Source organism: Exobacillus caeni, from assembly GCF_005747095.1.
GTDB classification, from domain to species: Bacteria; Bacillota; Bacilli; order Bacillales; family Guptibacillaceae; genus Exobacillus; species Exobacillus caeni.
This window is the reverse complement of sequence record NZ_SWLG01000023.1, coordinates 1-56,242: the sequence shown is the minus strand read 5'-3', so window position 1 is coordinate 56,242 and position 56,242 is coordinate 1. Positions and strand designations below refer to the sequence as shown.

54 protein-coding genes, 1 tRNA gene, 1 other RNA gene and 1 riboswitch are annotated in these 56,242 nt (G+C 41.6%); of the genes, 21 read left to right on the top strand and 35 right to left on the bottom strand.

What is annotated here, in order from left to right:
* The 3 genes from FCL54_RS21055 to FCL54_RS21045 form a co-directional block, all read left to right on the top strand.
* Positions 1-397 (top strand): hypothetical protein (locus tag FCL54_RS21055; protein ID WP_210238539.1); only part of this gene is annotated, 397 nt, incomplete at its 5' end.
* 47 nt (positions 398-444) lie between these two features.
* Positions 445-642: riboswitch (cobalamin riboswitch) on the bottom strand.
* A 177-nt stretch (positions 643-819) separates the two neighbouring features.
* Positions 820-1,773, top strand: coding sequence for a nucleoside hydrolase (locus tag FCL54_RS21050; protein WP_138129159.1), 954 nt, complete (start codon positions 820-822; stop codon positions 1,771-1,773).
* A gap of 160 nt (positions 1,774-1,933) precedes the next feature.
* Positions 1,934-2,539 carry a general stress protein gene (locus FCL54_RS21045; RefSeq protein WP_138129158.1) on the top strand — a complete coding sequence of 202 codons (606 nt, stop codon included), beginning with the start codon at positions 1,934-1,936 and terminating at the stop codon, positions 2,537-2,539.
* A 133-nt stretch (positions 2,540-2,672) separates the two neighbouring features.
* Here the strand turns inward: FCL54_RS21045 and FCL54_RS21040 are convergent, their stop codons facing one another.
* Together FCL54_RS21040 and FCL54_RS21035 are read right to left on the bottom strand one after the other, a co-directional pair.
* On the bottom strand, positions 2,673-3,644 hold the full coding sequence (locus tag FCL54_RS21040) for a mechanosensitive ion channel family protein (protein WP_138129165.1): 972 nt from the start codon (positions 3,642-3,644) through the stop codon (positions 2,673-2,675).
* A 244-nt stretch (positions 3,645-3,888) separates the two neighbouring features.
* A complete protein-coding gene (locus FCL54_RS21035) occupies positions 3,889-4,182 on the bottom strand; it encodes a hypothetical protein (RefSeq protein WP_138129156.1) in 294 nt (97 codons plus the stop codon).
* 122 nt (positions 4,183-4,304) lie between these two features.
* Between FCL54_RS21035 and FCL54_RS21030 the strand changes: the two genes are divergently transcribed.
* Entirely contained in the window at positions 4,305-5,213 is a 909-nt protein-coding gene (locus FCL54_RS21030; protein WP_171016955.1) for a DUF4349 domain-containing protein, read from the top strand.
* A gap of 2 nt (positions 5,214-5,215) precedes the next feature.
* On the opposite strand, the gene FCL54_RS21025 is transcribed toward FCL54_RS21030, so the two are convergent.
* From FCL54_RS21025 to FCL54_RS21015, 3 genes are all read right to left on the bottom strand, one after another.
* Positions 5,216-5,617, bottom strand: a complete 402-nt coding sequence (locus FCL54_RS21025; RefSeq protein ID WP_138129152.1) for a VOC family protein — start codon at positions 5,615-5,617, stop codon at positions 5,216-5,218.
* A gap of 57 nt (positions 5,618-5,674) precedes the next feature.
* The gene (locus tag FCL54_RS21020) at positions 5,675-6,313 is read right to left on the bottom strand and encodes an SDR family oxidoreductase (protein WP_138129150.1); all 639 of its coding nucleotides are present in this window, start codon (positions 6,311-6,313) and stop codon (positions 5,675-5,677) included.
* Positions 6,314-6,385: 72 nt separating this feature from the next.
* On the bottom strand, positions 6,386-7,441 hold the full coding sequence (locus FCL54_RS21015) for a diguanylate cyclase (RefSeq protein WP_138129148.1): 1,056 nt from the start codon (positions 7,439-7,441) through the stop codon (positions 6,386-6,388).
* Positions 7,442-8,162: 721 nt separating this feature from the next.
* Between FCL54_RS21015 and FCL54_RS21010 the strand changes: the two genes are divergently transcribed.
* The 3 genes from FCL54_RS21010 (at position 8,163) to FCL54_RS24700 (ending at position 10,108) form a co-directional block, all read left to right on the top strand.
* Entirely contained in the window at positions 8,163-8,747 is a 585-nt protein-coding gene (locus FCL54_RS21010) for a sigma-70 family RNA polymerase sigma factor (protein ID WP_246055395.1), read from the top strand.
* Positions 8,737-9,912, top strand: coding sequence for a hypothetical protein (locus tag FCL54_RS21005; protein WP_138129146.1), 1,176 nt, complete (start codon positions 8,737-8,739; stop codon positions 9,910-9,912). The genes FCL54_RS21010 and FCL54_RS21005 overlap by 11 nt, the downstream gene beginning before the upstream one ends.
* A 64-nt stretch (positions 9,913-9,976) precedes the next feature.
* Positions 9,977-10,108, top strand: coding sequence for a hypothetical protein (locus tag FCL54_RS24700; RefSeq protein ID WP_281281405.1), 132 nt, complete (start codon positions 9,977-9,979; stop codon positions 10,106-10,108).
* Positions 10,109-10,154: 46 nt separating this feature from the next.
* Here the strand turns inward: FCL54_RS24700 and FCL54_RS21000 are convergent, their stop codons facing one another.
* From FCL54_RS21000 to FCL54_RS20955, 10 genes are all read right to left on the bottom strand, one after another.
* Positions 10,155-10,757, bottom strand: coding sequence for a CotY/CotZ family spore coat protein (locus tag FCL54_RS21000; protein ID WP_138129144.1), 603 nt, complete (start codon positions 10,755-10,757; stop codon positions 10,155-10,157).
* Between the two features lie 298 nt (positions 10,758-11,055).
* Positions 11,056-12,693 carry a thiamine pyrophosphate-binding protein gene (locus FCL54_RS20995; RefSeq protein ID WP_246055393.1) on the bottom strand — a complete coding sequence of 546 codons (1,638 nt, stop codon included), beginning with the start codon at positions 12,691-12,693 and terminating at the stop codon, positions 11,056-11,058.
* Positions 12,694-12,832: 139 nt separating this feature from the next.
* Entirely contained in the window at positions 12,833-13,312 is a 480-nt protein-coding gene (locus tag FCL54_RS20990) for a CotY/CotZ family spore coat protein (protein ID WP_138129142.1), read from the bottom strand.
* Positions 13,313-13,340: 28 nt separating this feature from the next.
* Positions 13,341-13,817 (bottom strand): CotY/CotZ family spore coat protein, encoded by a 477-nt coding sequence (locus FCL54_RS20985; RefSeq protein WP_138129140.1) that lies wholly within the window; start codon positions 13,815-13,817, stop codon positions 13,341-13,343.
* Between the two features lie 234 nt (positions 13,818-14,051).
* The gene (locus FCL54_RS20980) at positions 14,052-14,999 is read right to left on the bottom strand and encodes an RNA polymerase sigma factor (protein ID WP_138129138.1); all 948 of its coding nucleotides are present in this window, start codon (positions 14,997-14,999) and stop codon (positions 14,052-14,054) included.
* A gap of 139 nt (positions 15,000-15,138) precedes the next feature.
* Complete coding sequence (locus FCL54_RS20975) at positions 15,139-17,064, bottom strand: endonuclease MutS2 (protein WP_246055391.1); 1,926 nt, start codon at positions 17,062-17,064, stop codon at positions 15,139-15,141.
* 649 nt (positions 17,065-17,713) lie between these two features.
* Positions 17,714-18,349 (bottom strand): nitroreductase family protein, encoded by a 636-nt coding sequence (locus tag FCL54_RS20970; RefSeq protein ID WP_138129134.1) that lies wholly within the window; start codon positions 18,347-18,349, stop codon positions 17,714-17,716.
* Positions 18,350-18,439: 90 nt separating this feature from the next.
* Entirely contained in the window at positions 18,440-18,958 is a 519-nt protein-coding gene (locus FCL54_RS20965; RefSeq protein WP_138129132.1) for a Crp/Fnr family transcriptional regulator, read from the bottom strand.
* A gap of 61 nt (positions 18,959-19,019) precedes the next feature.
* Positions 19,020-19,436 (bottom strand): RrF2 family transcriptional regulator, encoded by a 417-nt coding sequence (locus FCL54_RS20960; protein WP_138129130.1) that lies wholly within the window; start codon positions 19,434-19,436, stop codon positions 19,020-19,022.
* 81 nt (positions 19,437-19,517) lie between these two features.
* The gene (locus FCL54_RS20955) at positions 19,518-19,874 is read right to left on the bottom strand and encodes an IDEAL domain-containing protein (RefSeq protein ID WP_138129128.1); all 357 of its coding nucleotides are present in this window, start codon (positions 19,872-19,874) and stop codon (positions 19,518-19,520) included.
* Between the two features lie 581 nt (positions 19,875-20,455).
* On the opposite strand from FCL54_RS20955, the gene FCL54_RS20950 reads away from it, so the two are divergent.
* Both FCL54_RS20950 and FCL54_RS20945 read left to right on the top strand, forming a co-directional pair.
* Positions 20,456-21,211, top strand: coding sequence for a glucose 1-dehydrogenase (locus tag FCL54_RS20950; RefSeq protein WP_138129126.1), 756 nt, complete (start codon positions 20,456-20,458; stop codon positions 21,209-21,211).
* Between the two features lie 405 nt (positions 21,212-21,616).
* Positions 21,617-23,035, top strand: a complete 1,419-nt coding sequence (locus FCL54_RS20945) for an alanine/glycine:cation symporter family protein (RefSeq protein WP_138129124.1) — start codon at positions 21,617-21,619, stop codon at positions 23,033-23,035.
* Positions 23,036-23,713: 678 nt separating this feature from the next.
* On the opposite strand, the gene FCL54_RS20940 is transcribed toward FCL54_RS20945, so the two are convergent.
* Entirely contained in the window at positions 23,714-23,941 is a 228-nt protein-coding gene (locus FCL54_RS20940; RefSeq protein WP_138129122.1) for a hypothetical protein, read from the bottom strand.
* Positions 23,942-24,155: 214 nt separating this feature from the next.
* Here FCL54_RS20940 and FCL54_RS20935 point away from each other — a divergent pair, with 214 nt between their 5' ends.
* The 10 genes from FCL54_RS20935 (at position 24,156) to FCL54_RS20895 (ending at position 34,107) form a co-directional block, all read left to right on the top strand.
* Positions 24,156-25,166, top strand: coding sequence for a glycosyltransferase (locus FCL54_RS20935; protein ID WP_246055389.1), 1,011 nt, complete (start codon positions 24,156-24,158; stop codon positions 25,164-25,166).
* Positions 25,167-25,229: 63 nt separating this feature from the next.
* A complete protein-coding gene (gene selD, locus FCL54_RS20930; RefSeq protein WP_181954891.1) occupies positions 25,230-26,276 on the top strand; it encodes a selenide, water dikinase SelD in 1,047 nt (348 codons plus the stop codon).
* A 137-nt stretch (positions 26,277-26,413) separates the two neighbouring features.
* A complete protein-coding gene (gene phnD / locus FCL54_RS20925; RefSeq protein ID WP_138129118.1) occupies positions 26,414-27,337 on the top strand; it encodes a phosphate/phosphite/phosphonate ABC transporter substrate-binding protein in 924 nt (307 codons plus the stop codon).
* 9 nt (positions 27,338-27,346) lie between these two features.
* Positions 27,347-28,105 (top strand): phosphonate ABC transporter, permease protein PhnE, encoded by a 759-nt coding sequence (gene phnE / locus FCL54_RS20920; RefSeq protein WP_138129116.1) that lies wholly within the window; start codon positions 27,347-27,349, stop codon positions 28,103-28,105.
* Positions 28,106-28,120: 15 nt separating this feature from the next.
* Complete coding sequence (gene phnC / locus FCL54_RS20915) at positions 28,121-28,897, top strand: phosphonate ABC transporter ATP-binding protein (RefSeq protein ID WP_138129114.1); 777 nt, start codon at positions 28,121-28,123, stop codon at positions 28,895-28,897.
* A 38-nt stretch (positions 28,898-28,935) separates the two neighbouring features.
* Positions 28,936-29,556, top strand: coding sequence for a polysaccharide deacetylase family protein (locus tag FCL54_RS20910; protein WP_138129112.1), 621 nt, complete (start codon positions 28,936-28,938; stop codon positions 29,554-29,556).
* A 95-nt stretch (positions 29,557-29,651) separates the two neighbouring features.
* Positions 29,652-29,748: transfer RNA gene (locus FCL54_RS24170), tRNA-Sec, on the top strand.
* 403 nt (positions 29,749-30,151) lie between these two features.
* Positions 30,152-31,657 (top strand): spore germination protein, encoded by a 1,506-nt coding sequence (locus FCL54_RS20905; protein WP_138129110.1) that lies wholly within the window; start codon positions 30,152-30,154, stop codon positions 31,655-31,657.
* Positions 31,658-31,659: 2 nt separating this feature from the next.
* Entirely contained in the window at positions 31,660-32,874 is a 1,215-nt protein-coding gene (locus FCL54_RS20900) for a Ger(x)C family spore germination protein (RefSeq protein ID WP_171016953.1), read from the top strand.
* Positions 32,875-33,027: 153 nt separating this feature from the next.
* Positions 33,028-34,107: a GerAB/ArcD/ProY family transporter gene (locus FCL54_RS20895; protein ID WP_171016952.1), complete on the top strand. Its 1,080-nt coding sequence runs from the start codon at positions 33,028-33,030 to the stop codon at positions 34,105-34,107.
* A 240-nt stretch (positions 34,108-34,347) separates the two neighbouring features.
* On the opposite strand, the gene FCL54_RS20890 is transcribed toward FCL54_RS20895, so the two are convergent.
* From FCL54_RS20890 to FCL54_RS20865, 5 genes are all read right to left on the bottom strand, one after another.
* A complete protein-coding gene (locus FCL54_RS20890) occupies positions 34,348-34,551 on the bottom strand; it encodes a thioredoxin family protein (protein ID WP_138129104.1) in 204 nt (67 codons plus the stop codon).
* Between the two features lie 162 nt (positions 34,552-34,713).
* Positions 34,714-35,487 carry a redoxin domain-containing protein gene (locus FCL54_RS20885; RefSeq protein WP_246055396.1) on the bottom strand — a complete coding sequence of 258 codons (774 nt, stop codon included), beginning with the start codon at positions 35,485-35,487 and terminating at the stop codon, positions 34,714-34,716.
* Positions 35,488-35,604: 117 nt separating this feature from the next.
* Entirely contained in the window at positions 35,605-37,011 is a 1,407-nt protein-coding gene (locus FCL54_RS20875; RefSeq protein WP_138129098.1) for a DHA2 family efflux MFS transporter permease subunit, read from the bottom strand.
* Between the two features lie 157 nt (positions 37,012-37,168).
* Positions 37,169-38,098, bottom strand: coding sequence for an alpha/beta hydrolase (locus tag FCL54_RS20870; protein WP_138129095.1), 930 nt, complete (start codon positions 38,096-38,098; stop codon positions 37,169-37,171).
* 237 nt (positions 38,099-38,335) lie between these two features.
* Positions 38,336-39,235 carry an SDR family oxidoreductase gene (locus tag FCL54_RS20865; RefSeq protein WP_138129093.1) on the bottom strand — a complete coding sequence of 300 codons (900 nt, stop codon included), beginning with the start codon at positions 39,233-39,235 and terminating at the stop codon, positions 38,336-38,338.
* A gap of 144 nt (positions 39,236-39,379) precedes the next feature.
* On the opposite strand from FCL54_RS20865, the gene FCL54_RS20860 reads away from it, so the two are divergent.
* Positions 39,380-39,919: a flavodoxin family protein gene (locus FCL54_RS20860; protein ID WP_138129091.1), complete on the top strand. Its 540-nt coding sequence runs from the start codon at positions 39,380-39,382 to the stop codon at positions 39,917-39,919.
* A gap of 2 nt (positions 39,920-39,921) precedes the next feature.
* Here FCL54_RS20860 and FCL54_RS20855 read toward each other — a convergent pair whose 3' ends face one another.
* The 14 genes from FCL54_RS20855 to rpoN form a co-directional block, all read right to left on the bottom strand.
* Positions 39,922-40,887, bottom strand: coding sequence for a nuclease-related domain-containing protein (locus FCL54_RS20855; protein ID WP_138129089.1), 966 nt, complete (start codon positions 40,885-40,887; stop codon positions 39,922-39,924).
* Positions 40,888-41,183: 296 nt separating this feature from the next.
* Positions 41,184-41,542, bottom strand: a transfer-messenger RNA (tmRNA) gene (gene ssrA, locus FCL54_RS20850).
* A gap of 94 nt (positions 41,543-41,636) precedes the next feature.
* The gene (gene smpB / locus FCL54_RS20845) at positions 41,637-42,104 is read right to left on the bottom strand and encodes an SsrA-binding protein SmpB (protein WP_138129087.1); all 468 of its coding nucleotides are present in this window, start codon (positions 42,102-42,104) and stop codon (positions 41,637-41,639) included.
* Between the two features lie 128 nt (positions 42,105-42,232).
* The gene (gene rnr / locus FCL54_RS20840; protein WP_138129085.1) at positions 42,233-44,545 is read right to left on the bottom strand and encodes a ribonuclease R; all 2,313 of its coding nucleotides are present in this window, start codon (positions 44,543-44,545) and stop codon (positions 42,233-42,235) included.
* Positions 44,546-44,605: 60 nt separating this feature from the next.
* Positions 44,606-45,352, bottom strand: a complete 747-nt coding sequence (locus FCL54_RS20835; RefSeq protein ID WP_138129083.1) for an alpha/beta hydrolase — start codon at positions 45,350-45,352, stop codon at positions 44,606-44,608.
* A 203-nt stretch (positions 45,353-45,555) separates the two neighbouring features.
* Positions 45,556-45,783, bottom strand: a complete 228-nt coding sequence (secG, locus tag FCL54_RS20830) for a preprotein translocase subunit SecG (protein ID WP_138129081.1) — start codon at positions 45,781-45,783, stop codon at positions 45,556-45,558.
* Positions 45,784-46,125: 342 nt separating this feature from the next.
* Positions 46,126-47,412, bottom strand: coding sequence for a phosphopyruvate hydratase (eno, locus tag FCL54_RS20825; protein WP_138129079.1), 1,287 nt, complete (start codon positions 47,410-47,412; stop codon positions 46,126-46,128).
* A gap of 27 nt (positions 47,413-47,439) precedes the next feature.
* Complete coding sequence (gene gpmI, locus FCL54_RS20820; protein WP_138129077.1) at positions 47,440-48,975, bottom strand: 2,3-bisphosphoglycerate-independent phosphoglycerate mutase; 1,536 nt, start codon at positions 48,973-48,975, stop codon at positions 47,440-47,442.
* Entirely contained in the window at positions 48,968-49,729 is a 762-nt protein-coding gene (gene tpiA, locus FCL54_RS20815; RefSeq protein WP_138129075.1) for a triose-phosphate isomerase, read from the bottom strand. Before tpiA ends, gpmI begins: the two co-directional genes overlap by 8 nt.
* A gap of 85 nt (positions 49,730-49,814) precedes the next feature.
* Complete coding sequence (locus FCL54_RS20810; RefSeq protein ID WP_138129162.1) at positions 49,815-50,999, bottom strand: phosphoglycerate kinase; 1,185 nt, start codon at positions 50,997-50,999, stop codon at positions 49,815-49,817.
* Positions 51,000-51,388: 389 nt separating this feature from the next.
* Positions 51,389-52,396, bottom strand: a complete 1,008-nt coding sequence (gene gap, locus FCL54_RS20805; RefSeq protein WP_138129074.1) for a type I glyceraldehyde-3-phosphate dehydrogenase — start codon at positions 52,394-52,396, stop codon at positions 51,389-51,391.
* 51 nt (positions 52,397-52,447) lie between these two features.
* On the bottom strand, positions 52,448-53,476 hold the full coding sequence (locus tag FCL54_RS20800) for a sugar-binding transcriptional regulator (protein WP_138129072.1): 1,029 nt from the start codon (positions 53,474-53,476) through the stop codon (positions 52,448-52,450).
* Positions 53,477-53,620: 144 nt separating this feature from the next.
* Positions 53,621-53,860: a glutaredoxin family protein gene (locus FCL54_RS20795; RefSeq protein ID WP_425467161.1), complete on the bottom strand. Its 240-nt coding sequence runs from the start codon at positions 53,858-53,860 to the stop codon at positions 53,621-53,623.
* Between the two features lie 254 nt (positions 53,861-54,114).
* Positions 54,115-55,434: an RNA polymerase factor sigma-54 gene (rpoN, locus tag FCL54_RS20790; protein ID WP_138129070.1), complete on the bottom strand. Its 1,320-nt coding sequence runs from the start codon at positions 55,432-55,434 to the stop codon at positions 54,115-54,117.
* Between the two features lie 214 nt (positions 55,435-55,648).
* Between rpoN and FCL54_RS20785 the strand changes: the two genes are divergently transcribed.
* On the top strand, positions 55,649-56,101 hold the full coding sequence (locus tag FCL54_RS20785) for an SRPBCC family protein (protein WP_138129068.1): 453 nt from the start codon (positions 55,649-55,651) through the stop codon (positions 56,099-56,101).
* Positions 56,102-56,242 lie beyond the last annotated feature (141 nt).

The following is a 56,242-nucleotide window of genomic DNA, read 5'->3' as shown; positions in this document are numbered from 1 at the left end:
TTCGGGGTCAACGCGCATTGACACCCTGTACTATACCAAGAGGACACTTTTTTGTTCAATTCTCAAATTACTTCCCCACAGGAATGCTTCGCTAGGCTGTGCTTCGTCGTATTGCATCACTGAAAACCTTCAATTGATTGAAGCGAAGGGCAGTCGACTCCTGCGGGAAAAGCAACAGCTGAAGATCCCGCAGGAAGCGGTTTTTGCTGACGAGGAAGCTGAAGCGTTGCCCGCGGAAAGCGAACTGCCCGGAGTGGAAATCAATGCTGCAATTGCGTCGCAGTTTATCGCTTTTGTGCAAAAACAACAATCCTTTAGAAAAGAGCCTTTAGAAAAAACAAAAACCCATCTCCTCAGAGATAGGTTCAAAACGACAGAAAGAGTCTATGTATGCTAAAAAATACAGACCTCGCCATCGTTTCTCACTCTCAATCCCCGAAGAAAAGAAACGGATGAGAAAAGGCAGGTCTACTGACTTATGCTTCTTCCTACTGCGAGCCTTCCCATATAAGAGCCATAGCAGCCTCTTAATACAGTGGTATTCTCGGTTCGTCCACAATTACAGTTGCGGGGACAGTTCCGGATTTTCACCAGATTCCCTTTTAAGTCTATGAATCAGACACCCTTACTCAGCCTATTAAGTTTCAAAAAACACAATATATCGGATAAACAAATAATCAAAACACCAAATATTGTGTACCTTTTAATCATACAGAAGTTTCTTACTTAATACAACTTACAACTTTATCAACCTGTCTAAAAAGTATGAAGCAAAATAACTCGTCATAAAATGAAAACAAAAACTAAAAGGAGGCTTCCATGAAGGTTCTACTTTTTTCTGATCCCGGGATAGATGAGACTGTTGCTATTCTCTATGCTTTACTACACCCTTTTATAGAGGTCGTCGGGATTGTTACCGGCTATGGAAACGTAACCCGGGAACAGGCGATCAGAAACGGGAGATACTTATTAACATTAACTGGTAATGAAGATATTCCGCTTATTGCAGGTGCTGAAGGTCCTCTTACCGGCGAAACAGCTCCTTACTATCCGGCGATTCACGGTCCTGAAGGCTTAGGCCCAATCAATCCCCCTGAATCCATTTCTGCTGAATTTGTAAATTTTGATGAAGTTTTTAAAATTATCGATCAGTTTCAGGATGATCTTGTGATCGTTACGTTAGGGCGGTTAACCGACCTGGCAATCGCATTTTTACTTGGTGAGAAATCTCTTAAAGAGGTAAAAGCCTTCTATATAATGGGAGGAGCCTTCCTTGTACCGGGAAACGTTACAGCTGTGGCGGAAGCAAACTTTCACGGCGACCCCCTTGCGGCAGACATTGTGATGGAAAAGGCAACAAACGTTTATGTTATTCCGTTAAACGTTACCACGCAGGCACTCATTACCCCCTCTATTATTCAAACAGTATACAAGTCTCAGCAAAATGAATTCGGAAAGCTATTAGTTGAAGTGTTTGATTATTATATGAAGGCATATAAAAAACTTGTACCCGGCATTAACGGAGCCTATTTTCATGATCTATTAACTGTCAGTGCCCTGGGTAATCCTAGTTTATTAGGTTATGTGGAACGAAATGTCCGTGTTGATCATGGAACGGGACTGGCCAGGGGGCAAAGCATTGCAGACTTCAGGCCAAAGCCTGAACTAAGTTCATCCGAAAAGCGGGAACAAATTGCCCTCCAGCTCGACTATCAATCATTTGTATACGACTTTATCAGAATAATGACAGGACCTGTTTCATCATCCTCTTAACCTTTCATTCCTTAAAATTATCTTTAAAAAGAATCTTACCACTTCACTCCCCCTCCTGTTTTTAGTAAAAATGGCATAAATATACCAGTCCTTGATTCAGCAAGGAGTAAAAAGGGTATCAACCAAAGTAGAGTTAATCATTCTCAAGGAGGGATTTTGAATGGATAAACGAATTATTGGTGGAGTATTTGAAAACCAGGATAATGCGATCCGTGCAATTGAAGCATTAAAAGAAAGAGGATACGACACAGAAGATTTCTCTGTTTTTGCAAAAAGCGAAGATGATGTACAAGAACTAGAAGACGAAACAAACGTTGAACTTTCCGGTGCAGAAGATGATGACAACCGCGGTTCTAATGCTGCTAAAGGTGCTGGTATCGGTGCTGGTACAGGCGGTGTTCTCGGTGGTATTGTTGGTCTAATCGCTGAAGTCGGGTTACTTACAATCCCTGGCATCGGCCCTATCGCTGCGGCTGGCCCGATCGCAACAACACTTAGCGGTGCAGCAATCGGTGCAGGAGGAGGTTCCATCGTAGGTGCACTTACAGGCGCTGGAATCCCTGAAGACGATGCGAAGGAATATGAAGAATACCTGAAGAACGGCCATATTCTTGTATTGGTTGAAGCAGATGCCGAAAGAGAGAACGTTGTTTACGGCACTTTTGAAAACAACAACACCGTTAATGCCCATATGTATCCTGAATACACGCTCGATGATGATCAACTTAACAATAATCGGCTTGACAACGACCGCCGTACCCTTTAATAGATTTCAAAAGCTGGTTCTTCGTGAACCAGCTTTTTTATTGCTTATGAATAACGGTGTGCACTAGAGTTTCAGAAAAAAAGGAAGGAGAAATGAAACTCAATAGGAATCTCTAAAAAAAACCCATGAATAGTCACGGGTTATTTTTCTTTATTCGGTTTAACAGATCAGCATCAATACTCCTAACATGCAGATCTCGTTGCGGAAAAGGAATTTCTATATTATTCTCTTCAAATGTCCTGTTGATACGAAAATTCAAGCTGCTCTTTCTTTCAATAACGCTCTGTGGATTAGAAAGCCAAACAAATAATTCAAAGTCCAATGATGAACTGCCAAAACCGAGGAAATTAACAAAAGGCTGCGGCTCATCAAGAATATCAGCAGATTCTTTTTTCTCATCATCCGCTACTCTGTACAAAAGTTCTCTCACAAACTCCACATCTGAACCATATGCAACGCCAACCGGAATAACCAGCCGGAGCCTCTGGTCGATATAAGAACGATTAATCACTTCCTGTTCTAGAAAATAAGAGTTTGGCATAATGATATGCTCATTATCCAGCGTTCGAATAATGGTTGCTCTCATATTGATCCGTTCGATGTCTCCGATAACATCATTGACGATCACCCGGTCCCCTACTTTAATAGGCCTCTCAAACAATAGGATCAACCCAGAAATAAAGTTATTAGCGATATTTTGCATTCCAAAGCCGATTCCAACCCCGAGAACACCCGCAAAAACAGTAAGGGCACTGAGGTCGATTCCAACAGTTGTTAAGCTGATAACAAAGGCGATAATCATGATAATATAGTAAAAAACACGATCAAAAGTAAATCTTAATCCCCGGTCCAGGTCGTACCTCTCATAAATTGGAGGGAATATGTAATGTGTAATAATTTTAGAGCCCCGGTTTGCAAAGGTGATAATCAGGATTGCTATAATGATTAGAAACAAAGAGACTTTGACTTTACCAATTGAAAAAAGTTCCCTGAACATCCATTTGGAGTCAGAAAAGTAAAACAGCAATAACACGAGCAAGGCGTAAGTGGTCATCCAATTAACAAGTGACAGCATCGCAGGATAAAGCCTTTGCTCAAGCCGCATCGTTTTCTTTCGTTCTCGTCTGAGCAGAATCCTGACACCCCATCTTACCAATAATATACTAGTCGCAATAGCTGCAAATCCGAGTATCTGTTCCCAAAAAGATACCTGCAGTAAAAATTCAAACTGCTTATCTAGCTTTATATTATCTATCTTAAAAACTCCCTTAACAGTTATTTCCTTTCTATAAGATTAACAAAAAACAAAGAAAAGCGTCTAGAAACAATATTCTAGACGCTTTTCCGATTTATGTTTCTAACTGTTTTCTCAACCTACTATAGAAATCTTCCAGTTCATCACGATGTCCGTTAATAAACTGTTTCCTTCGATCCAAATCTCTTATATCAAGGGCATCTTCCCCGTAATGTGTAATGGAATCAAACAGCATTCGGTTTTCTTCGCTTATTTCCACATTTTCTTCTAACAGTTTACTGATTTCTGATAGTTTTCGAAAGCTTTCATCATCATAACTTTGTTGTTCCATTTGCTGGCCAAGGATTGAGAATAAAAGTCGCATTTGTTCTTTGGCCTTCTCCATCATAGGATCATCTCCTTTGCCTAACAATTACCCACTTTGATCGGGCAGTTAAACCTCTTCTGTTTCCAATGAAACCTAAGTCTTACTCTTATCGTCAAATAGTTAAAAGCAAAAGGCGGGGTCTTATGAAGAAGGTACTAGCTTTTCTTGTTCCATTATTGGTTCTCTTACTTGCGGCATGCAGTTCTGGCGCTGAAAGCAGCCAGGACAGCGAGGCAGGCTATTCTGAAAGTACCGGAGATAAGGCAGTAAGCAACACCGATAACACGGTTGTCCGGAATGGAGCAACGGAAGAAAACAAAGCGACGGAAGAAACTAAAAACAAAAACCCTCTGTTTCAAACTGAACGGAAAATCATTTATAACGCCGATTTAGAGTTGACGGTAGAAAAACTTGACGAAACAAAAGAAAAGATAGAAAGTTTAACTTCTGAGCACGGTGGTTATATTGTACAATCTTCTTATTTCACAGATGAAAATAAGATTCAACACGGTTCGGTCACAGTTCGTGTCCCGTCGAATAAATTCAAATCATTTTTAGCGTTTGCTTCTGATTTAAGTAAAGGAAACCCGAGACAATCCATTAACGGACAGGATGTTACAGAAGAATATGTTGACCTTGAATCCCGATTAAAAGCAAAGGAAGCAGTAAGGGAAAGGCTCGAATCGTTTTTAAAGAATGCTGAAAAAACAGAAGATCTTCTTGCCATTTCAGATGATCTTGGCCAGGTGCAGGAAGAGATCGAACAACTGCAGGGAAGAATCACGTATCTTAAAAACCAGAGCGATTATGCTACTGTTTCCATTTCGATAATTGAAAAAAATGTAAATGTTCCAGGCTTCCAAAATGGAGAAGAGCTGAACACATGGCAAGAGACAAAAAAGCTGTTTATGATGACAGTAAACGGTATCGTCGCGTTCTTTTCAAAAGCTTTTGTTTTCCTGGTAGGCCTATCACCAGTTTTCGTGCCACTCGTTATCATTCTTGGTATACTCTTTTATTTTCGTAAAAAAAGAAAAACTGCGGAACAGTAAATCTATTCAGGAGCGACAATCTCCACCTTAATTTTGTCCGGGTCTTCAAAATAGACGGCATAGTGATTTTTTCCCCCGGCATAAGGGTGCTGCTCTGGATATAAGAGTGCAGCTCCTTTTCTAGCTAACTTTTCGGCCAATTCATCCACGTGATCCCTGCAGGAAGCATAAAAGGCAAGATGGTTTAATCCGACTCTGCAGCGATGATACGGTATATCCAGGAAGCGCTCTTCAGCCTGAACAAAAACGAGGTAGGTGTCCCCCAGTTTCCAGCTGGTTCCCTCCTCCCATTTTTGGTAACGCTCATATCCAAGTTCGCTTAATAGCCATCCCCAGAATACGCTCGACCGTTCAAGGTCCGAGACATACAATTCAATATGATGCACTACACCTGTTTTAGCCATTTTCCCAGTCTCCTCCAAATAAACAGCCAGGCAAACACACTTGCCTGGCCATAGCATTTATAGACTATTTAGCGCTTCCTCAATTCCCTTTTCTCCGGATAGCAGCTCAAACGTTTTTCCAAATGTGTTTTCGTTCGTTAACGATTCTGCAAGGGTCGCCGCAACATCACCACGCGGGATCGACCTGGACTTATCTGAAATTGATCCAGCTGCCTCCACTTTACCTTTCGGCGGGTCATTCGTTAATCTTCCCGGACGAACAATTGTGTAAGCAAGGCTTGTTTGTTTTAGGTGTTCGTCTGCTCTGTGCTTCGCTGCCAGGTAAAATTTAATCGGATGGTCAGTTGCATGCGGATCATTTGCCCCCATCGAACTAAGCATCACGAACCTTTTTACACCCTGATGCTTCGCTTCATCAACTGCACGGATAGCTGCTTCCTGATCGATTAATACCGTTTTATCTGCTCCGGTATTTGGACCAGATCCTGCCGCAAAAATAACCGCATCACAGCCGTAAAAAGCATGGGCAAAATCTTTTTCCAGATTAGCAAAAACTGTTTTCGCACCGAGTTGTTCCAATTCTGGTATCTGGTCAGTGTCCCTGATCATTGCGACCGGCTCATGGTTATTGTTTGCAAGCTGCTCAACTAACTGCTTGCCTATTTGGCCATTAGCCCCGATTACTAAAACTTTCATTTTATAGCCTCCTTCAGTTTAAAGTACCACCTTATGTCTTTCCACTTTTTAAGAGGCTTAAAACCCAAACGATTAAAAGGAGCACACCTGGTTCCTTCCATTTTTCTTCGCTTTATACAGTTGTTTGTCCGCAAGGCTTACAGCAGCTTCGACTTTTCCCTGGTCGGTAAGTTTTGCAAAGCCAATCGAAACACTGATCTGTTTAATCCTTTCCCCGTCAAAGGTATAAAAATGATGGTTTCTTATCTTAAGGCGAATCTCCTCTAAGGTGGAAGCTGCGTTTTCAGCATTTGAAACCGCTAAACATCCGATAAATTCTTCTCCTCCATACCGGCCGACTATCATGTTCTCTGGTTTTATCTCCAACAAAAATGCTGCCAGATCTTCAAGGACTTTATCACCGGTAAGATGCCCGTAAGTATCGTTGATAACCTTGAAACGATCAAGGTCAATCATGGCAATATAGTGTTCTTTTTCACCCCATCCGGGACACTTGTCGATAAGCTGGATAAACTTTCTTAAATTATAAAGGCCTGTCAGCTGGTCATGTTCTGCATAAAACTGGAGCTTTTCGATCATCTCAAGCTGTTTCCATCCGTTTGTAATGAAAAAATACATTAATAAAGAAAGGAAATGAAACGAAACAAACCTGATAGGCAGCCATTGGTATAACTCAGCAGCATCGGCAACCTGCAAAATTAAAGGAAGATCGGCAATCAACCATATAAAAGTAAAAAAGATAAAGCCCCTTTTATAAGTAAGTGCGTTAAAGGAAAACAAATGAAGCAGGCTTGTGGCTGTCCCGGGGATAACTAAAGTGAAAAGGATTTCGAATACTGCTCCTTCCCCACCGAATCCCAATCTTGCCAGAGCGGAAACGATAATAACCGGAAAAGCATATTTCCAACCGTGGAACAAACCGATGATCGCAATTGGTATAACTCTATAATCAAAATAAAAACCATTTATTTTATAAGCTACAAAATAGAAACAAACAATCGTAAAAATAGTTCCTGCAATGTGAAGAGCCCCCGTTAGCTTTGTAGGCAGTTTTTTTAAATAGAGCGTATTAATACAAAGGTGCATCAGTAATAAGATTGCAATATTGGATAAAATGGATTCAATCACGATATTTTCACACCCGTTTTTATAAAATGCAGAAAAGCTGCTTTTTTTTCATTATAAGACTTCTTTTATTCCATGGACATCCTTCAATGTGCCCACCGGAAAATAGAATTCTACATACATCTGGTAAATCCTTCCTTGTTTTTGCGCAAAAGAGATAAACTGCGACGTAATTGCAGCATTGATTTTCCAATCCGGGCAGTTCACTTTCCGAGGGCAACGCTTCAGCTATTGCTTTTCCCGTAGGACAAGGGAAGCTCCGGCAGCGTTACATCCCACGATGGAAATGTGAATACATTTTCGAGGAGTCGACTGCCTTCCGCTCCAATCAATTGACGTTTTTCAAAGATGTAGAGCGTCAAAGCACAGCTCAGCGAAGGAAATACACGTAGACTCCTGCGGGACAGCGATGACGCTGAGACCCCGCAAGGAGCGTTTTTTGCGAGTGAGGAGGCTCAGCGCGAGCCCGCGGAAAGCGTAGTGTATTTCCGCAGCGGTCATCCATCCGTTATGTCGCAGAACTTCTCAAATGTAAAGCTTTTCAGGCAACAAAGTATGCGGAAAGATTCTTAAGAAATGACATTTTCACGAGAATCTTGTTTTGATACTTTTCTTTTTTGTAAAGGCAAACGAAATGGAAATGTCGAATTATACTTCAAGAAATGAAACCTGTTTTGCGTCATTTCCGTCTTACGTTTGAAGGCTTGAAAGGAGTGAGGCCCAATTGGAGGAGCCACGACATAATAAGGAGCGGGAGATCTTAAAGCTTGTCTCCAGCTTCCAGAAAGAAAGAGCCATCACGGCATTGATGGATGAATATGGGGAAGAAATTAAAAGACTCGTATATACCTACGTTAAAAATTGGGCTCAAACTGATGATATAACACAGGATGTATTTGTCACCCTGTATCTCAAAATAGAGAACTTTCGCGGCGAATCGGCTTTACGAAGCTGGATCTACAGCATCGCGATCAATAAGTGCAAAGATTATTTAAGAAGCTGGCATTACCGAAAGATTAAGCTAACAGATGAAATTATCAAAGTTACCAGATCCAGCAACCAATCCACGCCCGAGACAGAATTAGAGCTGCAGGATAAAAAATCAGAGCTCTCCCAACTCGTGCTGTCACTGCCTTTAAAATATCGTGAAGTCATTATTCTTTTTTATTATAAAGATCTTTCTATCAAAGAAATCTGCAGCGTATTAAATGAAAAAGAATCAACAATCAAAACGCGATTACGCCGAGCAAGAGAAAGCTTGAAAAAGCTGTTTCCGGCAAAGGAAGGAAGTGAACAGCTTGGAAGATAAATTGAAACAACTCAAACAAGAAATGGATGCCTACATTTCTCCGAATAAAACATTTACCGATTTTGATAAGCATAAGATCCAAAAGCGGATCCAGAACCTGAGTACAGAGAATCAAAAACCAAAAAGAAGTTTCATTTTCCCTAAAGCAGTCAGTGCTGTCGTCTTCGCTGTTCTGTTCCTGGTTGTGGGAGGCATTGCAGCCAACGAGATGAATCTTTTCCAGAACGAGCAATCTACTGAATCAAGTGATAATGCATCATTAAATAATGAATCATCGATCGCCATGGACCAGGCAGGGGAAAGCTCAGAGGATAATGCAACGATGAAGGCGACCGACACTGAGCAGCTTCCGGCGTCTGAAACCGCTAAGCAGTTTCTTGAAGGGAAAGGCTTTGAAGATCCCGTCTATATCAACACGACTGAGGAATATGTAGTCACAAAAGATAAACTTACACAGGAACCGTGGATGAAGCCATGGGGATTAATGGAGATCGCAAAACCGACCGTTTATCTTGATCAAGATGTAACAGTAGAAAGGTTTACAGTAAACAGCCACCCGTTAGAAGAAAGGTTTGGAAAGATTACAGTCGATGTTTATGTTATAAATGGAGATGCAGTGGGCGGGATTATAAACGATAAAGAAATGTATTCTATGGAAGGAAAAACCATTTCTGAAATATATAAAACACAGGGATATGAAGAATGGAAAGCATCCTGGATCGAGAGTATCGAAGCAGATAAGCCTTACTCATTAAAAACAGAAACGGAAGCTACAGAACCGCCGTTAGATGACCGTTTAAAAGGAATATACGACGCAATTGCAGCCGATCAATCCCAGAAGCATTTACAGGGGTTAGTACCGGCGGAAGTGATAAAGCTATATTTCTACGCGAAAGATCAAAACAATTTTGATGTTTTTTATGCCCTTTACAGCCAGAGCGGGAAATACGGAGAACCAGTGAAAAGCAGAATAACAGAAGAATTTGAAGCAGAATCGGAAATCGACCCGACAAGGATTGAGAAGTATGTAACCCTACAACGCTCCGAAAATATTGTTCAAATCGAAATTTTTCAGGATGCCATGGGAGGAAGTTTCAAAACCCTTGTTAAGGAAAACGGCATCTGGCTCCTTCCACCAGAACTTGATAACGTAATTAAACATTAATAGAGGAATAAAAACACTTGAAGGTGAGACATTACGATTAAAAGGAAAATTTTTGGAGGTCGTAATGGAGCAAAGAGACAGGGATCAAAGAAAAGAAGAAAAAGAAGCTAAAGAACTTCCCCCGGATCAAGATTTGAGAGATGTTAATTTTGCACCTGGTGAGAATGAGTATTTGAAAGAGCTCAAAGAAAAATAACTTTCTATTAGAAAAGCTCCCACAACCGGGAGCTTTTTGTTTATCCTTACTTGCTTTTTCTAGCTGCCGCTGCACCGTTTGAAACTGTTCCAACAAGTTGCGGGCTTAGACATTGAACACCGCAGAAGCAGTTAAGGTCTACTTGTGCACAAACACCAGTACGAACTAGGGTATCGAATCCTGCTCCCTGGTTGCTGCTGCACAATGGATCAATGTTAATTGCACGGGTAGTGTTTCCAGTAGGCGAGTTTCCTGGACCGAACAAAGGTACTAGGTCGCCTCCCTCATATGCTGCCAACAGTTCAATCGTTGCACAACAGTTATCAAAAACTTCATTGATTCTAAAGAAGATTGTTGCAAAACATTCTGTAATATTACCTTCTCTATCTGTAGGGAAACCAAGTTCAAAGTGAAGGGAGTTATCTTTACCTTTTAACATAAAAGGAATAGTTTCTGGACCAACTTCAGTCGGACTAATGATACTTTCAAAACACCCCTGCGTACAGCCTGCTGCTTGAGTTTCCTCCTGTGCTGCCAATACTTGAGTTAACACATCACACACACATCCGTTATTACTTCCTGAACTCACGCTTGCATTACCTCCTGTTTGTTGTTGTTGTGTTCTACTTCTTCCTTTTCCGCATGCCATCTTTCAATCACCTCCTCGGTCTTTACTACAACTTATGTAAAAAAATGATAGATGTTTGGACAAACTAACTGGTAGATTTGCGGATTTTCACTATAAAAAAGACTCTCGCAACAGTCGCGAGAGCCGATAATAAATTACTTGCTGTCATGCAGTTATTCCTATCTTCATCTTATAATCATCCTATGAAAAAAAGGTAATATAGAAATGGACAACCGTACTGTGCTATAGCGGATTTTGATAGAAATATAATTCAGCTTAATGAAAACGCCCAGCCCATTTAATAGAACGGGCGTTACTTTTAACTATTTTTTGTTTCTGGATGGATTATGGGAGCAGTATCAACATCTACCAATGTCGGTCCATTGGTTGAAATGGCCAGTTTTAATATTTCCTCCAGTTCAGCCTCCGTTTCTACTTTGTAGCCTTTCAAACCACATGCTTCAGCAACTTTTACAAAATCAGGGTTTGTCAAATCAACCCCCTGCTGCAAGAGCCCGTCTACAATCATTTTGTCCCTTTCCATTTGCAAAGCTTGATTGTTAAAGACAATTATGTTGATATCGATTTTATACCTAACAGCAGTGATAAGGTCAGCAAGCGTCATTTCCAGTCCCCCATCACCTACAACAGAAATGACTTGTTTTTCAGGAGCACAAAGCTTAGCCGCTAAAGCAGCGGGTAAACCATATCCCATCGTTCGCCAATCACCAGAAAACAGCATGAATTGCTGTTTTGGCCTGAAGTTTCGATTCATCCACACGGTTACATCTCCAGTGTCCAGAGTGATGATGGCATCATCTGCAACTGCATTTTCTATCGAACGTACGATTCTTGCAGGATGTATCGGAGAACCAATCTGGTTTCCTTCCTGTTCGTTTTGAATATCCCAGGTGCTCTTTGCTTTTTTTACTTCATCCATCCAGTTTTCATTTGTTCGACCGTTCAAGCTATTTGTTAACAGGGGAAGGACTTCTCCTGCATCGCCGACTATTCCTAATTCTACCGGGATTCCTTTTCCGATATTCTCATGCATAAAATCGATTTGAATAATTCTTGCATTTTGCGGTACATATCCCTCGGGCCACCAGGTATCACCGGCAAGCAAAACGACGTCAGCATTTTTAAACACCGATGGCGCATAAGGGTTGCCTCCCTGCCCGATCGCACCGAGCAAATGAGGAGATGTATCAGGAATAAACCCTTTTGCTCCCAGACTGACTAAAATCCCCGCTCCCCACTTCTCTGCAAGCTCCTCAACTGTTTTTGAGGCATTCCTTGAGCCAACACCAGCAAGAATAATTGGTCTTTGTGCTGTATTCATTATATCGATCGCCGGCTGAAGCCCGCTTTCCTCAAAATTTGTGATTCCTCTTAATAAAGTGGGCTTTTGTTTAATTTGAGCGGTGGAGGCCATGGTAAACATGTCCTTCGGTACGGATATATGCGTGACAGCTCCTTTTACGAGCGACTTATGTAATGCTTTTGAAAGAATATCGATAACTGCATCAGGATGCGCCAGTAATGAACTGTAACTGGCGAACGGCTTTATTAGCTCCTGCTGGTCCACAAACTGCTTGTAGTCTGTTCCGATCTTAGTTGAAGGTACCTGCCCGGTAATCGCAAGAACTGGAGCTTTATCGCTGTATGCATCCCCCAATCCATTTAAAAGGTTGGTGATTCCAGGTCCTGAGGTTGCCGCACAAACACCGATTCCACCGGTCAACTTTGCTTCCGCCGAGGCCATCATCGCAGCTACCGACTCATGCTTTACCGCAATAAACTTTATTTCGCTTTGCTTTGTAATCGCGTCCATCAGTCCCAGGATCGCATCACCGACTACACCGTATATCCTTTTCACTCCATAAACCTTAAGCTGTTCAAGAATGAGCTGGGATACACTTTTCTGGTTCACTGGCGGTTGAACATTTCCTGTCACGTTAACCTCTCCTCTTCTGTTTGTCTTGTTTAATTTGGGTTGAGCGATCTAGAATTATGCTACAGGATGAAACTTTGGCAAAAAAAAAACATTACCGCCATGTGGGATAATGTTTTAGCCTTGAAAATTCTTTCTTGACTCAGCATTCCGATACGAGGCAGGTCAAATCGGCTGGATCGTAAACCTTTTCTGCTTTTACAGCCGGTAAGCAAATGATACTGCAGAAGCAGTCCAAATCGACAGTAATGCAAGCTCCTGTTCTTTGAAAGCCAGTAATTTTGTAACCTGATTTGATCGGGCACAACAGTTCAAGAATTGCACAGCACTCTTTTTCTTTTACAAACTTTTCTACACGAAAATAGCTGGAACGAACAAATGCAATGCAAAAATCATGATTAGCATGTACCTTTACCGGAGCTTTTGCTTTAAACTCATCCCCTGATTCACCAATCAATTTAAATGGGATCGTATCTTTTGTCGGATAATTCCCTTTGATCAGTTCTTGTATCGATCGTTCACAGCTAACGTTACATTCTGACCCCTGTACCTTTCGTTGAACGTCATCAATTTCTCTGACAACATCGCAAACACATTCACCATGGCCATGTTTACAACTCATTATTTTTCCTCCTAACTTTTTATTCCTTCTACATGCAGTCGCAAGACTCCAGGTCTTCTTCACTTGCTCTCGCTGCCCTGATCGCAGGAAAGCAAGTGATTGCGCAAAAACAATCTAAATCTACCGTTACACATGCTCCCGTTCTTCTAAAGGTTTCTATCAGGTCAGGGTTTTCATCACATGGAACGGGGCATAACAATTCTAAGACAGCACAGCATTTTTCATCGTCCAGGAATTTAGATACACGGAAAAACTCCGACTTGATTTTTTTCACATCATAGGTATAAGATTTTGTTCTAACATAAGCTTTTGCACATACCACCTTACAGGTATATTTAGAGGTGAGTGAAAATGGAATGGTATCTTTTGATGGCATACCGCCTAAAAGTTGTTTAAAAGCACTGTCACAGCCTGTTGTACAAGAATCTCCCGCAGCTTCCATTTGAAGTGTAGCTATCTTTCTTACTACCTCACAGACGCAACGGTCATTGCCACACCCGTTCATATTTAGTCACTCCTGCAACATTCAGTTTCATTTACTATTAAAATATGATTGGTTCACTAGTTTTGTTTTAGGATATTGTCCATAATATACAAATTGTATGCTAGCCCAGTCCAAACTGTGCATGTCTCTACAAAAAACACTCAAAAAACCAGCCGATGTATGGCTGATTTTCTATGCAAAAATCTATGAAACATAACAAAGAGGCTGACTCTATTTTTGAATCAGCCCCTTAATTCAATGAATATTATACATATATTTCTTCTGTTCAAGATGAAGATTAAGTTCATTTGCAACCAATTTCATCATATCCCATGAAAAGCAATAATACGTCCAGCGCACGATCGAGCCTTCTTCCGTCTCTAAATAATGGATGTTGCTCAGTGATGGTCCACTGGCTGTTCTCTCTGTTTCCACAACGACCGGGCGTCCCCATAAAATATAGAATCGGGCATCAACATCCTGGTAGCGTACAATTTCCATCCAATCAGAAAGGGAATTCTTTTTGATTTCACTACGCCCAAACTCATGACCTGCATGTTTAATATCAGTGCTGGCATGCTCAGCTAATAATCCTGCGAGTGCATCGGGATCTTTTCTATGAAAAGCATCAATAAAATCATTGATCAGCCCTTTATCTACATCCAGTTTAGCCGTTATTTGCTTTTTATTGTTTTCCCAGTTAAAGGATCCGAGTTTTTTCCGGACCCGGTGTAAAATCGTATAGACACTTCCTTCGGTTGTTCCGATCATCTCAGCGACCTCACCAGCCTTATATTGAAAAGCCTCTATTAAAACGAATGTCACTGCCTGACGGGGCGGCAAAAGATAAACCAGGCCTTCAATCGCCTCCATTACATTAAAATCATTTTCTTGAAATTCCAGGTCTTTATCATATAGTCCATCTAGGTGAATCTTCGCCTTTCTTTTCATATCTATCCAACTGTTAGAAGCAATACGAAGTAAATAAGCCTTCGTATTAACTGCTTGATAAATCTTTGTGAGATTAGCAAAAGCTTTTAGTAACGTGTCCTGTACTAGATCCTCGGCATCCCACGGGGAACCAGTAATATAATAGCAGTATCGCCATAAATCTGAGCGATAGGGTTCCACGGATTTTTTAAAGTCCATTTCTAATTTCCTTGCCTGTTCACCAATTTCCACTGGTTGTTTTACATCCTCCAAAACGGCACCTCCATCTTAAATTCATCTTTCTACTATAGAAACGTAGAACTCTCAAAAATCCTTACGGTGGTTTAATATATTTTTCTGTTTTATTTATGATTTTCCTGTCTAACGAAGAAAAGGAAGGTTCCACCTCCCTTTACTCTTCTGAAGCGTATTCGATTGATAGTCCCTCGACATGTCCTTTTTCCATCTGCCTCTTTTTCTTTCTGTCTTCCTTTGTTTCAAACAAAATATCAAAATCATATCCTTCTGGATAAAGCTCTCTGGCAGGAAGATGGAGGCTTACTCTTTTATGATTAAGCTTCATCTTTTCTCCTTTTACCATCACGATCAGGTTGCCGGACTCATCCTCCGGTTTAAAAACGATGCCTGTCGTATCCATCGAAGGTATGTTAACACTATCACCAATAGAATAATCCGAAGATACTTTAGTCTTTGTTGCTTTTTTCTTTAACGTTTGCGTACTTTCCAGTTGCTGTTCCTGTGCCAGCAGTGCCTTTGAGTCTCTTTGAAAAGCTTCATACTTTTTCTTTTCCTTATATGTCACTTCATGGGCTCTTTCGATTATTGACGGATGAAGACCAAGCCTTAAGGCAATCGAAAACGCCTGGCTTTCCCCCGCTTTTCCCATGATTAAGCGATAAAGGGGCTTCAATGTTATAAGGTCAAATTCCATCGACCCGTTGCAGAAGTCTGGATGATTCTCAGCGAAAGCTTTTATCTCGCTGTAATGGGTAGTCGCCAGCATTGTAGCTCCCTGACCGTTCAACTGTTCTAAAATAGAAACCGCAAGCCCCATCCCTTCTCCCGGATCTGTTCCTGAACCGAGTTCATCGATGATTACTAACGAATTGGAATTAGTATCTTTGAGAATCTCGATAATATTCGTAATCCTGCTGGAAAAGGTGCTAAGGGACTGTTCAATGCTTTGCCCGTCACCGATATCGACAAGGACCTTCTCAAACACGCCAAACTTGCTTCCTTTCCCAACTGGAACATGCATGCCGCTCTGAACCATCAATGCCAACAGACCAACCGTTTTGATCGCTACTGTCTTTCCGCCTGTGTTCGGGCCGGTGATAACGAGCGAATTAAAATCTTCTCCAATGGCAACTTGAAGAGGAACCGCTGAAACGCCGAGCAGCGGGTGTTTCCCTTCATTGATTTTTATCATGTTTCTTTTTACGAGCTCAACCTCTCTTGCCCCGATACTCATGCTGTATTTTGCTTTTGCAAAAATAAAGTCATAGTGGGCCATTGTTTCCACATTGATCGTCAGCTCATGCTGTCTTGATTCGATCAATCCTGTCAAAGTACTTAAAATCCGTTGCTCTTCTAGATATTCATCTGCTCGCAGCTCATTTAGTTCTGTCTGGACTCTTCGAACTTCTTCCGGTTCGATAAATACTGTTGATCCGCTTGCAGATCGGTCATGGATCTGCCCTTTGATATTCTTTCGATATTCTGCACGTACTGCAATGACATAGTGGCCATCTCTCTGACTGATAATCGTATCCTGCAAATATTTCCGTTTGGCAGGAGAACGAAGAACAGTGTCAAGCTTTTCCTTGATACGATCTTCCAGTACCCGAATCTTTTTGCGAATCTTCAAAAGTTCTTTACTTGCATGGTCATCGATACTGTTATTTTTAATACATGTACTTAACTCTTCAAATAGATCGCCCAATTCACTGATCGAATAGACATACGTAGAGATCTGCGGTGCCAGATACTCTTTCCCTATCATGAACTGCTGAAGCTTTTTGCCACTTTCAAGCAAGTCCATGATCACAACGATCAGTTCAGGCCGGAAGGGGATTCCTTTGTTGAACTGCTTCAACACCTGGCTGATTCCCTGGAGACCATGCAACGGCACACTAGAACTTTTCATAATGATTTCTTTCGCCTCAGTTGTTTCGCTCAACCAATTTCGTACAACACTGTAATCAGTTGAAGGGGAAAGCTTTTCAATTCTCCCTTTTGCCAACTCGGACAGCGCAAATTGTGCTAACTCCTTCTTAATCTTTTCAAACTCCAACATCTTAAAAGCCGTTTCATTCAACGTAACTTCCTCCATTCGTTTTTCAAGAATTTACTTTGTTTTTAAAATAGGTCCTCAAAACGTACTTTTTTGCTCCCCTACAAAGATTAGGAATCTTTTTTTAAAAGCGTAGCGATCGTCTCGTTGGGCATATAGATAGCTTGCAATGTAAGAAGCTGTGTGCCCAAAAGAGACGCAGGGGAGTAATAATGCATAATTACAACAAAGCCAAAACACAAAAAAAGCCGCAAATGAACACTGTTCACTTGCAGCTCGCAAAACTATCTTGCATGCTATTCCGGTAAAACGGATAGACGTGCAGAATTTTAGGCATAAAAAAATACTGTGTACACATACACAGCTACCATACCTAAAAAATACAATATGAGCTATTCAGTGTTCTTAACTAGCACAGATCCGACAAACTTCGTCGAAGACATACTCAAAAAAACATCAACTTTAACAGTCTTTTTGCTGTTAACAGATGCTGAACGAGCCTGTTGATCCATATAAAATTGCTCTTAGTTAAGAACCACCGATAACATAAAATTTTCCCCTTTATTTGAAGAGTCGCTTTTATTATAACCAAATTTTCCGTAAACCTTCAATAGGCACTGCATCTTTTTTTCAAAAATTTAAAATGGCCGATCAAACGACCGACCAGGGATTATTAAAAGCTCTCGTTTATAACGACTTTTTCCAACGGGAACCGACCAGTGCTGTGAGCTTCTACTGCAGCTTCACCAATAGAGATCAACATTACCGGAGTGAATCGTTCGGGAACATTAAATTCACTTTTGAATGCTTCGCGGTTGAACCCACCCATTGGAACGGAGTCATATCCTTTCGCCTTTGCAGCAAGCATTAATTGCATTGCAGCCAAAGAACTGTTTAAGATTGCCTCGTCTCTTGCAAACCCTTCGATGTTCTTATAGGCGCCCTCAATGTTTCCAACAAGGGTTTCTTTTACCTTTTCATCCATATAACCAAATCTAACTGCCTCACCGTATACTTCATCGGCACTTTTGTCCGCTTCCAGATCGCCAAGCACCGCAATCGTGACAGAGCTATCCATTACCTGTTGCTGGTGGTAGGCAATGTTATATAGTTTCTCTTTTTGTTCTTCACTTTGAACAATAAGAAATCTCCAGTGTTGCAGGTTCCACGAAGATGGCGCTTCAACAGTTGCTTCGAGAATCTCAGTAAGCTCTTCATCGGGAATTTTAACATTTTGTTTATATTTTCGAACCGACTTGCGGTCTTTCATCACTTGTAAAATGTCTTCAGCTTGAATCGTTGCTTGCATTGTTCATTCTCCTTCCTAAATCCAAAAAGATTACCGCTTCTAGCACGACCTATATTGTAACAAAAATAATTACAGTTAACAAATAAAAACTTAGCATTTTTCACAATGAAAATAACCTGTTCCCTGAAGGAATTTTAAAGAAGAACCCGGTTTGCATACTTTTCCCTTCAGCCATTTATAGATTCGTACATCACTTTTGCTTTTTGACTGTTCAAAACTGGCCCTTTGCTGGGACAAAAGCCTTTTCAGTTTAAGCGCAACCTCTGTATGCTCGTGCATCATTTTTTTAAAGCGATCAGCAGGGATATGAACCTTTTTAACATTCGTAAGCGCTTTTGCATAAATAGAGTCGCTGGCAAAAACAGAATAGTCGCCAAAAACGTCTCCTGCATAAAGCTTGCTATGGATTTTATTTTTCTTATCTGAATCGTGCTGGAAGGTACCAACACACCCTTCCAATATAACAAAAATCGAATCGTTCGGTTTAGATGGGTCGAGGATAAGTTCATCCTTCTGCACCGAATAAACACTACCTATTGATTGAATAAGGGAAAGGTCTTCTTCTGTCAAAAATAACGTATCTTTGCTCTGGTGTAAAAGTTTATTCACTCAAACCCTCCTATAACTGTAATTTTTCATATTACATTAAACAGCAAAAGAAAAAGACAAATCAACATTGCCTTTCCTTTAACGTGTGTATAATATCACTAATGGTATACTTTTTCAAAAAAGAAGTAAGATGGTCTTCCCCGTCCTGAAAAATGCCACCGAGTACAGTCGATAAATTTGCCCCTACAACACACTTGCTGTTTGCTTCCGGACACTTCGGTTTTAAAGAGCCGACCGATGTCAGTTCATAGATCTCATCTAGCGAAACCTCAGCTGGATCACAGGAGAGAATAAATCCTCCACCGGCCCCTTCTTTTGAATTGATATAGTTCTTTTTCTTTAACATACTCAGTACTTTCCTCATTCGCACAGGGTGGACAGAAGCACTCTCTGCCAAAAAATCACTCGTTGCCATTTGTCCGGGATAGATAGATAACAACGCCAGACTATGGACAGCGAGCGTAAATTCACTATTCATTATAGTTCCTCCTAAGAACCGGGTCTTCTACTATTAATCCTAGCGCATTTTTGCTGCAAATAACACCCCGTGCTTTTATTTTTAGTATGTGAGCGACTCGTTTTGGCTTTTCTTTTCCATGTCTAGCTGATTCAATTCATCCGTTAATTCATCAAACCATTTCTTATCTTTCGTCATAAGTGCAAGGTCAATCATGGTGTGAAGATATCCTTCACGGTCGATATCGATTTCCGGCATTTTAGAAATGTGATTCACGAATGTTTCAATGGTTTTTCCTACCGTACGATTGTTATCACAATCAACTACACGGATTCTTACCGTTCCAAGTGTTTCGTTCAAGGCTTCGACATATCCTTTGAATAGCTCATCGTTAATTGAATTACCTTTTACCCAATCGCCAGCTTTTAGATTCATTTCTTGACTATTTGTTAGGCTCATGGTCTCTCCTCCTCTATTTTTGTTCAAACTGTAAATCCTCTCATTACACGTAAGCGAACAATCAGCCAGGAGTTTTTTTAATACTATAAACGCTGTCCTATCTTTGTGTCAAAGCCCAAATTTTTCCGGATGCGGTTAGAACGATTTCTAATCGGCTTTGAACTGAGTATTAATTGTGTTTTTCCATAACTGTATCGGTCTGGTATGTTGCTGCAAACGCTTTTAAACTATTGGATCACCTGGGCAGAAACTCCTACGATTATTTGTTTTCTATTTTCCCCGATTTTATCTTTGTCAAACACAGTATAGGGAAAATAGGCAGTTTTCTGAGTTTTTTGGTAAACCTTATCGTTTCTTGTAACATAAAGGTCTTTTTAAACTATAGTCTTTTGATACCCTGATCGGACATTAATCTAACTTCTTAGTTTGTTTTACAGATTATGAGATTTAAAAAGAGGTTCAGTTTACTTTCGTTACATCTTCCTCTTAACTTCTTCCTATCATTTCCCCTAAAAGTGAGTGGGCTAAAATGAAAGATGTTCTTTTAATACATAAATGGACGAGGTATAGGAGTGGATGATTTGAAAAACCTTTTTAGTGTGGAAAAAAAAGTAGTATTAATTACTGGTTCAACTAGAGGACTTGGATTGAGTTTTGCACGAGGCTTTGCTGATTCAGGGGCAAAGGTGATCATCAACGGGCGGAATCAGGATGCGGTTGACCAGACCGTTAGTGCTCTGGATGGAGACGTAACAGGTTTTGCTTTTGACGTTTGCGATACCGAGTCAGTGAAAGCAACAATTAACAATATTGAAGAAGAAGTCGGTCCCATCGATGTTTTAATTAATAACGCTGGTATACACCGGAGGGCGCCGCTTGAGGAAATGACGATGGAAGACTGGAACACGGTTATGGATGTGAATTTAAATTCGGTGTTTTATGTATCCCAATGTGTGTTTGCAAAGATGAAAGACCGCAAGAAGGGAAAGATCATTAACATTTCATCCTTGAATGCAGAAGCAGCCCGTCCGACAATCGGCAATTACTGCGCATCCAAGGGCGGTTTGAAAATGCTCACAAAATCGATGGCAACAGAGTGGGGCAAACATAACATCCAGGTAAACGCGATCGGTCCTGGATACTTCCAAACAGAATTAACAAAAAAGCTTGTCGAGGACCAGGGTTTTAATAGCTGGGTAAAAAGTGAAGTTCCTCAGCAGCGATGGGGAAATCCAGATGAATTGATCGGTACAGCGATCTACCTTGCATCAGAAGCATCCAGCTACGTTAACGGCCATACCGTTTATGTAGACGGCGGCTGGCAATCTTCACTATAACACTACAAAAAGGGGCGGACTCCAAAGGCAAAGTGTCACCCCCTCTTCTTTTTATTTTTAGGCTCTGTTAGCGAGCGTGTTTATTTTATTCAACAATGCTGCCAGAAATCCCCTCTTACTGGCCGGGTCCCCTATCATCCGTGGAAATCCCAGGAGCTAAAATGAGATTCCCCCCTATTATTTAACGCTTCTAACCGAAAGACTTCGTTAACAGCATCCTTCATCTTTTTAAGGAACCTTTCTCATCGACTCGTTAAGAAAAGTATCTGCACTTAAAATTCCTTCCTATTAACAGAAATGGAAAAATGTCGTAATTTGTCGCATTATGTTGAATAATCTTTTATTTTAAGCTAAAATAATTTTGGTGTTAATTTTCTGAAAAATACAATAACTGGGAGGCGTTTGATGTCTATCGCAATTGATTTTCTAAACAACATTCTTTGGTCTTACGTTTTGATTGCCGCTTTATTAGGAATTGGACTTTATTTTACCTTTAAATTGAAATTTATACAGTTTCGATATATCGGCGAAATGATCAGAGTTCTGTTTGATAAATCAACTGTCACAGATGGGAAGCGAAGTATTTCATCTTTCAAATCGTTCTGTATCGGTGCTGCAACAAGGATTGGAACGGGAAACCTGGCCGGAGTTGCAGTGGCTATCGGCTTAGGAGGGCCTGGAGCAATCTTTTGGATGTGGCTCGTAGCCCTGTTAGGAGGAGCGACTAGCTTCGTTGAAAGTACACTTGCACAGGTTTATAAGGTAAAAGATAAGTATTCATACCGCGGCGGACCTGCGTACTATTTGCAAAAAGGATTGAACATGAGATGGCTTGGAATTATATTCGCTGTTTTAATCGCGGTCACATTTGGCCTGATCTTTAACTCTGTTCAGAGTAACACCATTTCTTTTGCTTTTGAAAATGCTTTCGGAATAAACAGGTTCGTAGTCGGGATTGTGTTATCTGTACTGACCGCTGCAATCATATTTGGCGGCGTTCAACGAATCGCTAACTTTTCTGCAACAGTCGTACCACTCATGGCCGCAGTTTTTGTCATTTTGTCACTTGTCGTAGTGTTAACTAATCTTTCTGCATTGCCGGCTGTGTTTAAACTAATTATCGGAAGCGCCTTTGGTTTCGAGGAAGCTTTTGGCGGTGCGATCGGAGCAGCGATTATGAATGGTGTAAAAAGAGGATTATTTTCTAACGAAGCAGGTATGGGTAGTGCCCCAAACGCTGCAGCAACCGCAACTGTTTCGCATCCTGCAAAACAGGGTTTCATTCAAACGTTAGGTGTATTCTTTGATACTATTATCATCTGTACAGCGACTGCTTTCATCATCCTGTTGTCTGATGTTTATCAGTCTGGAAATGTTGAAGGAATTCAGTTGTTGCAAAATTCCCTCGATACGCATATCGGCGGATGGGCTTCCATCTTTATAGCTGTATCGATCTTCTTGTTCGCTTTTAGCTCTATTATCGGAAGCTACTATTACGGAGAAACCAACCTCGAGTTTATTAAGAAAAATTACCTTTCTCTCTTTATCTTTCGATTAGCTACTATTGGTATGGTTATGTTTGGTTCCCTGGCAAGTCTTGGGTTAGTCTGGAGCCTCGCCGATCTTTTCATGGCGCTCATGACGCTTATAAACCTTTTTGCTGTTGCAATGTTAAGCAAAGTAGCAATCAAAGTCTTGAAGGATTATCAATCTCAAAGAAAATTAGGAAAAGAACCGACTTTTGATCCACAAAAACTTGGAATAGATAATGCAGAATGCTGGGAAGAAGAAGATGCAGAAAAGAAAAAAGAAATGGTCGTCTAACATTTTTTACGGGGCTGGGACATAAATAAGACGTTCAAGTTTAAAAACGAATGATTCAGAATTAACAAGTATAGAATGTTAATTTTCAATAGATTTATCTTCCTTTGTAGCTAGTAGGAGTGATGCAAACCGCTTCGGCAGAATACTTCGCTTTCCGCGGGCACGGCCTCAGCCTCCTCGCTGAAAAACCATCGCTGCGGGGTCTTCGGACTCGTGCTGTTCCCGCAGGATAAGGAAGGCTACGGCAGCAAGACATCGCACGAAGAAAATGGGCAGTTCATTTTCGAGGAGTCTACGTATTCTGCCTACGCTGGAAGTGGTTTCCCACTAAAGGAACTTTATTACTCCTCCTCTAGCGAAGAAAATACACGAAGACTCCTACGGGAGAAAAGGCATCGGTGAGACCCCGGAGTTCGAGGAGGCTCACCAGCAGCCCATATATATTGAAAAGGAAAAATTACTTAAATGGCCAAAAGAAAAATCCGAACTGATTTAAATTCTGATTAAAGAATTTTGAATCATAGTTCGGATTTTCCTTTGGCTAAAATACTTTTGTCCCTGCCTCTTTTTTGTTAACTAACTCTGACATAAGCTAAGTAATGAGGAGGAAAGGGACTGATGCAGGTCAGATATTTCGAATCGAACTTGCATTCAGCCTCTTGAAATTAGAATAAAAAGTTACTTATCCCTGAGATCAAACCCGCCGCATGAGCCGGGTCCAAATTCCATCCTGTCGCCCCGTTCATGCTCAGGGTTAATACGTTGGCTAATATCCTTACATTGCTGTTCCGCTAGATCTTGATTTCCGTATAGCGTTCCTTGATAAGCCCTTTGCTCAGCATCAAGAACTGTACAGCAAAAAGATTCCTGCTGCGATTTCCTCAAGTCTCCAATCTTCTTATTCATCTTTACCCCTCCTCTATCCTATTGTTTCTGACTCAACACCAAAGAAAACCAAACAGATTTTTACAGATATATAAGGTACACTATATAATGAAAGAATTTTTCGATAAACTGAAGCAAAAAAAATGACAATCCCCGCTATTTTGTTAAAATGAAAGGTACAAATATGAATAAATTGATAGGGTTACTATGAATTAACCTACCACCCAGTAAAAGGATGAGCGTTTTGAAAGTTGTATTAGCTACACCCTATTATCACCAGGCACGCGGAAATACGGTTACAGTCCAGCGTATTTCTGAAGGATTAAACCATTTAGGCATCGATACCGAAGTCATTTCTGTTACCGATTATCACAAAGCTGCTATACCACAGGCTGACCTTGTACACGGCTTTAACGCGTATCACTTTTATAAATTTATGGAGACACTTGAATCAGAGATAAAAAATTACGTCATCACCTTTACCGGTACTGATCTTAATCATGATCTGGATAACAGTGAACGAAGAAATGATGTGATCGCTTCCTTACTTGGGGCAAAAGCTGTTCATGTGTTTGATGGAAAAGCAAAGCAAAAACTGCTGTCAGCCCTTCCGCAGATTGAGGAAAAGTTGTTCGTAATATCCCAGGGAGCCAGTGATTTCCAAACTGCACATCCTTTTCCGAAAGAAAAAGATACGTTTGTGTTTCTTCTTCCTGCCGGCATTAGAAAAGTGAAAAATGTTACTTCGGCTATCAAGATGCTTAAACCGTTACATAAAAAGCATCCGGAGATTCGCCTGTGGTTAGTGGGGCCGGTGATTGAAGAAGAGGAAGGCATAAAAGTTAACAATCTAGTAAAACAAAATGAGGATTGGATCAAATATTTTGGTGAGGTGTCGCATCGAAGTATGGGTGCGATATATCAGTCATCTGATACCATTCTTAACACCTCTCATTCTGAAGGGCAGTCATCTGCAATCTTAGAAGCGATGGGAAGTTCTCTACCTGTCATAGTATCAGGCAACCAGGGAAATCGAAATATTGTCTTCCACGAAAAGACGGGTTTCATATACGAGAATGAAATAGAATTCACTCGATATGCCGAACTATTACTAACCGACCCGTCCTTGAGAGAAAAGATCGGGCTCGCAGGAAAAAGGTATGTTGCAAGTCATCATTCCGATACAAAAGAGGCTGAAGCTGTCTTAGCGATGTATGAACATGCATTAAACACATCATCCCATTAAACAGCTATGTTAAAGTTTCCTGGTTATAGATGTAAAAAGACTGTTTAAGAAAGGAAGTTTGAAATGTCAAAAGAAGAAATTTTCAAATTGACTTCTTTATCAAGCAAAGGTGGCTGAGGATGCAAAATTGGTCCTGAGGACCTGACGCAGGTTCTGCGTCATCTACCTAGATCTGTAGAAGATCCTAACTTACTCGTTGGGCTTGATACATCAGACGATGCTGGAGTTTATAAATTGAATGACGAAGTTGCCCTTGTCCAAACCCTTGATTACTTCACACCTATCGTAGACGACCCTTATATGTTCGGGCAGATCGCTGCAGCAAATTCACTCAGTGATGTATATGCGATGGGAGGAAAGCCATTGACAGTAATGAATATTGTTGGCTTTCCAATAAGCACTCTCGATAAAAAGATATTGGCTGACATTCTTGCAGGCGCTTCAGATAAAGTAAAGGAAGCAGGCGCAGTTCTCGTTGGCGGCCATTCTATCGATGACCAGGAACCAAAGTTCGGATTATCGGTAACAGGCACTGTCCATCCAGAACGAGTACGTGCTAATACCGGGGCAAAACATGGCGACCGCCTTATCTTAACGAAGCCTATCGGAATAGGGATCCAAACCCAGGCGATCAAAAAAGATCTGCTTTCTGAGAATGAAATCGAGGTTGCGATGAATGTGATGGCAGCATTGAATAAAGCTGCGGCAGAAGCTATGGATAATTTCGATGTCCATGCTTGCACTGACGTTACTGGATTCGGCCTTCTCGGCCATACTCTTGAGATGGCAAGAGGAAGCAATACCGGAATCACGATTTACAAAGACGATGTTCCAGTTCTCTCCAGAACAAGAGAGCTTGCAGAACAGGGAGTCATTCCGGGCGGAACTAAGAAGAATCACCAATGGCTCGCAGATAATATCAGCTATGATGGAATCGATGAGATCGACCAGTTGATTCTTTGCGATGCAGTAACTTCAGGAGGGCTGCTTATATCAGTTTCAGAAGCCGAAGCAGATTCCCTCGTGAACACGCTTAAGGAAAAAAGCGTTGATGCAGCGATTATCGGGGAAGTAACTGAACATACTCCTGGCAAAATCACAGTAAGGTAGAAGGGCTCTTTGGAGTCCTTTTTTGTCAGATTGGGTTAGAGATTTGAAAGGATATTTAAATGAAGATTCTTGTAACAGGCGCTTTAGTTTTTATAGTAGCAATTACAAAGATTGAAAAAATACTTTGAGGTGATTAAATGAAAAAGGGCTTTATATTAACGTTTATTTTTGCTGTTTTACTCGCTTTAGCAGCATGTGGCGGAAACAATAATAATGGAGAAGAGGCCTCAAATAGCAGTAATAATACTGGTGATGAAGAAGCATCTGGGGCTTTCACAATCGGCGTCATCCCTGTCCAAACAGAAGGTGCAATGGAAGGTGCGATGGATAAGCTTCAGTCTGTTTTATCTGAAAAGCTGGACCGAGATGTAAAAGTAGAAGTTTACCCGGATTATAACGGGGTTGTAGAAGCAATGAATTACGACAAGATCGACATGGCTTATTTTGGGCCGCTTACTTATGTGATCGCGCAGGAAAAAAGTGGAGCAAAAGCGATCATCACACAACTGATCGACGGAGAACCATTCTACCATTCATACATCATTACCAACTCTGAAAATCCATGGGGTTCCTTAGACGAATTACTTAAAGATCCTTCTGAGATTGACTTTGCTTTTGGAGATCCAAACTCAACATCCGGCTCTTTAATCCCGAGCATCGAATTGGAAGAAAGAGGCGTATATAAATCTGAAAACGAACACAAGTTTAATTCCGTCCGTTTCACAGGATCCCATGATGCTACTGCTCTAGCGGTGCAGAATAAACAGGTCGATGCTGGAGCGATCGATAGTGCGATCTATAACCAGCTTGTTGATTCTGGAAAAATCGATGAAGAAAAGCTAAAAGTAATCTGGAAATCAGAGAAGCTTTTCCAATATCCATGGGCAGTTCATAAAGATACGGATAAGGAAACGATCGGCAAATTAAGGGACGCCTTTTTAGGCATTGAAGATCAGGAAATATTGGATGCGTTTGGAGCAACCGGCTTTACAAAAGCTAATCCCGAAGACTATGAAAGCATTCGTGAGGCAGCAGTCAAACAGGGCATCATAAAGGAGTAGCACCATACTATGGCATGGTTTAAAAAGCGCAGCCTGCTTACTTTTACCGTTTTAATTCTGTTGGTTTATGCAAGCATGAGATTAACAGAGTTTGACCTATCAAAGTTCAAAGATTTTAGAAACATGATCGATTTTTTATCCGGGTGGTTTCCGGTCGACTGGTCATTACTTCCGGATATGCTGCGTGACAGTCTGGACACATTGGCGATGGCCTTTCTCGGCAGTTTTTTAGGCTTGCTTATCGCACTGCCGATCAGCTTTATTGCTGCAAGGAACACATCGCCATACCGTTCCTTGTTTCATTTCATGAGAGTTGCCCTTAGCTTCATCCGATCGATCCCGGAAATTGTCTTCGGCCTTGTCCTGTTGACCGCACTGGGCCTCGGCCCTTTTCCGGCAGTACTTGCAATCATGTTCCATAATATCGGTGTACTAGGCAAGCTTATCTCAGAATTGATCGAAGCCGCCGATGAAGGCCCTCAAGAAGCAATGAAGGCTGTTGGTGCAAAAAACTGGTTCGCCTTTTTGTTCAGTGTACTTCCGCAAATATGGCCCAATGTGTTATCTCATTACTTTTACCGGTTCGAAGTTGCGATCCGAACATCCCTTATCTTAGGCTTTATCGGCGGCGGCGGAATCGGGCAGCGCCTTTTCAATGATTTTAAAACCTTCAATTATTCTTCCGTGTCACTCGACGTCTTATTGATCATGCTCATGGTTATTGCTGTCGATTTTTATGGAAGCTATGTACGCAGCAAGGTTATTTAGAGAGGAAGAACGGCTATGCTTAAAGCAGAAAATCTATCAGTAATTTATCCTGGCAGTGATAAACCCGCTCTTTCTAATGTTGATCTATCATTTGAACAGGGTGAGTTCGTGTGTGTTCTGGGCCAGAGCGGGGCTGGAAAATCGACTCTGATCCGCTGTATGAACGGACTGCAAAAAGCTACTGAAGGTGAAATGTTCTGGGACGGCTCCCCTTTATCAAAGATTGACGACAAGCAACTGCGGACTGTCCGAAAAGAAACGGGGATGATCTTCCAGCACTTCAATCTCGTTCCGAGGCTGTCCGTGTTTCAAAATGTATTGACGGGTCTTTTTGGCTCCAGAAACAACTTTAGAAATGCTTTCGGCCTGTTCTCTGATGAAGAAAAAGAAATGGCACGGCAAGTGATCGGTAATGTTGGCCTTGAAAACGAGATCGGCCGCAGAGTGGAAAACTTAAGCGGTGGCCAAAAACAACGTGTCGGAATAGCCCGGGCCCTGCTTCAGCAACCAAAGGTCTTTTTGGGGGATGAGCCTGTCGCAAGTCTTGATCCAGGAACAGCGGCTCATATTTTTAATCTTTTGCAGGAGATTCACTTTAGCCACAATCTCCTTACCATCATCAACGTCCATGATGTCAATCTCGCAAAACATTATGCGACTCGGGTTCTGGCGTTAAAAGAAGGAAAAGTCATTTTTGATGGAAAACCAGAAGAATTCACTGATGAGTACTATCACCTGACGTATAACTCAGCTCAGAAAAAGCAACAATTTTCAGTTGTCAGCAAACGATAGCTGTAAAGGAGGATTGCGAAATGATTAAAAGTCCATGAGTGGTTGATTGTGACAGGGTCGTGTACGACTCTAAAGATAATGATGTATTGATTTCCTCCGAGTCATCTGACAAGGATAACAAAAAAGCGGTAGTGCTTACTTTTGATGATGGCCCATCCCGTGTATTGCCACAAATACTCGATATACTAGCTAAAAAAGAAGTGAAAGCGGCCTTTTTCTGGCAATCTCGCCTGCTATATCCTGGCAGGCCATGGAAAAGAGTGCTGGATGAAGGCCATTTGATCGGAAACCATTCATGCAAGCACCCAAACTTAACCAGGTATAGCTATGAGGAACAGTATAAAGAGCTATATTATAGTAAACAAAGGATCGAAGAAATTACCGGCAATAACGTGACCTATTTCCGCCCGCCGTTTGGCCAGTATAACGCTGATACGATTAAAGCCGCAAAAGAATTAAACATGGTTCCAGTAATGTGGAGAATTGCTTCGATCGACTGGGAGTTAAAGGATAATCCCAAGGAAATTGTTTCGAATGTAGTTAACAACCTTGAAGACGGTGCGATTATTCTTCTGCACGAATTAAAACAGACAGTATCTGTACTGCCGGAGCTAATCGATCAAATCAGGGAGAAGGGTTATTCCTTCAATCTATTGTAATTTTGAAGGTTGACCGCTCTCCCCACTTGATTTGCAAGTCTAAGTTTTTGACTTTTTGGCTGAAAAATATATAATGTAAAATGCACGGTTCATATGGGGTTGGATGGGTAACTGGTGTTCTCCTGGGTCTTCAAAACCCTGAGGGAGGCGCGTGCCGTCTCCGGTGGGTTCGATTCCCACACAATCCCGCCAATACAACAATATTTCCTTTTTTGGATAGAGTATACTACATAGGTTTTTCGGTACTTTTTGTAGGTAACCTGGGGAGACCTATTGAGAAGACCTCTGTGGGTTTAATCGTCTTTAGCCTTCTAAATTACCAATTTGGAGGTTTTTTTATGTCCAAAAAACCAGGTATAAGAAAGTCCATCGCTCTAGTTCGGTTCGCAAAGCCAATGCGAAAAATTCCTCGTTCACCCTCTCTTCTGCTATTTTAGAATACTGAAGGTTTAGAAAAGCTACCTATAATCGAATTATCCGCATTAAAACTTTCTTTCTTTCCATTTGTTCAATTTTTCCTGTTATTCGTTTCATTCCACGTATAATCTGCTCCATATGAGAAAAACTAATAAAAAATGCCCGGAGTAGGTTTTCTATGAAAATATATCGGAACAAAAATAAGCAAGCAAAAGAAAAAAGCGCAGGGAAACACCTGGATAAAGACGCGATATCTCCTGAAGTGGATGAAAATATCGAAACTATCAAGCAAAGGCTGGGAGACCCCTTTGACTTTATGGCACGCAGTTATTCATATGGCAAAGACCGCTTTGCCCTTTGTTACATCGACGGAATGGTCAGCAAGGATGACCTGGAACGGACAATCGTTTATCCTCTGATGGACTGGCTTCGTGAAAATGATTCGTTTGATACTATAGGTGACCGTGATTTTCGGCAGCATATTCAGATTCCAACGAAGATGAAGGAAACCACTTCTCTATCTTCCACAATGGATGATCTATTGCGCGGAAACATCGTTTTGTTTGTACAGGGCAGACGTCAGGCATTCATTGCCTCAGATCAGGAATGGGCTACAAGGGCAATCTCAGAGCCTGAATCACAGACACTGATACGGGGGCCGCGAGAAGGGTTTGTCGAAACACTTTCCATTAATGCCACACTGATCAGAAGAAGAATCACCAATCCTGCATTGCGATTTAAATCCTTTGTGATTGGAAAGGTAACCAAAACGCAAATCTTAGTAACATATATCGAGGGCTATGTTAATGAAAATGCACTGAAGGAAGTGATCAATCGAATCGAATCCGTTGATACGTTAGAAGTGTATGAAACCGGTATGCTTGAAGAATTGATGGAGGAAAAAGGTTATTCTCCGTTTCCAACGATCCAGAGTACGGAGAGACCCGATGTCGTTTGTTCGGCTTTAACCGAAGGCAAAGTTTCTATCCTAATGGAAGGGACTCCCTTTGTACTGATTGCCCCGACTACTTTTATGTCCTTTTTCCAGGCTGCCGAGGATTACTACACCCGTTTTGATTTATCTACCTTTATCAGGATGATCCGTTTCATCTCCTTCTGGATTTCCCTTGCACTTCCAGCGACATATGTCGCTTTGACAACGTTTCACCAGGAGTTGATCCCGACCAACCTTCTTGTTAGCCTTGCAGCCCAGAGGGAGGGAATTCCGTTTCCGGCCCTTATCGAGGCACTCGTCATGGAAGGTGTATTTGAGATTTTAAGAGAGGCGGGCATCCGGATGCCAAGGCAGATAGGTCCTGCCGTATCGATTGTTGGAGCGATTGTTATCGGCGAAGCTGCTGTTGCCGCTGGCCTTGTCTCCCCTGCCATTGTTATCGTTGTATCGCTGACAGCGATCGCAAGCTTTGCTAATCCATATTATTCCATCAGCGGCTCAGCTCGTTTACTCAGGTTCATCTTGATGTTGTTCGCTGCATCAGCCGGAATATTCGGCATGATTGTTTTTACACTGGCCCTCTTTATTCATCTGGTATCTTTAAAATCGCTGGGCCAGCCATTTTTAAGCCCTCTAGCTCCGTTATCTGTTAAGAAGCAAAAAGACGCCTTCTTTCGTTTTCCGTTATGGTGGGAAGATCGAAAAAAAAAGAAAAAGGTCGGTGGTTAACGATGAAAGCAGTGTATACCATCTTTATTTTCACCGTTATGGTTTTTACTCTCGCAGGGTGCAGCGGCCGTATAGAACTCAATGACCTTTTGCTAATAACCAGTGTTGGGATTGATAAAGGGGAAGGTGACAGAGTGAAGCTCACCTTTCAGGCCACTAATCCCCAGGCTCAGGCAGGCGGGCAGGGTTCAAGCGGAGCAGGAGGCAGCACAAACCCTGATTACACTTTTGAAAGTGAAGGATACTCCGTAAATGAGGCAGTTAACAATGCTCGGAATTTCATCTCCAGAAAGCTGTTTTTTTCACAGATGTCCATGCTAGTTGTGGGGGAAGAAATGGCTAAAGAAAAGGGAGTCAAAGAGATTCTTGATTTTTTGGAAAGACATTATGAAATCAGGGACAATTATTTTTTCCTTATCGCGAAAGACAGTTCTGCAAAAGAGATTTTAAGTACCTTGACCCCGATAGAAAATAATTCTTCTAAGACGATAGAAAAATTGATCAATATATCAGAAGGGTCAGTTGGAATAAAGGATGGGATTACACTGGAGAACTTTATCCGGTGGCTTTATGGCGAAAAGCGTTCGCCTGTTGCTCTTGGCATCAAAAAAAAAGAGAAGAACTCTAACGTTTCCAACTTTGACACGCTTAACGATATAGATGGAAATCCCAATTCCATCCAATTAACGGGACTTGCACTATTTAACGAGGACAAGCAGGTTGATTGGTTTACGAAAAAGGAAAGTTCGGCCTGGGGAGTTTTAACCGGACGGTCTGCTGATATTCAAAATTTCACCTTTCACTGTCCTGATGGCGATGGTCGCATCGGAATTCTGTTAAAGGATATCAAAGGAAAAGCTGTCCCCACTTTGAAAGGGAATCAGCTGACTTATAGGATTAAAATGAGTGGCCAGATGAATTTACAGGAAATGAGCTGCCGATTAAAACTAACCGAGGAACAGGGAGCGAATGCCATTCAGACAGCTGTCAGCAAAGGGCTGGAAAAACAGCTTGTCGAAACTGTCAGGAAAGCTCAGAAGCTTAAATTGGACTTTTTTGGCATCCAGTCTCAGTTGTTTAAAAATCACCCAAAATCCTGGGAGAAACAAAAGGACAACTGGGAAGCATTATACCAGGAGATGAAAGTAAAGGCGGATGTGCAAGTTTACATTGAGTCCCCGGGTGCAAGATTGGAAAACAACTATGAAAGCAAATAAAACGACACGCGAAAAAATTGTTCTTGCGATCGTTTGGGGATTTTCTTTGTACTATATAATAGGATATCTCGCTGGCATAGATCCTTTTCCTATTACAGTATGGCTAAAGGCGATTTATGGACCGATATATCACACGCTTTTTGGAGGATAACCATGAACTTACAGGTATCAAGATTTCAATTCTTTTCGATCGTTCTCAACTTTATTATCTACAGTTCGATTTTGATGGCACCGGGGATAACTGTTATAAATGCCAAACAAGATGGCTGGCTGTCCATGCTTCTAGCTCTTGGAGTTGGACTTGCCGCAAACTTCCTTTATCTAATGTTGTTTAAAAAGCATGGTTATCCTTCGTTATTTGAATTAATGGACAGGTCTGCTGGAAAGTGGATCGGAACAGCGTTAAACATTGTTATTGTCTTTTATGCTCTCCACCTCACGGCAATGGTTGTTCGGAATTTAAGCAATTTTATGATTACAGATGTAAGCCCATATTCCAGCCCATATATCTATCAGATCCTGATTCTTTTAGTTGTCGCCTATACCTCCTATCATGGCGTGAAAAATCTTTTTCTTATCTCGGAACTTTTCACGCCATTTATCTCTTTGTTTGTAATCGGTTCTTTAATCGTTATTATCAAGCATTTTAAAATAATTGAACTAAAACCATTTTTTTATAATCCTCCTTCAGCAATTTTAGAAGGAGCCTATTCAACCCTTGGGTTCCCGTTTATCGAAATCATGCTTGCCGGGGCGTTTCTTACGTATGTAAAGAGAAAAGATAAGCTTGTTTCTATTGCACTATCTGCAATCGCTATAGGAGGAGCGGTCTTAGTCATCACCGTTATTCTCGTCATCGGAAACGACAGCGCTTATATTGTTGCACGGGAATCCTATCCCACCTACTCAGTCATGCGTGATGTTTCATTGACCACTACTTTTAAAAGAGTTGAAATTATTATCGGTATCGCATGGATAATCGGCCTATTCTTCAAAATTTCCACTTGCTTTTGCGTAGCGATGATGGGTATAAAACACCTATCAAAATCAAAAACATTCAGAGGTTATATTGTTCCATGCGCAATCTTAGTATGGGCGATGAGCAACGGACTCCATAAAACCTTCATCGACTTCACTAATTTTGTCAGTATGGATTGGACCCTATACTGGTTCACCCTGTACAGCTTTGTTATCATTACTATGCTTATCGGCCTGGCCAGAAAGAGAGCATAACAGATGAAACAGGGAATGTCCCAACGAAACGTTCCAATATCATAATTGAAAAGTGTGATAATTGTATTGTCCCGTGCATACTTATTTTTTTCTTCTAGATGAGTGACGATATTTCTAATATGTACTTCAACATTAACTTCTCAAAATTCAAAACTTATTCCGCTTTATACCTTATATTTCAACCCCGCCATAATAATTTACAAAAGTTATCCCCTGCAAAAAAGTGCAGGGGTTTTTAGTTTATGATTGGGCAAATGCTTTAACCTGTTCTTCCGGCAACGCACCGATTGATCGGTCTGCTTCTTCCCCGTCTTTTATTAACACGAGGGTCGGAATACTCATGATACCGAATTTTGCAGCTAATTCTGGTGCTTCATCGACATTCACATAGTAGAAATCCACGGAATCCAAATCCTCTGCTACTTTTGAGACCACCGGCCTCAACTGACGGCAGCCCGGTCACCAATCTGCACTGAATTGCAGTACGAACGGTTTTGTCATTCCTTTTACAAGTGATGCATAGTCTGCATCTCTAATTGTTTTTTCCATAATTGCCCTCCTAATAAAGTTTTTTTAAAAAGGGTTAGTATACCCTTAACTGAAAAATTATTTTTTTATAGATGATTGCGCAGTTCCCGGTATAATACAGCCTTCAGGACCGCATACCATTCCTTCTTGCAGTCTTGCTTCTTCTGCCTTTTCTTTTTCAAGTTGCTTTTGCTGCCACTCAACGTCGATCGAAGGCGAAAACTTTTCTGGGTTTCGAATGTACCAGCGCTGTTTGCGAATCAAGAAGTTACCTGCATCAAGGAGTAGCGCTTCATCAAGTTCCTTTAATGCTTCTTCTTTTTTTCCATTTTTGGCGTATTCCATGCCAAGCTTGAACTTTGTTTCTGCTAGCTGCCTTTCCATCTCAGAAGGGCCGTTTCCGGCATCGTAGTATGGATCATCTAGCTCAATCGTTTCCGCTTCATTTCTAATCAGTTTTTTTACAGCTTCAACATGTTCTTGTTCATTTACCCGGAAGCCCTGTTTTACTAAACGGATCCTTCCTTCTTCGTCAATAAAGATCCCATTGGGTACAATTTTGAAACCAAAGTGATTAGCAAGCTTATTCTCATCATCAATCACTGTCGTAAATGTTGTATCCTTCGCGTACGGTGCAGCGACCTGTGCACCCTGTACATCGACCGCTACTGATAGAATTTCAAAGTTTTCATCTTTAAATTCATCATAGAAAGATTGCCATCCAGGCAATTGTTGGCGGCATCTTCACCAGGAAGCCCACATAAAGATCAATGCTTTTCTCCCGCGATAGTCTGAGATCGAAACTTCATTTCCATCTAAGTTTTGAAAAGTAAAATCAGGAAGTTTGTCCATTAACAATATTTTCAACTCCTTATATTTTAGTTTTATTGTAAAATAAATAAGTCTGCACCCAAAACATTTTGCTTATCCCAACCAAAAACGGACAGCCCCTGGACAGTCCGTTTTATTTTACTCCTCAGCCGGGCTCGCCTTTTTAAGGAAAAACGCAAGGATAAGCCCCAGCCCGCTTGTGATTCCAGCAACTATAAAAGAAACATTAACACCATGAATAAGGCCTTCCACTCCATATTTTTGCGGATTCAATGCATTGTTTGTCATCACTGTAACAAGAATAGCGGTTCCGACCGAGCCTGATACCTGGCGCATCGTGTTATTCATTGCTGTACCATGGGCAATCAATCGTCTAGGCAGCTGATTGAGCCCCGCAGTTGTGACCGGCATCATGACAAGAGCAACGCCAAACATCCTGACCGCATTGACGGTGGCCATATAAAAGAAAGTTGTTTCGGCAGTAAGGTTCGTAAACATAAAGGTGGAGCCCGTTACGATGATAAGCCCGATTACCGCCAGCCAGCGCGCTCCAAACTTATCGAATATCTTTCCGCTGATCGGTGACATGATCCCCATCAACAGGGCACCCGGAAGCAGCATTAATCCAGATTCAAACGCGGTGAAATGATGCATGTTTTGCATGTAGATAGGCAGGATCGTAGCTCCGCCAATCATTGCGATGAACACGATCATCCCTAGTCCTGTCGCAAGTGTGAAGACTCCGTATTTAAACACCTTGAATTCAAGGATCGGCTGTTCAAGGCGGAACTGCCTTAAAATAAATACGGCAAGTGCCACAGCGCCAATCAACAGGGTAACAAGTACTTCCGTGCTTCCCCATCCATGTGTTCCGGCGATACTGCAGCCATATAAAAGTCCTCCAAATCCAATGGTGGACAAAATAATGGATAAAATATCAAGCTTAGGAAACGATCTTTTAGTAACATTTTTTAAAACAAAATATGCAACGATAAAATCAATCATAGCGATTGGCAATACTACATAAAACAGTGACCGCCACGGAAAATGATCAACAAGCCATCCGGATAACGTTGGGCCGATCGCCGGTGCAAAAGCAATGACTAGTCCGAACAGCCCCATTGCCGAACCGCGTTTCTCTACAGGAAAAATCACAAAAAACACGGTTTGCATCAACGGGATCATGATTCCTGCTCCAGAAGCCTGGACAATCCTCCCTATTATTAACACCGGAAAGTTTGGGGCAACAGCACAGATTAGCGTTCCGAGACCGAAAAGTCCCATCGCCGAGAGAAACAGCCTTCTTGTCGTAAATGTTTCAATCAAAAAGGCTGTCACGGGAATCATGACTCCATTCACTAGCATAAACACTGTTGTAAGCCATTGTGCGGTGTTTGCGCTAAGATCTAAGTCCCTCATGATATGCGGCAAAGCAGTTGCAAGCAGCGTCTGGTTTAAAATAGCCGCAAAAGTTCCTGATATCAACACTGCTACAATAGGAAATATCTTAAATTCTTGATTATTCTGAGCGTTTTCTCCTTCCAATATAAATTCCTCCTGATAGATAAACTTAATTTCACGCACTAGCAGATACCATTTAGTTTCTACCTAATAAGGTCCAGCGTCAAACGATTTGTATTGTTATGATACGCCCTAACGCAAAAAAGCAGAGAAGATCCCCTGCTCTTTTTGATGTTATTTTCTATTCGAATGATTTCTTTAGATGCCGGATACCTTCTTCTACCGCCTCTTTAGCCTCTGGTACAAATCCTACAAAGTTTGCAAAGCCATGGATCAGATCCTCATAATTTTTATAGTAAACAGGGACACCATCAGCCTTCAAATGTTCTGCATACGCTTTTCCTACATCCCTTAACGGATCGTACTGGGCGGTGAGGATCGTAGCGGGAGGCAATCCGCTTACATCGTCATAAAAGATTGGAGAAGCATAGGGATTCCGCATTTCTTCTTCATTATTAAAATAATGCTCTCTGAACCATGCCATCAATTCAGCCGTGAGCATATACCCTTCCCCATTTTCCTTTATGGACGGCGGTTCTTCTTTATAGCCCGTCGATGGATATAAAAGAAGCTGATGGCTGATTTTTGGCGTTTTCTTTTCTTTGGCGATAATACAGGCAACGGCTGCAAGGTTACCTCCTGCGCTGTCACCTGCAACAGCGATACGGTCTGGATCAATTTGAAAATCGTCCGCATGTTCTGCGATCCAGCTTAGAGAATCATACGCATCATTCACAGCTGCAGGAAACTTATTTTCAGGTGCTAAACGGTAATCTACTGAGATAACAAGACAATCGCCTTTATTCGAAAGTAATCTGCAGACTGCATCATGGGTATCAAGGCTTCCGATCACCCATCCCCCGCCATGGTAAAACACAACTGCCGGATAAGGCGCCTCTACTCCTTCTGGAACATAAACACGTATAGGAATATCTCGGCCTTCAAACTTAATATCAAGGTTATGGACCTTTTTGACAGGTTCTGTTTTTTGCGGTAAATTCATCGATGCTTCTTTCGAGCGGTATGCTTGTGGAGAAATCTTATCTAAAGGTATCTGCGGCATTTCATTTAAATTATCTAAAAATGATTGAATTCTCGGATTAACTGGCATATACATTCTCCTTCCAAAATTCTATTATTTTACTTCGCCATACGAAAGGCATTCCCCTTTTTTTCAATTGTTTATGTAATTATTGTTAAGCAGTCACTGTTATGTAATCTATATAAATACTTTTTCCTAAAAAAGCTAATGGAAAACGTGAAGCTTGAATAGTATGATTGGGAGCTGTTCCATTTTAGTCCGACATAAAAGAGCTGACATGGTTTGCAGCTCTCTTCAAATCGCTATTTATGTTTCTGTCATAGTTCCCCCGTTTACATGCAGGACCTGGCCAGTGACATAGGAAGAATCATCCGATGCCAGATAAACATAAGTAGGCGCAAGCTCAAAAGGCTGCCCTGCCCGTTTCATTGGTGTTTCCGCCCCAAACGTTTTCACAAAATCTGCTGAAAAGCTCGAGACGATTAACGGAGTCCAAATCGGACCCGGTGCAACCGCGTTTACCCTGATACCATAATCGACGAGCTGTTTAGACAGTGATCTGGTAAACGTGACGATAGCGCCTTTTGTAGCGGAGTAATCAAGCAGCAACCGATGCCCTTCATAAGCCGTAACTGAAGCAGTGCTTATAATAGAACTTCCCGGTTGCAAATGCGGCAAAGCTTCCTGTGTAATAAAAAACATCGGGAAGATATTTGTACGGAAAGTATCTTCGAGTTGTTGGGTTGAGATATTTAAAATGCTCTTCTGGGGAAACTGAACCCCTTGATTAAGAATAAGTATGTTTAACTTGCCATAATGCTTGATCGTTTTTCGAACTATTTTACGGCAAACTTTCTCTTCACGAAGGTCACCCGGAAGTAATAAACAACGCCTGCCGTACTTTTCAACCATCGCTTTTGTCGCTTTTGCGTCTTCATGTTCGTATAAGTAAGAGATCGCGATATCCGCTCCCTCTTTCGCAAAGCTAATCGCTACGGCACGGCCGATCCCGCTGTCCCCTCCAGTTATCAAGGCAACCTTTCCCTTCAGTTTATCGCTGCCTTTATATTGAGGGTTATCGGATATCGGAACAGGTGTCATCAAATACTCCAGACCGGGCTGAATGTTCTGGTGCTGTGGAGGAAAGGTTATGGGGGTTGGTTTACAAGTCGTTTGCACATCGTAATAAGGATACATAGGTATCATACACAATCCGCCTCTCATGGCATTTTCCACTTATGATATTCACCTATGTAGAAAGGGGTTCTTTTAGTTCGGCAAAGGCACATCATTAAACCGATTCTTTTGGCTTATGCTATACTACAAACCATAAAAGGAGTTGCTTTTACGATGAAAATTTTAACACTATTAGGTAGTACCAGAAAAAATGGAAATTCTGAGTTCCTGGCCAAAAAAATTGTAGAAGGTACGGATCATACAATCGTTTCAATTGCTGAAACACATATTGAACCGATCACAGATAAAAGGCATACAGAAGAAGGATTTTCTCCTGTGGGCGATGACTATGAAGAATTAGTGGAACTCATGCAGACTCATGATATCTTTTTGTTCGCTACACCCCTTTACTGGTATGGAATGAGTGGCCCCATGAAAAATTTCTTCGACAGATGGTCCCAATACATGCGGGATGAACGCTTTAATCTTAAAGAAGAATTCAAAAAGAAAAAGGCTTATGTTGTTATAACGGGTGGAAAAGACGCAAAAATCAAAGGCCTGCCACTTGTCCAGCAGTTCAGCTATGTTTTTGATTTTGTTGGAATGGAGTTTGAGGACTACATAATCGGAAAAGGCGTGAAGCCGGAGGAAGTGAAAGAAGATAAACTGGCTTTGGAGAAGGCTGGTATGTGGAATGAGAGGTTTCGAAGATAGCATTATTCAAGGTTTAAATGATACACTCTTCCCTTATTGGAACCGGAATATGGTAAGTTCATTGAATGAAACAATCTTGTGGCCACAGCCGAAGATTCTATTTTCAAGAAATCCCTTAGCTGATTATTCGTGATAGTGGGACTAATTAATAGTTCGTAATCTTTTAATGCTTGAAAATGTGCGTCTTTCGATCGGTGTTGGCACTTAGAACAGAACCAGTAACCATGTTGTCTTTTATATGTATAGCAGTTACAAGAGCAGCAAATTACTCCTTTTAAAATTTCGTTTTTCTTAATATCATATTGATCCAATATTGGAAATCCTGGCGGAGTATGTTGCTTCTTTAAAAGCCTAATTATTTTCTTAAGTTCTTTCTCTGAAAGAACTTTTTCTTTTGCAATAGATTCAATTTGTTTAACTTTCACCGGTAAGGCTTCTTTATGAAGGACTTTCTGATTAAGCGTGTGGTTTTCATTAGTTGTTCTTATAATTGTCTGGGGATTACTGATTGCGACTAGTGAGTATATAGGAATTTCCTCAAAGCGATTCTTTTTCAGCCACCCCTTCAAATGTCCTTCTTGCCGTTTTATTTGAAGGATTGGGTCAGGGAAAGCAGTTTCCTTGTCTTCATACCTGCGAATTAATTGATTAAAAATAGGATCGAAATAGATAGTACCAATAATATTTTTAACTTCTATAAGGACAATAAAATTGCACGTGATCACCAAGGTATCAATTTGGAAAAAATGCTCCTTGTATGGGAGCCTAATATCGTGAAGAATAAAGTATTTTTGCTGGTCTAGTAAACCGAGCGGAAAGTCGAGCGAAGTTTCCCCTTTAAAACCTGCAGTTCTTTTCTTGAGTTCTTCCTTAATCGAGGGGATTTTCGGGTGATCTGGAGGAAGCCTTCGAAGAAGTGCTTGTAACTTTAGAATAGAAAGAGGAAATTCACGTTCTTTTACAATCATTTCATCACTCCAATGCTAATTTTGCTCATAAATTCTCTATTAGGGATGGAATCTCCTGTTGAATTGAAGAAAAATATATTTTATCTTCGTTTTTGGTGATATATCTACGATTTTTTGCTTATATCTTCGAAAATGCAAATATATCTTCGGATTTTTAAATATATCTACGAAAAACAGAATATATCGATTTTTCGACATCACCCTGCATTTTTCGATGTTAAGTAAACACAAAAAAGATCTACCTAAAAGGCAGATCAACATACAATTACAAATTAAAAAACCACCAAATATGTATTTGGTGGAGACGGTGGGAATCGAACCCACGTCCAGAGGCATCGTTACTTAAGCTTCTACGAGCGTAGTCAGTATATTCGCGATTCGCTGCAGTTCAGCCTACTGACAGGCATTCCTGCAACTAGTCCGATTGTTCTCTTCCGGCTCTCCTCAGACTGCGGATTACCGGCGTATCCCACTTAGAGTGAGTCCCTTACCCTACCACGTGGGCGATGGAGGGAGGAACCGCTAGCAACTGTTACGCTGCTAAAGCGAAGTTGTTGTTTTCTTTGCCAGTTATAGGCATGGCGTTTTTACGAAGCTCGCCAACTCGGCTCGCAACTTAAGCTCGACCTACCCCTGTCGAATCCGTAACGTCCCCATGTAAATGAGAGACCGAAAACGGTAAAAGGTAGTATTTAATTGTTTCGGTACATTTTATTATAACAAACCCAGCAAGAAAATCAAGTTCAGCACTACATGTGCTGCCGATCCTTCATTGCTTTTTCAACTTCACGCTTCATTGTTTTGCGCTTCAAGTCTTCACGTTTATCAAACTTTTTCTTACCTTTTGCAAGTCCAAGCAGCACTTTTGCGAAGCCGTTTTTAATGTAGACTTTAAGCGGCACAAGCGCATATCCTTTTTCCTTCGTTAATCCGATCAGCTTATCGATTTCCTTCTTCTTCATCAGCAGCTTCCGGGACCTCGTCGGATCATGGTTGTAGATGTTTCCCTGTTCATACTCACTGATGTGCATGTTCACAAGAAAAACTTCACCATTTCGGATAATCGCATGAGAGTCTTTAATCTGCACTCGTCTTGCCCGGATGGATTTGATTTCAGTTCCTTTTAGAACGATTCCAGCTTCGTATGTTTCTTCAACGGAATAATCATGTCTTGCTTTTTTATTTTGTGCGATGAGTCCTCCATCACCTTTTGGCATGTACGGTATCCTCCTCTCAAGCGTCAAGTACTATTATAACGAATTGGTCAAATAAAGTCAATGCAGGCACTCCCCCCTTAAGAAGTAGAAGGTTGACTCAAGAACAATGCATGAGTCAACCCTCTTTATTATCTGTTCCGCTTTTTCTTCTTCTTTTTCTTCTTTTTGTTTTGTCCCTGTCCCTGCTTGTCATTGGCAGGCTTCCGCTTTCGCTCGGCTATTTCAAGCTCTTTTGATTTCTTTCTTGGAGTACGCTTGCCACCCTGGATTACTTTAGGGCGTGCCATGCGCTTCCGCTCTTTCGGCGGTTTCATGCCGACGATTTCAAAGTCGATCGAGCGTTCATCGATGTTCACATTGATCACTCTTACTTCGATCTCATCACCGATACGGAATACGTTTCCAGTCCGCTCACCGATCATGGCATAGTTGCCTTCATCATAATGGTAATAGTCGTCGGTCAGATAGCTGACATGGACAAGGCCTTCAATGGTATTCGGGAGTTCAACAAACAAACCAAAATTTGTCACCCCACTGATAACGCCTTCGAATTCCTCGCCGATTTTATCCTCCATATACTCTGCTTTTTTGAGCTCGTCTGTTTCACGTTCTGCATCTACCGCACGGCGTTCCATCGCTGATGAGTGCTGCGCGATTTCAGGCAGAGCTTCCTTCCATTTTTCCCGCGTTTCCTGGCCGACTTTTTTCTCGAACAAATATGTCCGGATCAATCGATGGACAATCAAGTCAGGATAACGGCGGATCGGCGACGTAAAATGCGTATAGAAGTCAGTAGATAATCCAAAGTGCCCAAGGCTTTCCGGATAATACTTCGCCTGCTGCATAGAACGAAGCATTACTTTACTGATTACGGCCTCTTCCGGCTCGCCGCGAACTTCTTCAAGCAGTTCCTGGAGTGCTCGAGGATGAACTGTGTTTGCATTACCTCGCACTACGTAACCGAAGTTCGTGATAAACTCAAAGAAGTTATTTAACTTATCTGCATCGGGATCTTCATGGATACGATACATGAACGGAATATCCATCCAGTGGAAATGCTGGGCAATAGTTTCGTTTGCTGCAAGCATAAATTCTTCGATCAACTTCTCCGCTACAGAACGTTCACGCAAAACGACATCCTGCGGGTTTCCTTCATCATCCACAAGCACTTTCGCTTCAGCGAAGTCAAAGTCGATCGCTCCGCGTTCAAACCGTTTTTTCCGAAGAATATCAGCGAGTTCTCCCATTGTTTTAAAGAATGGGACCAACGCCTCGTACCGTTTCATCACTTCTTCGTCTTCTTCTTGTAAAATTTTCCGCACGTCTGTATAAGTCATTCTTTCTGTTGTCTTGATAACACTTGGAAAAATTTCATGATGGACTACTTCCCCTTCAGAAGTTATTTCCATCTCGCAAGAAATTGTCAGGCGGTCAACCTGTGGGTTAAGGCTGCATATACCGTTAGACAATCTGTGCGGAATCATCGGAATCACTCGGTCAACTAGGTATACGCTTGTACCACGTTCAGCTGCTTCCACATCGATCGGAGACCCTTCTGTTACATAATGGGTAACATCCGCGATATGAACGCCCAGCTTATAGTTACCGTTTTCAAGCTTGACGACATTTACTGCATCATCAAGGTCCTTTGCGTCTGCCCCGTCAATCGTAACAATCGTGTCATCACGGAGGTCTCTGCGGCCCTCAATGTCCTTCGGATCAATTTCATCCGGTGTGTTTGTTGCCTGTTCCATCGCATCATCAGGAAACTCTCCAGGCAAACCGTGTTTATAGATAATAGATAAAATATCTACGCCCGGATCATTTTTATGGCCGAGGATTTCTGTGATCTCTCCTTCAGCGCTCATACGGCCCTCAGGGTATTTCGTTATTTCAACAACAACTTTATGTCCTTCCGCCGCACCGTTAGCAGCACTTTTCGGAATAAAAATGTCGTGGGGGATTCGCTTGTCATCAGGAATCACAAACCCAAAATGCTTGCTGTCAGAATAAGTTCCGACCACTCTTGTTTGCCCACGTTCGATGATACGAATAACGGTACCTTCCGGGCGTGTCCCCGAGCTTTTTTGATGAAGCCTTACAATAACACGGTCTCCGTTCATCGCACCATTTAAGTCACCCTGAGAAATATAAACATCTTTCTCACCTGTTTCTTCCGGCAGTAAAAAAGCAAACCCTTTCGCATGTACCTGGAGTTTCCCGCGAACAAGATTCATTTTTTCAGGTATGCCATATCGATTACTTCTAGTTCGGACAATCAGGCCTTCCTCTTCCATTTTGTTCAGCGTTTTTACAAATTCCTTAAAGTCGCTGGAATCCTCAAGCCCAAACACTTCTTCAAGTTCAGAAACAGTGAGGGGCTTGTATGCCTCTTCTTTCATAAAAGAAAGAATCCGTTCCATTCGTTCATTTACTGTCATACTCTCACCTTCCTTCGAGTTGCAATCTATCTTTATTTATTCCCAATTATTTAAAATTAACTAATTAGACCAATCTAATCCTTCAAGAAATCCATAAACATCTTCATGAAGCTGCTCTTTTTCCTTATCCAGCGTAATAACATGTCCTGATTCTTCGTACCATTTTAGATCCTTTTTATTAGACTCAACATTTTCATAAATGATGTTTGCACTGTCTGTGTTGATCATCTCATCATGCCTTGCCTGAACGACGAATGTCGGCGCATAGACCATATCGACATTGTCACGGACTTCCTTGATCAGGTTTTGCAGGGCATTTAGCGTCTTCATCGGCGTTTTTTCAAATTCTTTCATTTCGGAATCGATTTGTTCCGGTTTTTTTCCTTCGAACTTTTTGTATTCTTTCGCATAATCAAGGATCCCCTGATACATCACTTCTTCGCTTTTAATGTACATCGGGGCACACATCGGTACTATTCCCTTAACCGGAACAGTATAACCAAGTTTCAAGGAAAATACTCCTCCAAGCGAAAGACCGGCGACAGCTATCTCTTCGTATCCTTTTTCTTTCAGATGGTTATATCCTTCCGTTACATCCTTCCACCAATCTTCCGGTCCAGTATGTACAAGCTCTTCAGGAGGGACACCGTGGCCTTTATATTGCGGTGCATGGCAAGTGTATCCTTTCTCCTGCAGGTACCTTCCAAGCATGCGGACATCTGCTGTATTTCCTGTAAAACCATGCAGCAGCAACACTGCACGATCTCCTCCCTCAAAGGTAAAAGGTTTTGGCATTACGATTCTCATGATGATTTCCTCCCTCTCCTACTCCTATTCCTTAGCATTAAGCTTTTAAAACAGCTGTTTTATGTAGTTTTCCCATCTATAAATAACTCTAATAATCCAACTTTTTATAGGAATTTCGCTTGGTAAAATACTCCTAAAAAAAGAGCAAAAAAACAGCAAGTGATTTCTACACCTGCTGCCATTATTTGACATTAAGCTGTTGATTAGACCAAAAACACCACGATGTTCAGTACAAAGAAAAGAACGGCTAAAACAACGGTAACTCTATTTAATACGGCTTCCATACCGCGGGCTTTTGTTTTACCGAATAGTTGTTCAGCACCCCCGGTAATCGCTCCTGAAAGCCCCGCGCTTTTACCGGACTGAAGGACTACCGCAATGATTAATAAGATTGAAACGATAACAAGTGCAATAGTAACTGCAAGTTGCATGATTCCACCTCCCGGACTTACCATAACAATACTATAACTTTACCATAATAAAATTGTGAAAATCAACAAAAATCGGGGAAAGTGAACCCGTTATTATTCGAGTTAACGTTAAGATCTTTGGGCAGTTTTGCTCTCCCTGTCGGCTCTTTTGGATATTCAGCATCTTACATGCAAGCATGACGCTGCTGAATATCCAACGAGCCTTGTCGCTTTCGCTCTTACAAGATAGATAAATATCTATCTTTTTAGGGAGTGCAAAGATGTGTCGCTTTGTTGTCCTATTTTAAAATACATCCAAATCAAAAAAATTACCTCCCCTACAGTGTGGGGAGGTTTGTTGTATTATTTTGAAAGGTTGTAGAATGCTGATTGGCCTGCGTATTTTGCCAGGTGCTCAAGACCGTCTTCGATGCGAAGTAACTGGTTGTATTTCGCAACGCGGTCTGTACGGGATGGTGCACCGGTTTTGATTTGGCCCGCGTTTGTCGCTACTGCTAAGTCAGCGATTGTTGTGTCTTCTGTTTCACCTGAACGGTGGGAGATGACAGCTGTGTAGCCTGCGCGTTTTGCCATTTCGATCGCATCCAATGTTTCTGTGAGTGTGCCGATCTGGTTCACTTTGATCAGGATTGAGTTTCCAACTCTACGGGAGATACCTTCAGAAAGCTTGTTGGTGTTTGTTACAAACAGGTCGTCTCCAACAAGCTGTACTTTTCCACCTAATTTTTGAGTCAGCTTTTCCCAGCCGTCCCAGTCGTTTTCATCCAGTCCATCTTCGATCGAGATGATCGGATACTTTTCGCAAAGCTGGCTGTAAAATTCGATCATTTCTTCAGATGTTTTTGTTACACCTTCACCTGCAAGGTTGTATTTACCGTCATTGTAAATTTCAGAAGCCGCAACATCGAGTGCAAGCTTGACTTCTTCGCCTGGCTTGTATCCGGCTTTTTCGATCGCTTCGATGATCGTTTGGATCGCTTCTTCATTGGAACCAAGGTTTGGAGCGAATCCGCCTTCGTCACCAACTGCTGTGTTTAAGCCTTTTTCTTTTAATACACCCTTAAGGCTGTGGAAAATTTCCGCACCTGTACGAAGCGCTTCCTTAAAGGATGGAGCTCCGACCGGCATAACCATGAATTCCTGGATGTCAACGTTGTTGTCAGCATGTGCTCCACCGTTCAAGATGTTCATCATTGGTGTAGGGAGTGTTTTTGCATTTACTCCTCCAAGATAAACGTAGAGCGGGATATCAAGATAGTTAGAAGCAGCGCGCGCTACTGCCATTGAAACGCCGAGAATTGCGTTAGCTCCTAATTTCCCTTTGTTCTCTGTGCCGTCCATGTCGATCATCGCCTTGTCGATTCCGATCTGATCGAGTGCATCAGTACCGATTAATTCTGGCGCGATCACTTCGTTCACGTTTTCAACGGCTTTAAGAACGCCTTTGCCAAGGTAACGGTCTTTATCTCCATCACGAAGCTCAACTGCTTCATATTCACCAGTGGAAGCACCACTTGGTACAAGTGCACTTCCTTTAGCGCCTGACTCAAGGTATACTTCTACTTCAACAGTCGGGTTCCCGCGTGAATCTAATACTTCACGAGCATAAATATCAGTAATAAAGCTCATTTGGTTCACTCCTTATGCGTTTTGATATTATTTTTTAATCAATGATTTTCCAGTCATTTCTTTTGGTTGTTCCGCATTCAATAATTCCAGTAATGTTGGAGAAAGATCGGCAAGAACGCCGTCTTCCCGCAGCTCGATTCCTTCTTTCGTAACGATAACCGGAACAGGATTCGTTGTATGAGCAGTCATCGGTTTTCCTTCAGGTGTCACTACTTCATCAGAGTTTCCATGGTCAGCTGTGATAATGGTATGTCCGCCCTTTTCAGTAATCTTATCTACCACTTTGCCAAGACATTCATCAACTGCTTCTACCGCCTTTATTGTCGGCTCAAGTTTCCCTGAATGCCCAACCATGTCAGGGTTTGCAAAGTTTAAGATAATAACATCCTGCTCATCACGATCAAGTTCTTCTAATAGAGCATCTGTCACTTCATAAACGCTCATCTCCGGCTTAAGGTCGTAAGTCGCAACTTTAGGAGAATCGATCAGAATACGTTTTTCACCAGGAAATTCGTTTTCGCGCCCGCCGCTGAAAAAGAATGTAACATGCGGATACTTTTCCGTTTCGGCGATTCTGAGCTGTTTATAACCCTGCTGCGAAACAACTTCTCCAAATGTATTATCAAGGTTCGTTGGTTTAAAGGCAACTTCTCCTCCAACTGTTTCGCTGAATTGCGTAAGCATTACAAAGAAGATGTCTTTCGGCCACTCATCACCGCGGTCAAATCCTCTAAAGTCTTCGTTGGTGAAAACCTGTGAGATTTGGATAGCGCGGTCAGGACGGAAGTTTAAAAAGATGATCGCATCGTTATCCTCGATGGTTGCAACAGGTGATCCGTCTTCTTTCGTCAAAACAGATGGAATGACAAACTCGTCATAGATTTCATTCTTATAGTTGTCTTCCACAAGCTCGATCGGATCAGTGTATTTAGGGCCATCTCCGTACACCATTGCACGATAAGACTTTTCGATTCGATCCCAGCGTTTGTCTCTATCCATCGAGTAATACCTTCCAGAGATTGTCGCTAATTGACCCACACCATGTTCATCCATTTCTTTTTGTAGTGCCCGAATGTATTTTTTCGCTGTCTTAGGTCCTACATCGCGCCCATCAAGGAAACCATGAATATAAAGGTTATCGACACCTTTTTTCTCCGCTAACTTTAATAGTGCATATAAGTGGTCGATATGGCTGTGGATTCCGCCATCTGACAGGAGACCGAAAACATGAAGGTTCGTACCGTTCTGTTTCACATGGTCCATCGCTTCGATAAACGTCTCGTTTTCATAGAAATCCCCGGTTGTAATAGACTGATTTACGCGAGTAAGGCTCTGGTAAACAACCCTGCCGGCGCCAATATTTAAGTGTCCTACTTCTGAGTTTCCCATCTGTCCTTCAGGCAGTCCGACAGCTTCTCCAGATGCTTGTAACTGTGCATGAGGATAACTTTTCCAGTAACGATCAAAGTTCGGCTTTTTCGCCTGTGCCACAGCATTTCCTTTTGTTTCTTCGCGGCATGCGAAACCATCTAGAATGATTAGTGCAACTGGCTTTTTAGACATTGCTTCCAGCCTCCAGCAGCTGTAAGAAAGATTCAGGTTTCAGGCTTGCACCGCCTACAAGCGCTCCATCAATGTCAGACTGGTTTAAAAGTTCTTCAATATTTTCCGGTTTCACACTGCCGCCATATTGGATTCGCACTTGTTCTGCCGCATCCTGTGAGAATGCTTCGCCGATAACTGAACGGATATATGCACAAACTTCATTAGCATCTTCGCTTGAAGCCGTCTTTCCTGTGCCGATCGCCCAGATTGGTTCATATGCAACTACAGTTTTAGCGACCTGGTCGTTCGAAAGACCTTCAAGGCCTTTTTCAACCTGCTGCTTTACAACTTTCTTTGTTTCATCGTTTTCACGTTGTTCCAGTGTTTCCCCGACACAAACGATCGGTGTTAGATTATGGTTAAATGCAGCATAGACTTTTTTATTGACCATTTCATCCGTTTCACCAAAAAGCTCACGTCGCTCGGAATGTCCTAGAATCGTATATTTTACGCCAAGGTCACTAAGCGCAAGCGGACTGATCTCACCTGTAAACGCACCGCTGTCTTCAAAATGCATGTTTTGTGCCCCAACTTTTAAATCTCTATCTTTAAGCTCATCCGTAAGCAGATCTAAATACAATGCAGGTGCACATACAACCGACTCAACTTTATCAGCGGATGGAACGAGTCCTTTAACCTCTTCAATAAAGCTCTTTGTCTCTGAAATCGTTTTGTTCATCTTCCAGTTTCCTGCGATAATCGGTTTACGCATTTGTTTCACCTTCCTTATAGTGTTCAATATGCTATTTTCCGCTCAAAAAGGAGGGTCCTCTTCTCTACGTTAAAACTTAAGTACATTATTCTTTGTCATCTAATGCGACAACACCTGGCAATTCTTTTCCTTCCATGAATTCCAGGGATGCTCCGCCGCCTGTTGAAATATGATCCATCTTTTCGGCCATTCCGAACTTTTCGACCGCTGCTGCAGAGTCTCCGCCGCCGATAATTGTATATGCATCAGAATCAGCTAAAGCCTGCGCAACGCCCTTTGTTCCGTTTGCAAATGCTTCAAGTTCAAAAACTCCCATTGGCCCGTTCCAGATTACGAGTTTAGAATCTAAAACAATATCACGGTATTTATCGATCGTTTTTGGACCAATATCAAGTGCTTCCCAGTCAGATGGAATGGAGTCGATCCCTACGACCTTTGTATTAGCATCATTAGAAAAATCATCAGCTACGATAACATCTTCCGGTATGTGGAACTTGACGCCTTTTTCTTTCGCTTTATCCATAAAAGATTTTGCAAGTTCTACTTTATCTTCTTCTAATAGTGATTTTCCAACATCATAGCCAAGGGCTTTAACGAACGTGTAAGCAAGCCCGCCTCCAATAATCAAGTGATCCACTTTTTCAAGGAGGTTTTCGATTACACCGATTTTATCTTTAACCTTTGCTCCGCCGATAATAGCCGTAAACGGGCGTTCAGGTGTCGATAATGCTTTTCCGAGTACATCCAGTTCTTTTTCCATTAAAAACCCTGCAGCTGAAGGCAAATGCTGGGCAACTCCAGCAGTTGATGCGTGTGCACGGTGTGCAGCGCCGAATGCATCGTTCACATATACATCAGCCATTTCTGCAAAATGTTTTGCAAGCTCTGGATCATTCTTTTCTTCTCCGGCTTCAAAGCGAACATTTTCTATCAACAAAAGGTCGCCTTCTTCAAGGCCGCTGATCGCTTCGTTTACTTCAGGACCGTAAACCTCGTCTGTTTTCACAACCGTCTTTCCGCTTAGATCGCTTAAACGCTTTGCTACAGGATCTAATCGAAGTTCTTCAACAGCCTGTCCCTTTGGACGTCCAAGATGGCTGGCAAGGATTACTTTCGCACCCTGTTCCGACAAATACTGAATCGTTGGAAGAGCTGCACGAATCCTCGTATCATCCGTGACGTTGCCATCTTTCATAGGAACGTTAAAATCAACGCGGCAAAACACCTTTTTCCCTTTAAGATCAAAATCGCGAATTGTTTTTTTGTTCATAGTCCCTAGTCCTCCTTCATGCACAAAGTGGATTTTTCTTTTCATCAAAAGCACAAATCCTTCGATAGAAGAATGCCCGAAAATAAACCTTTCAAACATCGGCTCTGTTATTAAGTATTCATCACTTATGGCCTTTAAAAACAAGACCACGAAGCGACTCATCTTTGCTCTCCCTCAAAGATAGATAGTTATCTATCTTGTAAGAGCGCAAGCGACAAGGCTCTGTATGTTTAAAGATTTGTCATGCTCGCATGTAAGAAGCTTTAAACACAAAAGAGCCGCCGGGAGAGCAAAACTGCCACTACTAAACAGAACCGAAAACAAGTTTAAAAGGCAATGGAAAAGGAGGAAGGTTCTACTTCCTCCCCCTTATATTTTCGCTTCTTTTATTATAAACCTTTTTGTGCGATATAGTCGACTAGATCTACAACACGGTTAGAATAACCCCACTCGTTGTCATACCAGGAAACAACCTTCACAAGGTTACCTTCAATGTTCATTGTAGAAAGCCCGTCTACGATAGAAGAATGCGGGTTACCGTTATAGTCACTGGAAACAAGCGGCTCTTCGCTGTATCCAAGAATTCCTTTAAGGTCACCTTCAGCCGCCTTCTTCAACTCAGCGTTGATGTCTTCAACAGAAGCATCCTTCTCAAGCTCTACAACAAGGTCAACGATAGAAACGTTTGGAGTTGGAACACGCATCGCCATACCGTTCAATTTACCTTTTAGTTCAGGAAGAACTAGAGATACAGCTTTTGCAGCACCAGTTGTTGTCGGGATAATGTTTTCAGCTGCTGCACGTGCACGGCGATAATCTTTATGAGGCAAATCAAGGATTTGCTGGTCATTTGTATAAGAGTGAATCGTTGTCATCAAGCCACGGCGAATACCGAATTGGTCGTTAATAACTTTTGCAAATGGAGCAAGGCAGTTAGTAGTACAAGAAGCGTTTGAAATAACGTGATGATTATCAGCGTCATAGTTTTCTTCGTTGACACCAAGTACGATGGTGATATCTTCATCTTTTGCTGGTGCAGAAATAACAACTTTTTTAGCTCCTGCTTCAAGGTGCTTCGCAGCATCTTCGCGCTTCGTAAAGCGGCCAGTAGATTCTACAACTACCTCTACTCCAAGGTCTCCCCAGCCTAATTGAGCAGGGTCACGCTCAGAAAGTACTTTGATTTCTTTACCGTTAACAACGATATTTTCACCGTTTACTTCCACTTCAGCGTCAAGCTTGCCATGAACAGAATCATATTTTAATAGATGTGCAAGCATGTTTGCATCTGTTAAATCGTTAACAGCTACAACCTCTACCTCAGAGTTATTTAGAGCGGCACGGAAAACATTACGGCCGATACGGCCAAATCCATTAATTCCTACTTTAGTTGCCATGTTGATACTCCTCCTTGATTATCCTTTTAAAAAGGTATTAAGTATTTTATTTTAAAGGGCAGAACCCTCTAGTAACGCTTTAGCAGCGCCTTCATCTGTTACAAGGACATTCTTCAATCCTCGTTTCATATAAGCTTCAATTGCTTTTGCCTTGGTTGATCCTCCTGCTACAGTAATCACCAGCTCGCAATTCTCCAGGTCTTGAAGTTGAAGGCCGATTGTCTTGACTTTATGTACAACTTCTCCTGCCTGATTAAAATAGTACCCAAACGCTTCAGCAGCGGCATGCTTTGCTTTTAGCGTTTCAATGACTTCCGGAGATGATTTTCTTCTTATCGCCATTGTGTTAGCATCTCCTATGCCATGAATTACTATACCGGCTGACTTGATCAGTTCGAGCACCTCTTTGACACCCGGTTCTTCAATCAACGATTGATGAGCCTCTTCGCTTAATTGATCAGGTACATGGAGCAGACGATAATCGCCAGATGCTTTACGGGCCATTTTCGCACAAATCGTGTTAGCCTGGTTCTCCACCTGTTCTCCAAGTCCCCCTCTAGCAGGGACAAACAGAATATCTTCCCCATGTGCCGGCGGTGTCATCATTTCTGCGACGGCAGCGAGTGTTGTACCTCCAGTCACCGCAATAACATTTTGACTTAAATCGAGCTTTTTTAAACGTGATACACACGCTCTCCCCATTTCTTTTTTCACATAGGGAGCTTTGTCACTGTCACCCGGGACAATGATCACTTCTTGCAGCTGCATTTTTTGTTTGAGCTCTTCTTCCAGATTCCGCAACCCGGAAACTTCATTCATAACCGGCTCTAACTGGATCAGCAGCTGCTCACCCTCTTCAGTCAAATGCATTCCCTGAACCGACATTTCCAACAATCCCTGGTCTTTTAAAAACGTCACTTCACTCCGAAGAATCCGCTCTGTTATGCCAAGGTTTACGGCGAGGCTTCTTCGGCCGATCGGCTGCATGAGTCGAAGATACCGCAAGATTCGATACCGCTTGTTCATGACTTCCAGAAGTTCAGGCATTAATTTTTGTTGGATAGATAAAAGTGAATGCATTGTTCTACTCCCTTACGGCCTCACCCGAGACAAATTAAGTCCCACTTAGTCATTTTTTGTCCCAGATAGTTTAAAAAAAGACCTGTTACAATTTTCATCATATCAGTTGGAAAAACGCTTCGCAACTATGTTACACTTAAAATTTCAAAGTAAGCGTTTTCTTATTTTTTCTTTCGAGATTATTCCGTAATCGACTTCTTCCCCATATATTTCTACTACCGGAATCATAACCATATACTTTTCCAGCAAGTCATCATCTTTATAAATGTCGACTTCTTTTACTGATAGAGGAATTTCTTCATTCAGCTCATCAAGAACTACTTTCGCTTTATCACATAGTGAACAATTTTCTTTTGAATATAAAATAACGTTTATCGGTTCCATTAGTCATTCCCCTTTAGGTAATGTACCCACATATCATATGAAGAAACATGTTTTCCGCTCCAACTTCAAAAACTTTTTTGACCGGTATTTAGTCGAGTGCTGCAAGCCGCTTCTCCAGAATACTTTTCTTTCCGCGACGAAAAAGGTCCAAAAGAAAAATCCGAGCCGATTCAAATTCTGATTAAAGAATTTTGGATCAAAGTTCGGATTTCCTTTCGGCTAAAATACTTTTGCACCGGCCTCTTTCTTTCAATCTAGTTATATCTTTTTCTTTTGGATGAGCTCAAAATTTTCATCTCGTCACGGTATTTTGCAACCGTTCTTCTGGAAATCCCGATGCCCTTCTGCCCGTTTAAAATATCGGCAATCTTTTGATCGGAAAGAGGTTTCTGTTTGTTTTCCTGGTCAATCATTTCTTTAATACGCTGTTTCACACTGGAAGACGAAGCAGCATCCCCTGCGTTTGATTCGATCTTTGATGTGAATAAATTTTTCAATTCGAACAATCCATGAGGCGTTTGGACATATTTATGTTTGATCGCTCTGCTTACAGTTGATTCGTGTACACCAGCTTCTTCTGCAACTTCTCTTAACGTAAGAGGCTTCAAAGACTTAACACCGTATTCTAAAAAATCGTTTTGCTTTTCAATAAAGACGGCCAAAATGGCACCGAGTGTTTCCTGGCGCTGCTGGATACTTTTTAACAGCCAGTTGTATTGCTGATACTTTTCTTTTAAGTAAAGTGCCGCATCGTTCTTTTGAGAGCCCATCAACAAAGAATACTGCTTATTCAATGAAATCTTTGGAAGCAGTTCATCATTTAAGTAAGCTCTGAATCCATTTTGTTCTCTTTTTATCGTAACATCGGGAATCACATATTTGGTGGTTTCCCTTGCAAAAAGCGAACCGGGTTTAGGATCAAGCGTTGAAATAAAATCCGCAGTACGCTGAATGTCAGTTACTGTAACATGATACTTCTTTGCAAGCTCTTTATATTTGCGTTCTGCAAGCGATTTCAAATCATTCAACACGATAGTCTCGGCCAGCTCGTTCTGCATACTTCTTTGCTTTAGTTGAAGATAAAGGCACTCTCCTAGTGATCTTGCACCGATACCGACTGGTTCTAAAGACTGAAGAACAGCAATTTTTTCTTCTAAGTCTTCCTTTTCGATTGCAAAGCGGCTTGTGGCCTCCTCTTCATCAATTCTTAAGTAACCTGCTTCATCAAGGTTTTCAATCAGATATGTTAGTATTTTTAATTTCGAATCTGCCAGTGGAAGAAATTGCACCTGTTGAAGGACATAATCATGTAGTCCTCCCTCTTTTGCAGGAGCAAATGCAATCGGATCGTTTTTTCCGTCTTCCGACTGCCATTTAGTAGATTTTGTTTTTTGATAGCTTTTTCTTGTTCCCCATGATGGAGAGGAAAGATCGATCAGAGGGTTTTCCAGCGCCTGCTCTTTGATAAAACCGGCCAATTCAACTGTGGAGTACTGAAGAATCGTAATGGCCTGTCGAAGTTCATTGGTCATCACAAGTCTGGTTGTCTGCTTTTGAAAAAGTCCTAGTTCCATTCCACTCCCCCCATTACCTATCATACTATATTGCTACATAATATGGTATGGAAGAAAATGCAATGACAACAAGAACGATGTTAAAGAGAACATGGTATTACTTGATTTTGCAGAAAGTTAATCAAACGTTTGATCAATATTCAACTGGTTTTAAACTTATTGTATAAATATAATAGTGTTACACTATCTCTAATAAAGCGGAAGGATAAATGGCATGCCTATAATAAAAAATGAAATTTATATCGAAGCACCAGCCAGCGTTTGTTTTGACCTTGCACGAAACGTAGAAGTACATACAGAAACAACAAGTAAGACGAGGGAAAGGGCGATCGACGGCGTTACGGGTGGGCTAATGGAATATGGTGATGCCGTCACCTGGGAAGCTACCCATTTTGGAATAAGGCAAAAGTTAACTGCCAGGATTATAGAAATGGAAAAACCATACAAATTTACAGATGTGATGGTTAAAGGCGCATTCCATTCTTTCACACATACACACGAATTTATAGAAAGCGGAACAGGGACGATCATGAAAGACACGTTTGATTATAAGTCACCATTCGGCATTCTTGGAAACTTCATTGATACATTGTTTTTAGAAAAATATATGCAACGCTTTATTGAAAACCGAGCGAAGGAATTAAAAAGGCTAGCTGAAAAAAGATGATGGAACCTGTTTTGTTAATTGTACAGCATAGAAAAAAGAGCCTGCAAAGGTGGTTAACCCCAAAAGTTAGAGTTTTGTTATGCAGTTGATTGGATGGATTGAGTTCGGTATTCGACGGGACTCAGTCCATCCAATTTTTCT

Bases quoted from the DNA above. Each gene is read 5' to 3' on its own strand.
- FCL54_RS21050 (WP_138129159.1), top strand. From the start codon at position 820: ATGAAGGTTCTACTTTTTTCTGATCCCGGGATAGATGAGACTGTTGCT.
- FCL54_RS21045 (WP_138129158.1), top strand. From the start codon at position 1,934: ATGGATAAACGAATTATTGGTGGAGTATTTGAAAACCAGGATAATGCG.
- FCL54_RS21040 (WP_138129165.1), bottom strand. From the start codon at position 3,644: ATGCGGCTTGAGCAAAGGCTTTATCCTGCGATGCTGTCACTTGTTAAT.
- FCL54_RS21035 (WP_138129156.1), bottom strand. From the start codon at position 4,182: ATGATGGAGAAGGCCAAAGAACAAATGCGACTTTTATTCTCAATCCTT.
- FCL54_RS21030 (WP_171016955.1), top strand. From the start codon at position 4,305: ATGAAGAAGGTACTAGCTTTTCTTGTTCCATTATTGGTTCTCTTACTT.
- FCL54_RS21025 (WP_138129152.1), bottom strand. From the start codon at position 5,617: ATGGCTAAAACAGGTGTAGTGCATCATATTGAATTGTATGTCTCGGAC.
- FCL54_RS21020 (WP_138129150.1), bottom strand. From the start codon at position 6,313: ATGAAAGTTTTAGTAATCGGGGCTAATGGCCAAATAGGCAAGCAGTTA.
- FCL54_RS24700 (WP_281281405.1), top strand. From the start codon at position 9,977: ATGGAGCAAAGAGACAGGGATCAAAGAAAAGAAGAAAAAGAAGCTAAA.
- FCL54_RS21000 (WP_138129144.1), bottom strand. From the start codon at position 10,757: ATGGCATGCGGAAAAGGAAGAAGTAGAACACAACAACAACAAACAGGA.
- FCL54_RS20990 (WP_138129142.1), bottom strand. From the start codon at position 13,312: ATGAGTTGTAAACATGGCCATGGTGAATGTGTTTGCGATGTTGTCAGA.
- FCL54_RS20985 (WP_138129140.1), bottom strand. From the start codon at position 13,817: ATGAACGGGTGTGGCAATGACCGTTGCGTCTGTGAGGTAGTAAGAAAG.
- FCL54_RS20970 (WP_138129134.1), bottom strand. From the start codon at position 18,349: ATGCAAGCAACGATTCAAGCTGAAGACATTTTACAAGTGATGAAAGAC.
- FCL54_RS20960 (WP_138129130.1), bottom strand. From the start codon at position 19,436: ATGAATAGTGAATTTACGCTCGCTGTCCATAGTCTGGCGTTGTTATCT.
- FCL54_RS20955 (WP_138129128.1), bottom strand. From the start codon at position 19,874: ATGAGCCTAACAAATAGTCAAGAAATGAATCTAAAAGCTGGCGATTGG.
- FCL54_RS20945 (WP_138129124.1), top strand. From the start codon at position 21,617: ATGTCTATCGCAATTGATTTTCTAAACAACATTCTTTGGTCTTACGTT.
- FCL54_RS20940 (WP_138129122.1), bottom strand. From the start codon at position 23,941: ATGAATAAGAAGATTGGAGACTTGAGGAAATCGCAGCAGGAATCTTTT.
- FCL54_RS20935 (WP_246055389.1), top strand. From the start codon at position 24,156: ATGAGCGTTTTGAAAGTTGTATTAGCTACACCCTATTATCACCAGGCA.
- phnD (WP_138129118.1), top strand. From the start codon at position 26,414: ATGAAAAAGGGCTTTATATTAACGTTTATTTTTGCTGTTTTACTCGCT.
- phnE (WP_138129116.1), top strand. From the start codon at position 27,347: ATGGCATGGTTTAAAAAGCGCAGCCTGCTTACTTTTACCGTTTTAATT.
- phnC (WP_138129114.1), top strand. From the start codon at position 28,121: ATGCTTAAAGCAGAAAATCTATCAGTAATTTATCCTGGCAGTGATAAA.
- FCL54_RS20905 (WP_138129110.1), top strand. From the start codon at position 30,152: ATGAAAATATATCGGAACAAAAATAAGCAAGCAAAAGAAAAAAGCGCA.
- FCL54_RS20900 (WP_171016953.1), top strand. From the start codon at position 31,660: ATGAAAGCAGTGTATACCATCTTTATTTTCACCGTTATGGTTTTTACT.
- FCL54_RS20895 (WP_171016952.1), top strand. From the start codon at position 33,028: ATGAACTTACAGGTATCAAGATTTCAATTCTTTTCGATCGTTCTCAAC.
- FCL54_RS20870 (WP_138129095.1), bottom strand. From the start codon at position 38,098: ATGCCAGTTAATCCGAGAATTCAATCATTTTTAGATAATTTAAATGAA.
- FCL54_RS20865 (WP_138129093.1), bottom strand. From the start codon at position 39,235: ATGATACCTATGTATCCTTATTACGATGTGCAAACGACTTGTAAACCA.
- FCL54_RS20860 (WP_138129091.1), top strand. From the start codon at position 39,380: ATGAAAATTTTAACACTATTAGGTAGTACCAGAAAAAATGGAAATTCT.
- FCL54_RS20855 (WP_138129089.1), bottom strand. From the start codon at position 40,887: ATGATTGTAAAAGAACGTGAATTTCCTCTTTCTATTCTAAAGTTACAA.
- smpB (WP_138129087.1), bottom strand. From the start codon at position 42,104: ATGCCAAAAGGTGATGGAGGACTCATCGCACAAAATAAAAAAGCAAGA.
- rnr (WP_138129085.1), bottom strand. From the start codon at position 44,545: ATGACAGTAAATGAACGAATGGAACGGATTCTTTCTTTTATGAAAGAA.
- FCL54_RS20835 (WP_138129083.1), bottom strand. From the start codon at position 45,352: ATGAGAATCGTAATGCCAAAACCTTTTACCTTTGAGGGAGGAGATCGT.
- secG (WP_138129081.1), bottom strand. From the start codon at position 45,783: ATGCAACTTGCAGTTACTATTGCACTTGTTATCGTTTCAATCTTATTA.
- eno (WP_138129079.1), bottom strand. From the start codon at position 47,412: ATGAGCTTTATTACTGATATTTATGCTCGTGAAGTATTAGATTCACGC.
- gpmI (WP_138129077.1), bottom strand. From the start codon at position 48,975: ATGTCTAAAAAGCCAGTTGCACTAATCATTCTAGATGGTTTCGCATGC.
- tpiA (WP_138129075.1), bottom strand. From the start codon at position 49,729: ATGCGTAAACCGATTATCGCAGGAAACTGGAAGATGAACAAAACGATT.
- FCL54_RS20810 (WP_138129162.1), bottom strand. From the start codon at position 50,999: ATGAACAAAAAAACAATTCGCGATTTTGATCTTAAAGGGAAAAAGGTG.
- gap (WP_138129074.1), bottom strand. From the start codon at position 52,396: ATGGCAACTAAAGTAGGAATTAATGGATTTGGCCGTATCGGCCGTAAT.
- FCL54_RS20800 (WP_138129072.1), bottom strand. From the start codon at position 53,476: ATGCATTCACTTTTATCTATCCAACAAAAATTAATGCCTGAACTTCTG.
- FCL54_RS20795 (WP_425467161.1), bottom strand. From the start codon at position 53,860: ATGGAACCGATAAACGTTATTTTATATTCAAAAGAAAATTGTTCACTA.
- rpoN (WP_138129070.1), bottom strand. From the start codon at position 55,434: ATGGAACTAGGACTTTTTCAAAAGCAGACAACCAGACTTGTGATGACC.
- FCL54_RS20785 (WP_138129068.1), top strand. From the start codon at position 55,649: ATGCCTATAATAAAAAATGAAATTTATATCGAAGCACCAGCCAGCGTT.